Origin of the sequence: Mycobacterium sp. AMU20-3851, assembly GCF_043974665.1 — a bacterium.
In the GTDB taxonomy this organism is placed as follows: domain Bacteria; phylum Actinomycetota; class Actinomycetes; order Mycobacteriales; family Mycobacteriaceae; genus Mycobacterium.
The window spans coordinates 3247711-3303528 of sequence record NZ_CP146371.1 but is presented as its reverse complement, the minus strand read 5'-3'; the positions used below and the strand labels follow the sequence as shown (position 1 = coordinate 3303528).

The window sequence follows — 55818 nt, the reverse complement described above, 5'->3', positions numbered from 1 at the left end:
TCGCTGCTGCAGTTCGTGCTCGACCTGCTGTCCGACTACGGCCTCGACGACTTCTACCTGGAACTGTCCACCAAGGACCCGGAGAAGTACGTCGGCTCCGACGAGGTGTGGGATGAGGCCACCGAGACGCTGCGCGAGGTCGCCGAGGCCTCCGGGCTGGATCTGGTGCCGGATCCCGGCGGCGCCGCCTTCTACGGCCCGAAGATCTCGGTGCAGGTCAAGGACGCGCTCGGCCGCAACTGGCAGATGTCGACGATCCAGCTCGACTTCAACATGCCCGACCGGTTCGAACTGGAGTACACCGCCGCCGATGGCACCCGTCAGCGGCCGGTGTTGATCCACCGTGCGCTGTTCGGTTCCATCGAGCGGTTCTTCGGGGTGCTCACCGAGCACTACGCGGGTGCGTTCCCGGCCTGGTTGGCCCCGGTCCAGGTGGTCGGCGTGCCGGTCGCCGATGCGCACGTGCCCTACCTCGAAGACGTTGCCGCGCAACTGCGTTCACGCGGTGTGCGGGTCGAGGTGGACTCCAGTGACGACCGGATGGCCAAGAAGATCGTCAACCACACCAACCAGCGGGTGCCGTTCATGCTGCTGGCCGGCGACAAGGACCTGGAGGCCGCAGCGGTGTCGTTCCGTTTCGGGGACCGCAGCCAGGTCAACGCGGTGCCGCGGGATGCGGCCGTGGACGCCATCGTGGACTGGATCAACCGCCGGGTGAACAACACTCCCAACGCGGAACTGTTCGAGGCCGGTATCGAGGGGGCAGGAGCCTGACAACGTGACCGATCGGGACGCGAGGGACGACGCCATCGTCGACCAGGGCGTCGGCGAACCCGACCACCTGCAGCGGCTGTGGACTCCGCACCGGATGAGCTATATCGCCGAGTCGCCGATGAAGAAGGGGGCGGGTTCGGCACAGTCGAAGGAGCCGTTCACCGACATTCCCGGAATGTCGGACGAGGACGGACTGATGGTGGCGCGCGGCGAGTTGGTCTACGCCGTGCTGAACCTCTACCCGTACAACCCGGGTCATCTCATGGTGGTGCCCTACCGGCGGGTTTCCGAACTCGAAGACCTGACCGTCGAGGAGACCGCCGAGCTGATGGCGTTCACCCAGAAGGCGATTCGGGTGATCAAGGCGGTCTCGCGCCCGCACGGCTTCAACGTCGGACTCAACCTGGGTACCTCGGCGGGCGGCTCGCTGGCCGAGCATCTGCACATGCACGTCGTCCCGCGCTGGGGCGGGGACGCCAACTTCATCACCATCATCGGTGGGTCCAAGGTGATCCCGCAGTTGCTCGGGGAGACCCGCAAGCTGCTCGCCGCGGAATGGCAGCGCATCGACGAGACGACACCGTGAGCAACTTCTACCTGATGACCCGGGCCGCCTACACCAAGGTGTCCGGGCCGGTGGCCAGGGCCGCGCTGCGGGCCGGGCTGACCCCGGACAGCATCACCATCCTGGGCACCGCGGGCTCGGTGGTCGCCGCCCTCACGCTGTACCCGATCGGGCAGCTGTGGTGGGGATCGGTCGCCGTCTTCTTCTTCGTGCTCGCCGACATGCTCGACGGCGCGATGGCCCGCGAGCGCGGCGGTGGGACCCGCTTCGGCGCGGTGCTGGACGCGACCTGCGACCGGCTCGGCGACGGTGCGATCTTCTGCGGGCTGGCCTGGTGGGCAGCGTTCAGCGCGCACAACACCGCGCTGGTGGTCGCCATCCTGATCTGCCTGGTCACCTCGCAGGTCATCTCCTACATCAAGGCCCGGGCCGAAGCCAGCGGGCTGCGCGGGGACGGTGGCATCATCGAGCGTCCCGAGCGGCTGGTGATCGCGCTGGCCGGGGCCGGGCTGTCCGCCGCGTTCAATCTGCCGTTGCTGCTGGACATCGCGATGTGGGGCCTGGCGGTGGCCAGCGTGGTGACGCTGGCGCAGCGGTTGCACGCCGTGCGCACCTCGGCCGGCGCCATGGATCCGCTACCGGCACCGCCGGCGCAGACACCCCCGCCGGAAGGAAATCCCACGTGAGCACACCCACCTCGGGGCTGCCGAATGTCGGCGGCCTCCGCGTCCCGCTGGGCGGGCAGCTCTCGGATCTCGGATATGCGACCGGCTGGCGCCTGGTGCGGGCGATGCCGGAGTTCGCCGCCCGCAACATGTTCGACGCCGGGGCGCTGTACGCCGCGCGGGGCGGTGGACCGGCGCAGCTGCGCAAGAACCTGAGCCGGGTGATCGGTGTTCCCCCGGAGCAGGTGCCCGCCGGCCTGATCCGCGCCTCGCTGGCCTCCTACGGCCGGTACTGGCGCGAGGCGTTCCGGCTGCCGTCGATGGACCACGCCGCGGTGACGGCCTCGGTACAGGACGTGGTCGAGGGCGACCAGCACATCGAGGCGGCGCTGAAGCTCGGCCGCGGTGTGGTGCTGGCCCTGCCGCACAGCGGCAACTGGGACATCGCCGGGGTGTGGCTGACCAACACCTACGGGCAGTTCGCCACGGTCGCCGAACGGCTCAAACCGGAGTCGCTGTACAACCGGTTCGTCGCGTACCGGGAAAGCCTGGGATTCGAGGTGCTGCCGCTGACCGGCGGGCCCCGCCCACCGTCGGAGGTACTGGTCGAGCGGCTGCAGGACAACGGCCTGGTGTGTCTGATGGCCGACCGCGACCTGACCCGGTCCGGGGTGCCGGTGGACTTCTTCGGTGAGCAGACCCGGCTGCCGTCGGGCCCGGCCAAACTGGCTTTGCAGACGGGGGCGGTGCTGATCCCGGCGCACACCTGGTTCACCGAGGACGGGTGGGGCCTGCGGATGCACCCGCCGGTGGACACGTCCTCCGGTGACGTCGGCGCGATCACCCAGGAGCTGGCCGATCACTTCGCGGCGGGTATCGCCGAGTTCCCGGCGGATTGGCACATGCTGCAACCCCAGTGGATCGCCGACCTGTCCGTCGAGCGCCGCGCCCGGCTCGAAGGCAGCTAGGGAGCCCCGATGCGCATCGGGATGGTGTGCCCGTACTCGTTCGATGTGCACGGCGGTGTGCAGGCACACGTACTGCAGTTGGCCGAGGTCCTGCGGGCGGACGGTCACCACGTCAGCGTGCTGGCTCCCGCGTCGCCGCATGTGACGCTGCCCGACTACGTGGTGTCGGGCGGCAAGGCCGTGCCCATCCCGTACAACGGTTCGGTCGCCCGGCTGCGGTTCGGGCCCGCCACCCACCGCAAGGTCAAGAAGTGGCTCCTCGACGGTGATTTCGACGTGCTGCACCTGCATGAGCCGAATGCGCCCAGTGTCTCCATGCTGGCGTTGATGATCGCCGAGGGGCCGATCGTGGCGACCTTTCACACCTCGACCACGAAGTCGTTGACGCTCAGCGTTTTCCAGGGGATGCTGCGCCCGCTGCACGAGAAGATCGTGGGCCGCATCGCGGTATCGGACCTGGCCCGGCGCTGGCAGATGGAGGCGCTCGGCTCCGACGCCGTGGAAATCCCCAACGGGGTGTCGGTATCGGAATTCGCCTCGGCGCCGATGCTCGACGGGTATCCGCGACCGGGCCGCTCGGTGCTCTTCCTCGGACGGTTCGACGAACCACGCAAGGGGATGTCGGTGCTGCTCGCTGCGCTGCCGCGGCTGGTCGCGGAGTTCAGCGATGTCGAGGTCCTGGTGGTCGGCCGCGGGGACGAGGAGGAACTGTCCGAACAGGCCGGGCGATACGCGGCGAACCTGCGCTTCCTCGGCGCCGCCGACGACGCCACCAAGGCCTCGGCGCTGCGCAGCGTGGACGTCTACTGCGCGCCCAACACCGGCGGGGAGAGCTTCGGCATCGTCCTGGTCGAGGCCATGGCCGCCGGCACCGCGGTGGTGGCCAGCGATCTGGATGCCTTCCGGCGCGTGCTGGAACAGGGGCAGGCCGGCCGGCTGGTGCCGGTCGACGATGCGGATGCGTTGGCCGACAGCCTGATCGAACTGCTGCGTGACGACGATGCGCGCCAGCGTTATGTCGCCGCCGCGTCCGAGGCGGTGCGCCGCTACGACTGGTCGGTGGTGGCCGGCGAGATCATGCGGGTGTACGAGACGGTCAGCGGTGTGGGCACCAAGGTGCAGGTGAGTTCGTGAACGTCATCCTGATCGTCGCGCTGGTCCTGCTCGGCGTGGTGTTGCTGCTGACCGCGAGCTGGGCCTACCTGACCGCCAACCGGCTGGACCGACTGCACGTCCGTTACGACCTGTCCTGGCAGGCGCTCGATGCCGCGCTGGCCCGTCGTGCGGTGGTCGCCCGGGCGGTCGCCGTGGACGCCTATGGCAGCGGGCCGGCGGGTAAACGGCTGGCCGCGCTGGCCGCCGCGGCCGAACGTGCCGAACGGCCGGCGCGCGAGGGCGCCGAGAACGCGCTGTCCGCAGCGTTGGAGATGGTCGACCCGGCGTCCCTGCCGACCGCGCTGGTGGCCGAACTGGCCGATGCCGAGGCCCGGGTGCTGCTGGCCCGGCGATTCCACAACGACGCCGTGCGCGACACCCTGTCGCTGCGGGAACGCCCGATGGTGCGGCTGCTCCACCTGGGCGGCACCGCAGCACTGCCCGGCTACTTCGAGATCGCCGAGCGGGCCGGTACCCCGGGCGGCCCGGTCAACCGCCGGGTCTCCGCCCGCATCGCGCTGCTCGACGAAGAGGGCCGGATCCTGTTGTTCTGCGGTTCGGACCCGGCCGGGGACGGCACCGCGCCGCGCTGGTGGTTCACCGTCGGCGGCGCGGCACAGCCGGGGGAGTCGCTGGCGCAGACCGCGGTGCGGGAACTGGCCGAGGAGACCGGTCTGCAGGTTTCGGCCGCGGACCTGCTCGGCCCGGTCTGGCGGCGCGAGGCGATCATCGACTTCAACGGTTCGGTGATGCGCAGCGAAGAGTTCTTCTTCGTGCACCGCACGCGCCATTTCGAGCCCGCCACCGCCGGGCATTCCGCCCTCGAACGCAGCTACATTCACGGCCACCGATGGTGCGATGCGACAATGGTCCGCGAGCTGGTCGCGACAGGTGAGCCGGTCTACCCGGTACAACTCGCCGAGTTGCTGGTCGAGGCGAACCGCTTGGTCGACGGACACGGCCGGGAACCCGGCAGTCGAGACGATTCGCAGCCCCGCACCATCCGGTGAGGCTACGAAATCAATCGATTTGGCAGCAGCTTTAGACTGGATCAGTAGTGGACCGGAGGAGATAGTTATGGATACCGCAGCGCAAAACGGCAGCCAGATCGGCACCGCGCGGGTGAAGCGCGGTATGGCCGAGATGCTCAAGGGTGGCGTCATCATGGACGTTGTCACGCCGGAGCAGGCCCGCATCGCCGAGGCCGCCGGTGCGGTGGCGGTGATGGCGCTGGAGCGGGTGCCCGCCGACATCCGTGCCCAGGGTGGGGTGTCGCGGATGAGTGATCCGGACATGATCGAGGGCATCATCGACGCGGTCACCATCCCGGTGATGGCCAAGGTGCGCATCGGGCATTTCGTCGAGGCGCAGATCCTGCAGTCCCTCGGGGTGGATTACATCGACGAGTCCGAGGTGCTGACCCCGGCCGACTACGCCAACCACATCGACAAGTGGCGCTTCACCGTGCCGTTCGTGTGCGGGGCGACCAACCTCGGTGAGGCGTTGCGCCGGATCACCGAGGGTGCGGCGATGATCCGTTCCAAGGGTGAGGCCGGGACCGGGGATGTCTCGAATGCCACGACGCACATGCGCAAGATCGGCGGGGAGATCCGCCGGCTGACCTCGCTGAGCGAGGACGAGTTGTTCGTGGCGGCCAAGGAGTTGCAGGCCCCTTATGAGCTGGTGGCCGAGGTGGCCCGGGCCGGCAAGTTGCCGGTCACGCTGTTCACCGCCGGTGGTATCGCGACCCCCGCGGATGCGGCGATGATGATGCAGCTCGGTGCCGAGGGTGTGTTCGTCGGTTCGGGCATCTTCAAGTCCGGTGACCCGGCCGCCCGCGCCGCGGCGATCGTGAAGGCCACCACCTTCTACGACGATCCGGATGTGCTGGCCAAGGTGTCGCGCGGGCTGGGTGAGGCGATGGTCGGCATCAACGTCGAGGACATCGCGCAGCCCCATCGCCTGGCCGAGCGCGGCTGGTAAGCCGCCTGTGGCAATCGAGGAAATCCTCGACCTGGAGCAACTCGAGGTCAACATCTACCGGGGGAGGGTGTTCAGCCCCGAATCCGGTTTCCTGCAGCGCACATTCGGCGGGCATGTGGCCGGACAGTCGCTGGTGTCGGCGGTGCGCACGGTCGATCCGAAGTTCCAGGTGCACTCGTTGCACGGCTACTTTCTGCGACCCGGTGATGCGCGCACACCGTCGGTCTATCTGGTCGAACGCATCCGCGACGGCGGGTCGTTCGCCACCCGGCGGGTCAGCGCCGTCCAGCACGGGCAGACCATCTTCAGTATGTCGGCGTCATTCCAGACCGACCAGTCCGGTATCGAACACCAGGATGCGATGCCCGCGGCACCCGGCCCGGACGAGATACCGAGCTTCAAGACCAACGCCAAGGTCTTCGATGACGCCAGTTTCCGCCAGTTCGACGAGTGGGACGTGCGCATCGTGCCGCGCGACCAGGTGAACAAGTTGCCGGGCAAGGCGTCCCAACAGCAGGTCTGGTTCCGGCACCGCGACCCGCTGCCCGACGATCCGGTGCTGCACATCTGCGCGCTGGCGTACTTGAGCGATCTCACCCTGCTCGGCTCGGCACAGGTGAACCACCCCGAGGAACGCAAGCACCTGATGATCGCCTCGCTGGACCATGCGATGTGGTTCATGCGTCCGTTCCGGGCCGACGAATGGTTGCTCTACGACCAGTCCTCGCCCTCGGCCTGCGGTGGCCGTGCGCTGACCCAGGGCAAGTTGTTCAACCAGTACGGCGAGATGGTCGCCTCGGTGATGCAGGAGGGGCTGACGCGCTACCAGCGTGATTTCACCCCGACGCCCAGGTGAGCGCCCGGGTGGGGGTGCTCGCCCTGCAGGGCGACACCCGCGAGCATCTGGCCGCACTCACCGAAGCGGGCGCGCAGGCCTGCACGGTGCGGAGGCTGCGAGAGCTGGAATCCGTTGACGGACTTGTCATCCCGGGTGGCGAATCGACCGCGATGAGTCACCTGCTGCGGGAATTCGATCTACTGGAACCGTTGCGGGCGCGGCTGGCCGACGGCATGCCGGCCTACGGGTCCTGCGCCGGGATGATTCTGCTGGCCACCGAGATCCTGGATGCCGGCGTGCCCGGGCGCGAGGCGCTGCCGCTGGGTGGGATCGACATGACGGTGCGCCGCAACGCCTTCGGGCGCCAGGTCGACTCCTTCGAGGAGGACCTGGAGTTCGCCGGGATCGACGGCCCGGTGCACGCGGTGTTCATCCGGGCGCCCTGGGTGGAACGCGTCGGCCCCGACGTGGAGGTGCTGGCCACCGCGGCCGGGCACCCGGTCGCGGTGCGCCACGGACGGATGCTGGCCACCTCGTTCCACCCGGAGATGACCGGCGACCGCCGGGTGCACGCGATGTTCGTCGCTTCGCTGTCCTGAACTCACGCCGCGCGCGGCGAGCGCAAACCGAGGGTGCGCCGGCCCGCGGTGACCAGTTCGTCCCGCAGCCTGGTGAGGTCGGCGCCGGCCTCGGGATAGTCCACGCCGACGGCCGCGGAGATACCGGCCATCACGACGGCCGCCTTGACCTGGCCCCCCATGCCGGGTTCGACGCCGGCGAGTAACGCAAGTTGGCGCTGGACGACCGCACTCCAATCCGGGCGGCTGCGCAGAAAATCGCCGACGCCGGGATCGCCGGTGAGTACCGGGATCAGGGCACGGTGGGCGACGGCCAGTGCGACGAAGCCGGTCAGCATGGAATCGGCCTGAGCGCGGGGGCCCCGGGCTGCCTCGGCGGTGCCCACGAGCTGTTCGAGATCGCCCATCACCGGTTCCAGGATCGCTTCGAGAAGCTCGTCACGGGTCCGGAAGTGATGGTAGATAGCGGATTTCGTGAGGCCGAGTTCGTCGGAGATCATCTGTAGGGAGGTGCCGGCGACACTGTGCCGGCGGAATGATTCGACGGCGGTGGACATCAGCCGCTGCCGGGTGCTCGGGGCGGGCGCAGTCACAGCGCCACCGCAGATGTAGTGCTGCTAACAATACCCGGCTCCCTGACCATTCGTACAGTATAGCCCTGTACGATTGGTCTGTAACTGGCTGTACGTTTGGTCAGTTTTCAGCCACCGTGAGGAGAGCCCCTTGACTGCTTCGGACGTGCTTGACGGCGTCGACTTCTTCCAGGATCCGGCGCTGGTCGCCGATCCCTACGAGTTGTACCGGCGCATGCGGGCCGTCAGTCCTGTGCTGCGCGAACCCACCCAGGGCGTCTATCTGGTGACCGGATACGCGGAGGCCCAGGCGATCCTCGGCGATCACGACAGGTTCTCGTCCTGCGCCAGCGTGACCGGGCCCTTCCCGGGATTCCCGGTTCCACTGGAGGGGCGCGACGAAGCCGAGGTGCGGGCCTTGATCGACCAGCATCGTGACGAGCTGCCCTTCAGTGACCAGCTGCCGACCTTCGACCCGCCCACCCACACCGCGCATCGGGCGCTGCTGTCACGCCTGATCACGCCCAAACGCCTGAAGGAGAACGAAGAGTTCCTGTGGCGACTGGCCGATCAGGTGCTGGTTCCATACGTCGCCCGAGGGGGTGGCGAGTTCATCCGCGAGGTGGCCAATCCGGTCGCGCTGCTGGTCATCGCCGATCTGCTCGGCGTCCCGGAGGCCGACCGCGGCGAGCTCACCGTGCAACTGGTCGGGGACGGCTCACTCGGCAGCGCCGAAGGTGAGGAAATGGCGCACGCGCCACTGGAATACCTCTATCACCGGTTCGCCGAGTACATCTCCGACCGGCGTGCCCACCCGCGCGCCGACGTGCTGACCGATATGGCCGAGGCGACCTTTCCGGACGGATCGACCCCGGAGGTCATCGATGTGGTGCGGGTGGCGGCCAACCTGTTCTCGGCCGGACAGGAAACCACGGTCCGGCTGCTGTCCTCGGCGCTGATGGTGCTGGCCGAGCGTCCCGACCTGCAGGACCGGTTGCGCGCCCATCCCGAACAGATTCCCGGTTTCATCGAGGAGGCGTTGCGCTTCGAGAGCCCGATCCGCGGTGACTTCCGGCTCGCCCGTGCCGCGACGACCGTGGGGGGTGTCGACATCCCGGCCGGGGCCACGGTGATGGTGAATCTCGGTGCCGCCAACCGGGATCCGCGCCAATTCGAGGACCCGGACACCTTCGACCTGGACCGGCCCAACGCCCGCCGGCACATCGCCTTCGGCCGCGGCATCCACAGCTGTATCGGGGCGCCGCTGGCACGCGCGGAGGGCCGGGTCGTCATCGAGCGCCTGCTGGCCGGCGTCGCCGGTATCCGCATCGACGAGAGTCGCCACGGTGCCCCCGGCAAGCGCAGCTATGACTACGTACCGACCTTCATCCTGCGTGGCCTGACCGAACTGCACCTGCACATCGACCCCGCGGGGGCCGCCTCATGATCGTCACCGTCGACGCGCAGGCCATCCCCACCGCGGTCCCCGCCGAATTCACCGAAGCGGTCGCCCAGTCCGCAGCCAGCTGCCCGGAACGGGCCATCCATCTGAAAGAAGAATCATGACAACCGATTTCGCCCGCAAAGACCGCACCGCCTTCGATCTGTCCGGCAAGGTGGTGGTCATCGTCGGCGGCGGGCAGATGCCGGGCGACACCGTCGGCAACGGCCGGGCCACCGCGCTGCTGGCAGCCCGGCACGGTGCCGAGGTGGTGGCGGTCGACATCAACCTCGACTCCGCGCAGGAGACCGCCGACCTGATCATCGCCGAGGGTGGCAGGGCCTACGCGGTGCAGGCCGACGTCGCCGAAAAGGAAGACTGCCAACGGATCTTCGACACCGTCATGGCCCGCAGCGGCCGGGTGGACGGCATGGTCTACAGCGCGGCGGTCAATCCGCCGTTCGACTTCGAGACCAACTCCATGACCACGGAGAACTTCAACCGCGGCATCAACGTGAACATGCTCGGGGCATACCACTGCAACCTTTTTGCCGCCGAATGCATGCAGCGCAACGAGGGTGCCAGCACCGGCAGCATCGTCAACTTCTCCTCGATTGCCAGCCTGAAGAACGAGATCGGGCTGAACATCGGCATCATGCCGTATGCGCTGGGCAAGTGCGGGCTGAACTACATCACCGAACTGACCGCGGTGCAGTTCGCCGCGGCCGGGGTACGGGCCAACACGCTGATGCTCGGCCCGATCGACTCCACCCTGGGCAACCACGATTCCCAGGAATTGTTCGGGCACACCCCCGAAGAGGTCGACGAGGCCTACGGCGAGGTCGTCAAACTCAAGATGGGCCGGGCCAGCACCTGGGAGACGGCGTATGCCGCGCTGTACCTGCTGGCCGACGAATCCCGGTTCATGACCGGCCAGCAGATCCGCCTCGACGGGGGAGCGGCGCTGGTGCGCTGACTCAGCGGATCGGCAACCCGGTGATCGCGCGGCTCATCACCAGCCGCTGGATCTCGCTGGTGCCCTCGAAGATGGTGAAGATCTTCGCGTCGCGGTGCATCCGCTCGACCGGGTAGTCGCGGGTGTAGCCGTTGCCGCCCAGGATCTGGATGGCCTCGTCGGTGACGTACACCGCGGTCTCGCTGGCCACCAATTTGGCCATCGACCCCTCGGCGTTCTCGAAGGGCTTGCCGTTGCGCGCCATCCAGGCCGCCCGGTAGACCAGCAGCCGGGCGGCGTCGATGCGGGCGTTCATATCCGCGAGTTTGAACGCCACCGCCTGGAAGTCGCCGATCTTGCGGCCGAACTGCTCCCGCTCGCGGGCGTAGTCCAGCGCGTACTCGTAGGCGGCCCGGGCCACCCCGACCGCCATGGCGCCGACCGACGGGCGGGTGCGCTCGAAGGTGGCCATCGCGGCCTGCCCGGCGGTCCGCTTACCCTCGCGCGCCCTGGCGATGCGGGCGTCGAACTTGTCCTTGCCGCCGAGGATGAGCCGGCCCGGGATGCGCACCTCGTCGAGTACCACCTCGGCGGTGTGCGAGGCGCGGATGCCGTGCTTGCGGAACTTCTGGCCCTGGCTGAAGCCGGGGGTGCCGGGCGGGATGATGAACGAGGCCTGACCACGGCTGCCCAGCTCCGGGTACACCGACGCGACGACGATGTGGACCTCGGCGATGCCGCCGTTGGTGGCCCAGGTCTTGGTGCCGTTGAGCACCCATTCGTCGGTGGCTTCGTCGTAGCGGGCCCGGGTCAGGATGGATCCGACGTCGGATCCGGCGCCGGGCTCCGAGGAGCAGAAGGCGGCGACCTTGGGGTCGTCGACGGTGCCGAACATCTGCGGCAGCCATTCCCCGATCTGCTCGGGGGTGCCGCCGCCGGACAGCGAGGCCGCAGCCAGCCCGGTGCCCAGGATGGACAGCGCGATACCGGCGTCGCCCCAGAACAGCTCCTCGAACACGGTGACCATGCCCAGCCCGGACGGCTCGGCGGCCTGTTCGGCGAACATTTCCATCGAGTAGAGGCCGATCTTGGCGGCCTCGGCGATGATCGGCCATGGGGTCTCTTCGCGCTCGTCCCACTCGGCGGCGGCTGGGCGCACCACGTCGGCGGCGAACTCGTGCACCCACTTCTGCACGTCCAGCAGGTCGGAGGACAGCTCCAGGGAGAAGGTCATGGGGCTATCTTACTCAAGAGTAAGTTGTTCGGCCAGGCGGGTGGCCCTGGGCGTACCCGTAGACTGTGCAACCGACGATCGACGGAGAAAGAGGGCGGAATCTGAATGAGCGGCCATTCCAAGTGGGCCACCACCAAGCACAAGAAGGCCGTCGTCGATGCCAAGCGCGGCAAGATGTTCGCCAAGCTCATCAAGAACATCGAGGTTGCGGCGCGTACCGGTGGCGGCGATCCGGCCGGTAACCCCACGCTGTACGACGCCATCCAGAAGGCCAAGAAGTCCTCGGTGCCCAACGACAACATCGAGCGCGCCCGCAAGCGCGGCGGTGGCGAAGAGGCCGGCGGCGCCGACTGGCAGAACATCACCTACGAGGGCTACGGCCCCAATGGTGTTGCGGTGCTTATCGAATGCCTCACCGACAACCGCAACCGCGCGGCCGGTGAGGTGCGGGTGGCGATGACCCGCAACGGTGGCAACATGGCCGACCCCGGATCGGTGGCCTACCTGTTCTCCCGCAAGGGCGTGATCACGCTCGACAAGAACGGCCTCTCCGAGGATGACGTGCTGGCCGCGGTGCTGGAGGCGGGCGCCGAGGAGATCAACGACCTGGGTGAGGGCTTCGAGATCATCTGCGAACCCACCGACCTGGTCGCGGTGCGCACGGCCCTGCAGGACGCCGGCATCGACTACGACTCCGCCGAGTCGGGCTTCCAGCCGTCGGTCTCGGTGCCCGTCGATCTGGAAGGTGCCCGCAAGGTGCTCAAGCTGGTCGACGCGCTGGAGGACAGCGACGACGTGCAAGAGGTCTACACCAACATCGACATTCCGGACGACGTCGCCGCCCAGCTCGACGAGGACTAGAAGGCTGCGCCGATCGGTGTCTGCCCGGCGATGACCTCGAAGGTCCGCCCGGCGGTGGCGCGGGAGTCCAGGACCGCCAGCAACACCGCGGCGACGTCGGCGCGCGGGATGGTTCCGCGCCCGGTGGATTCGGCGATCTGTACCCGCCCGGTGCCGGGCTCGTCGGTCAGCCCGCCGGGCCGCACGACGGTCGTCTGCAGGCCGGCGCGGGACCGGACATTCGCGTCGGCCTCGGATTTGGCGCGCATATAGGCGCGGAACACCTCGTCGTACCCGTCATCGAGGCTGCGGTCGTCGGCCGCGAGTGCGGACACCATGACGTAGCGCTGCACGCCGGCGGCCTCGGCCGCGTCGGCGAGCAGGATCGCCGCATCGCGATCCACGGTCTGCTTGCGGGTCACCCCGCTGCCCGGTCCGGCGCCCGCGGCGAACACCACCGCATCGGCGCCCGCCAGGGCGTCGGCGACCTGCCGCACCGAACTCTGCTCCAGGTCGAGCACCACTGCCTGCGCGCCGGCCTCCGCCAGATCCCCGGCCTGCGAAGGGTTTCGGATCAGTCCGACCGGACTGTCGCCCCGGTCGGCCAGCAGCCGCTCCAGCAGCAGCGCGATCTTGCCGTGTCCACCCGCAATGACGACTCGCATCAACTCAGCCTACGGATCGATCGTGACGAGTGATCCGAGCGTGTCCCTGTCGGGTTGCGTCGGCCCGGGCGGCTAGGCTATCGAACACGTGTTCTTATCTGAAGGGGCTGGCGTGCGGATTATGGGAGTCGATCCCGGGTTGACGCGCTGCGGGTTGTCGGTGGTCGAGAGCGGGCGCGGGCGCCATGTCACCGCGCTCGATGTCGACGTCGTGCGGACGCCTGCGGACGCACCGCTGCAGCAGCGTCTGCTGACCATCAGCGACACCGTGGAGCACTGGATGGACACCCATGTCCCGGACGTGATCGCCATCGAGCGGGTGTTCGCCAATCAGAACGCCAACACCGCGATGGGGACGGCGCAGGCCGGCGGGGTGATCGCCCTGGCCGCGGCCCGCCGCAACATCGATGTGTTCTTCCATACCCCGTCGGAGGTCAAGGCCGCGGTCACCGGCAACGGCCGGGCCGACAAGGCGCAGATCACCACCATGGTCACCAAGATCCTTGGCCTGCAACAGAAGCCGACACCCGCGGACGCCGCCGATGCGCTCGCGCTGGCGATCTGTCACTGCTGGCGGGCCCCGATGATCGCCCGGATGGCCGAGGCGGAGGCCAAGGCGCAGGCGCAGAAGAAGCTCTACCAGGCCCGGCTGAAGGCGGCCCGCGCATGATCGCCTCGGTACGCGGCGAGATCATCGACATCGCCCTGGACCACGCCGTGGTGGAGGCCGCCGGTGTCGGCTACAAGGTGATGGCCACCCCGTCGACGCTGTCCACCCTGCGGCGCGGGGAAGAAGCCCGGCTGATCACCGCGATGATCGTGCGCGAGGACTCGATGACGCTGTACGGCTTCGCCGACGGCGAGTCCCGGGATCTGTTCAACACACTGCTGGGCGTCTCGGGGGTGGGCCCGAAGATCGCGCTGGCCACGCTGGCGGTGTACGACGCCGCCTCGCTGCGCCAGGCGTTGGCCGACGGGGACGTCACCGCCCTGACCCGGGTGCCCGGTATCGGAAAGCGCGGCGCCGAGCGGATGGTGCTGGAACTGCGCGACAAGATCGGCGCGGTGCCCGGGGCGAGCGGAGTGGCCGGCGCCGTCGGGCACGCGGTGCGGATGCCTGTGGTGGAAGCGCTTGTCGGCCTTGGGTTCGCGGCCAAGCAGGCCGAGGAGGCCACCGACAAGGTGCTGGCCGACGACCCCAACGCCACCACCTCCAGCGCGTTGCGGGCGGCGCTGTCCATGCTCGGTAAGAAGTAGCCATGGGTCGTTTCGAAGGCGATGAACCCGAGGATCGGGAGGTCTCGCCGGCGCTGACCGTCGGCGAAGGCGATATCGACGCCAGCCTGCGGCCGCGCTCCCTGCAGGAGTTCATCGGTCAGCACCGGGTGCGTGAGCAGCTGCAGCTGGTCCTGGAGGGCGCCAAGAACCGCGGCGGCACCCCGGATCACATCCTGCTGTCCGGCCCGCCCGGACTCGGCAAGACCTCGCTGGCGATGATCATCGCCGCGGAACTGAATTCCGCACTGCGGGTCACCTCCGGCCCGGCGCTGGAGCGGGCCGGCGATCTCGCGGCGATGCTGTCGAATCTGGTCGAGGGCGACGTGCTGTTCATCGACGAGATCCATCGCATCGCCCGGCCCGCCGAGGAGATGCTCTACCTGGCGATGGAGGACTTCCGGGTCGACGTGGTGGTAGGCAAGGGGCCCGGGGCGACGTCGATACCGCTGGACGTCGCCCCGTTCACCCTGGTAGGTGCCACCACCCGGTCCGGCGCGCTGACCGGCCCGCTGCGCGACCGCTTCGGTTTCACCGCCCACATGGACTTCTACGAACCACCCGACCTGGAACGGGTGCTGGCGCGGTCGGCCGGGATCTTGGGCATCGAACTCGAGGCCACCGCCGGCGCGGAGGTCGCCCGGCGCTCGCGCGGCACCCCGCGGATCGCCAACCGGCTGCTGCGCCGGGTCCGCGACTACGCCGAGGTGCGCGCCGACGGTGTCATCACCCGGGACATCGCCAAGGCCGCGCTCGAGGTCTACGACGTCGACGAACTCGGATTGGACCGGCTGGACCGCGCGGTGCTGTCCGCCCTGACCCGCAGCTTCGGCGGCGGTCCGGTGGGCGTCTCGACGCTCGCCGTCGCGGTGGGGGAGGAAGCCACCACGGTCGAAGAGGTGTGTGAACCCTTCCTGGTGCGCGCCGGCATGATCGCCCGCACGCCGCGGGGCCGGGTCGCCACCCCGTTGGCGTGGACACATCTGGGCCTGCAGCCACCGGTCAGCGGGTTCGGTCAAACCGGGCTGTTTGAATAATCGATACCCCGGCTGGGTAGTCCCTCGGTTATGACCGAGGAGGCCACCATGACCGAAACACGCGAGCGACGTACCGGCGGCAGACTGCACATGCCACGGAGCCGCGGCGCCCTGAGCGGGCTACTGCTGATACTGCTCGGCGTCTGGGGTGCGTTCATCCCGTTCGTCGGGCCCTACTTCGACTTCGCCTACACCCCGGATTCAGCGTGGACCTGGACCATCGGCCGCGGTTGGCTGGAGGTACTGCCGGGCGCGGTGACCGCCGTGGGCGGTCTGCTGCTGCTGGTATCGCGCAACCGTGCGACCGCCATGCTGGGTGGATGGCTGGCCGTGGCGGCCGGCGCCTGGTTCGTCGTGGGCCGCGCGCTCGCCGGGCCGCTGGCCCTGGGTAATGCGGGCAGCCCGGTCGCCGTGACCGAGGCCAAGCAGGTGCTGCTGGAGCTGGCGTACTTCTCGGGTCTCGGCGCGCTGATCGTCTTCCTGGGCGCCGCGGCGGTCGGGCGGTTGTCGGTGCGCAGCGTCCGCGACGTCCGGCAGTACGACACCGTGAGCGCCCGTCCGGTGGACACCGCGGCGCAGCCCGCCGTGGCAGCCGAGCCGGTGGCCGTGCGAGATCAGAAGACCGAGGTCATCGGCCCCACCGCGGAGGCCCGCGACCGGCGGCGCAGCTGGCGGGACATGTTCCGGGGCGGCCGCAACAGCAACCTCGCGCACCGCTAGACGGCTTTCTCGGGACGCTCGGCGGGCAGATCCGACGCGTGGCACACCCGGTTGCCCCCGGCGCGTTTGGCGGCGTACATCGCCTGATCGGCCGCCGAGAGCAGTTCGTCGAGCGTCCTCGTCGCCGGGTGCCCGGGCGCGGACGCGGTGCCCACACTCGCGGTGACGGAGTGCGGTAGCCCCGCGATCGCCGCGCGCACCCGGTCGGCGAGATGGCGCAGGTGGTTGTCGCTCATCCGGGCGGCGATGCAGAACTCCTCCCCGCCGATCCGGGCCACCACGACATCGGTGCCCGCCACCCGGCGCAGCACCGCGGCGACCGACGTCAGCACCCGGTCGCCGGCGGCGTGCCCCTGGGTGTCGTTGACCCGTTTGAACTCGTCGAGGTCGACCATCACCACACCAAGCGCGCCCCGGCGGCGGACCGGCCGGGAGGTCCGGTCTCCGACGGCCCGGTGGAATCCGCGCCGGTTGTGCAGCCCGGTCAGCGCATCCACGTCCGAATTGACCGCGTCGGCACCCAACAGCTGGATCAGCACCTGTCCGACCATCGGCACCGTCAGGATGCTGACCAAAACCAGCAGCGTCTCGCTCGCGGCCAGGATGGGATCGCCGCCGGTCGCGGCCCGCAGACCGCAGACGATGGTGGTGCTCACGGCGATGCCGAGCACCAGGATCAGGAACGGGCTGGTGTGGGTGAACGCCACCAGACCGGCGATCACCACGAAGACGACACAGGAGGTCAGGCCCTGTTGTGGCTGCAGGGCGATCAGACAAGCGGCGGAGACGCACAACGCCGAGAGCACGGCGAATGCCCGGGAAGTACGCCGGGACGGCCAGCGGGTCAGCCAGACGAACGTCATGGTCCAGCACAACGCGGTCGCCGGCAGAGCGACGGCGGCCGTGGCGACGAAGGGCGACATCGCCGGGCTCCAGAGCAGCAGGATCGGTACGCATCCCAGCACCGTCACCGAGATCGCCATGATGACCTGCAGCGGCCAACGCAGGTGCTGCGCCTCCAGGTACTCGGAGAGCCACTCGTAACGGTCGGGCTGCCGCCACCATCGGCGAATCGCATCCATCGATGGCTATTGTGCTTGACTCCGGCTACCCGGTGTAGACCATCACGTGCTTGATGCGGGTGTAATCCTCCAGCCCGTACATCGACAGGTCCTTGCCGTGCCCGGAGGATTTGTAGCCGCCGTGCGGCATCTCGGCCACCAGCGGGATGTGGGTGTTGATCCACACACAGCCGAAGTCCAACGCGTTGGACATCCGGATCGCCCGGGACACGTCCTTGGTCCAGACCGAGGAGGCCAGCCCGTACTCGACGCCGTTGGCCCAGCTCAGAGCCTCGTCCTCGGATTCGAAGGCCTGGACGGTGATGACCGGCCCGAAGATCTCGTTCTGCACCATCCGGTCGTCCTGGCGCAGGCCGCCGACCACGGTGGGCTCCACGTAGAAGCCCTTGTCGCCCTGCCGGGCTCCGCCGGTCGCGACCGTGGCGTGCGCGGGCACGTCCTCGAAGAAGCTCAGCACCCGTTCCATCTGGTTGACGTTGTTGACCGGCGGCACCCAGGCATCCTCGTCGCCGTCGGGCCGGCCGAACGTGGTGGTGGCGGCCTTGGCCTGCTCGGCCAGTGCGGCGGTCAGGTCCGCGACGATCGAGGCCGGGGCGAGCACCCGGGTGGCCGCGGTGCAGTCCTGCCCCGCGTTGAAGTAGCCGGCCGTCGCGATGCCCTCGGCCGCGGCGGCGATGTCGGCGTCGTCGAACACGATCACCGGGGCCTTGCCGCCCAGTTCCAGATGGGTGCGCTTGAGATTGCCGCCGGCACTCACCGCGACCGCCCGCCCGGCGGCCACCGATCCGGTGATGGACACCATCTCCGGGGTCGGGTGGGCCACCACCGCGGCGCCGGTGACCCGATCACCGGTGACGACGTTGAGCACGCCGGGCGGAAAGTGACGGCCGGCGATCTCGGCGAGCATGACGGTGCTCACCGGGGTGGTGTCGCTGGGCTTGAGCACGACGGTGTTACCCGCGGCGATGGCCGGGCAGAACTTCCAGATCGCCATCATCATGGGGTAGTTCCAGGGCGCGACCTGGCCGATGACGCCGACCGGTTCACGGCGGATCCAGGAGGTGTGGTTCTCCATGTACTCGCCCGCGGACTTGCCCTCCAGCACCCGGGCCGCACCGGCGAAGAACCGGATCTGGTCGAGCATCGGCGGGATCTCTTCGGCCGCGGTGACGTGGTTGGGCTTGCCGGTGTTGCGCCCCTCGGCCTCGATCAGTGCCTGCGCATTCTTTTCCACGTCGTCGGCGAAGTCGAGCAGCGCCTTCTGGCGGTGCGCGGGTGTGGTGCGCTTCCAGTCCTTGAAGGCCGCGGCCGCAGCGGTGTAGGCGCGGTCCACGTCGGCCTCGTTGGACACCGGTGCGGTGCCGTACTGCTCGCCGGTGGACGGGTCCACCAGCGGCATGGTCGCGCCACCGGACGAATCGGTCAGTTCGCCGCCGATGAAGTTCTGCACGGTGGTCATGTGTTGCGGGCTCCTTTTAGCTAGGCGGGAAGATCGGCAAGCGCGGCGGCCAGGATGTCGAGGGCCTCGGTGAGCAGGTCGTCGCCGATCGCCAACGGCGGCAGGAAACGCAGCACGTTTCCGTATGTGCCACAGGACAACACGATCACGCCCTGGGCGTGCGCGGCGGCGCACAGCGCCTTGGTCAGGTCGGCGTCGGGCTCGGTGGTGCCGGGTTTGACGAGTTCGACGGCGATCATCGCGCCGCGGCCGCGGACATCGCCGATCCGGTCGTCGTCGGCCTGCAGCTGGTTCAGTCGGGCCTTCATCAGCGTCTCGATCTGCCGGGCCCGCTCGACGAGACCGTCGGCCTCGATGGTCTCCATGGTGGCCAGCGCGGCGGCGCAGGACACCGGGTTGCCGCCGTAGGTTCCGCCCAGCCCGGACACGTGCGGCGCGTCCATGATGTCGGCCCGCCCGGTGACCGCCGACAGCGGCAGGCCGTCGGCGATGCCCTTGGCCGTCACGATCAGATCGGGCTCGATGCCTTCATGTTCACAGGCGAACATGGCGCCGGTCCGGGCGAAACCGGTCTGCACCTCGTCGGCGATGAACACCACGTTGTTCTCGCGGCACCAGTCCAGTAGCGCCTGCAGGAATCCCGGGGCGGGCACGATGAACCCGCCTTCTCCCTGGATCGGTTCGATGATCACCGCAGCCAGGTTGTCCGCGCCCACCTGCTTGTCGATCACGTTGATGGCGCGCCTGGCGGCCAGCTCGCCGTCGGTGGCCAGTTCCTTGCCGAACTCGGCGTCACGGAAGGGGTAGGACAGCGGTGCCCGGTAGATCTCCGGGGCGAACGGGCCGAAGCCGTGCTTGTAGGGCATCGATTTCGCGGTCAGCGCCATGGTGAGGTTGGTGCGCCCGTGGTAGGCGTGGTCGAAGGACACCACGGCCTGCTTGCGGGTGTAGGCGCGGGCGATCTTGACCGCGTTCTCGACGGCCTCGGAGCCGGAGTTGAACAGTGCCGACCGCTTCTCGCCGCTGCCCGGCGTCAACCGGTTGAGCTGCTCGGCCACCGCGACATAGCCCTCATACGGCGTGACCATGAAGCAGGTGTGGGTGAACTCGGCGGCCTGGGCGGCCACCGCCTCGACCACCTTGGGGGAGGCGTTGCCGATGGTGGTGACGGCGATCCCGGAACCCAGGTCGATCAGCCGGTTGCCGTCGACGTCCTCGACGATGCCGCCCCCGGCGCGGGCGGCGTACACCGGCATCGTGGTGCCGACGCCGCGGGCGACCGCGGCGGACTTGCGGTTGATCAGGTCCGATGACCTCGGTCCCGGGATGGCGGTTGCTAGATGGCGGGTCTGTTCGACGGCAGTCACGGCTGACTCCTGCTCGGGGTGTGGCACGCGCAGCTCCAACCCTAATCCGCCGGCGGCGAATGCGGGTGAAAACGGCAGCTGATGCGAACCGGGCCTTCGGATTACGTTGATTCCCTTGGATTGTGGCACGAATCCAGTGGAGAAGGCGTGTGATGGTGGAGGAGTTTCACCGCATCCCGGTCAGGTCCCGCCCGCCCGAGCGGAGCAGGGCTAATGGCACACTGGTGACCCGTACCCGCTGAACAACCGCGAAGGACAGCAGTTTCATGGATCTCGTCGTATTCCTGCCCCTGATCCTCATCATGGGCGCTTTCATGTTCTTCGCTTCGCGCCGGCAGAAGAAGGCCATGCAGGCCACCATCGATCTGCACGAGTCGCTGACCGTGGGGGACCGCGTACACACCACCTCGGGCCTGCAGGGCACCATCGCCGGCATCACCGATGACTATGTCGACCTGGAGATCGCGCCCGGCGTGGTCACCACCTGGATGAAGCTGGCGATCCGGGACCGCATCGAAGCCGCGGACGACGAGTTCGAGGACGACGACGCCGACGGCACCTATGAGGAAGAGTCCGGCGCCGTCGAATTGGACAAGAACTCGACCCCGAAGACTGACGGCAACTGATTCAGCTTCAGCGCGTACCCTCCCGGTAGCGCTCTCTAGTTCAGCTTCCCCGTCCCTGATTGTTTCAAGGAGACCCAAGAACCGTGGCTTCGTCTTCGGCGCCGGTCCACCCTGCCCGCTACCTGTCGCTCTTCCTGGCCCTCCTTGTCGGCGTCTACCTGCTGGTCTTCCTGACCGGGGACAAGAAGGCCGAACCCAAGCTGGGCATCGACCTGCAGGGCGGCACCCGTGTCACCCTCACCGCGCGTACCCCGGACGGCTCCCGGCCGACCCGGGAATCGCTGTTGCAGGCCCAGGAGATCATCAGCTCCCGCGTCGACGGCCTCGGCGTGTCGGGCTCGGAAGTGATCATCGACGGCGACAACCTGGTGATCACCGTCCCCGGGGACGACGGCTCCGAGGCCCGCAGCCTCGGGCAGACCGCCCGGCTCTACATCCGGCCGGTCATCCACGCGATGCCCGCGCAGGCCGTGGATCCTGCGCAGCAGTCCCCGGAGGGAATGCCGCCGGTGGGCGATCCCGGACTGCCGGCCCTGGCGCCCGCCGAGCCCGAGGCACCCATCCGGACACCGGGTGACCCGGCAGCGACCGGCGCGCCGGCCGCTCCTCCTGCTCCCGCGGCGCCGCCGGCGCAGCCCCGGCCCTACCCGCTGGAGCCGGCCCCGTCGCCGTCCCCGGCTCCTTCGCCGGCCCCCGAACCGTCACCGGCGCCCGCGCCCGGCGGACAGGACGAAAAGGCCGATCTCGCCCAGCGCATCGCCGACGAGAAGCAGCTGCGCCAGAGCGCCGACCAGAGCATCCAGCTGCTGGCCCTGCAGTTCCAGGCCACCCGCTGTAACGAAGAGGACGTGCTGGCCGGTAACGACGATCCCAACCTGCCGTTGGTGACGTGCTCGGTTGACCACCAGACGGTGTACCTGCTGGACAAGTCGATCATGAGCGGCGAGGAGATCAAGACCGCCGGGTCCGGGCTGGACCAGCAGCGCGGCGACTACGTCGTCGACGTCGAGTTCAAGCCCACCGGCTCCAAGATCTGGGCCGACTTCACTGCGGCCAACGTCGGCACCCAGACCGCGTTCACCCTGGATTCCCAGGTGGTCAGCGCCCCCGAGATCCAGGAGGCGATCCCGGGCGGGCGCACCCAGATCACCGGGCAGTTCACCGATTCCACGGCCCGCGAACTGGCCAACGTGCTCAAGTACGGTTCGCTGCCGCTGTCCTTCGAATCCTCGGAGGCCGAGACGGTGTCGGCGACCCTGGGGCTGACTTCGCTCAAGGCCGGCCTGATCGCCGGCGCCGTCGGTCTGGCGCTGGTGTTGCTCTACTCCCTGCTCTACTACCGGGTGCTCGGCCTGCTGACGGCCCTGTCGCTGGTCCTGGCCGGCGCCATGGTGTACGCGCTGCTGGTGTTGCTGGGCAGATACATCAATTACACACTCGACCTGGCGGGTATCGCCGGTCTGATCATCGGTATCGGTACCACCGCCGACTCGTTCGTGGTGTTCTTCGAGCGCATCAAGGACGAGATCCGCGAGGGCCGCTCGTTCCGTTCGGCGGTGCCCCGCGGTTGGGCCCGCGCCCGGAAGACGATTCTGTCCGGCAACGCGGTGACCTTCCTGGCCGCCGCCGTGCTCTACTTCCTGGCGGTCGGACAGGTGAAGGGCTTCGCCTTCACCCTGGGTCTGACCACCATCCTGGACGTGCTGGTGGTGTTCCTGGTGACCTGGCCGCTGGTGTACCTGGCCTCCAAGTCCGCGACGCTGGCCAAGCCGGCGTTCAACGGTCTCGGAGCAGTGCAGCAGATCGCCCGCGAACGGCGCACGGTGTCCACAACGGGACGGGGATAGTCAGATGTCGGCCAAACACTCGACCGAAAGCACCACCGTGGTCGCGCCGGCACCGGCAGCGCAGCACGGTTTCTTCGTCCGCCTCTACACCGGTACCGGTGCCTTCGAGGTCATCGGTAAGCGCAAGCTCTGGTACGCCGTCAGCGGGGCCATCGTGGCCATCTCGCTGCTGGCCATGTTGCTGCGGGGTTTCACCTTCGGAATCGACTTCGAGGGCGGCACCAAGGTGTCGATGCCGGTGGACGGCGCCAAGGGGCAGGCCACCACCGAACAGGTCGAGACCGTGTTCAGCGATGCGCTGGGCACCGCCCCGGAAACCGTGGTCATCGTCGGTAACGGCCCGTCGGCCACCGTGCAGATCCGCACCGAGACGCTGAGCAACGAGCAGACCGAGAAGCTGCGCGTCGCACTGTTCGACGCGTTCGAGCCCAAGGGATCCGACGGCCAGCCGAGCAAACTGGCCATCAGCGACTCGGCGGTGTCCTCGACGTGGGGCGGCCAGATCACCCAGAAGGCGCTGATCGCGCTCGTGGTGTTCCTGGTGCTCGTCACCATCTACATCACGGTGCGCTACGAGCGGTACATGGCGATCGCGGCGCTGGCCGCGATGTTCTTCGACCTGATCGTCACCGCCGGTGTCTACGCACTGGTCGGCTTCGAGGTCACCCCGGCCACCGTGATCGGTCTGCTCACCATTCTCGGCTTCTCGATCTACGACACCGTCATCGTGTTCGACAAGGTGGAGGAGAACACCGCGGGCTTCGAGCACACCACCCGCCGTACCTTCGCCGAACAGGCCAACCTCGCGGTCAACCAGACCTTCATGCGCTCCATCAACACCAGCCTCATCTCGGCACTGCCGATCATCGCGCTGATGGTGATCGCGGTGTGGCTGCTGGGCGTGGGCACGCTGCAGGACCTGGCGCTGGTGCAGCTGGTCGGCGTTCTGGTCGGTACCTACTCGTCGATCTACTTCGCCACGCCACTGCTGGTGAGCCTGCGGGAACGCACCGAACTGGTGAGCAAGCACACCAAGCGGGTGCTGCGCCGCCGCGCCGCGGCCGCGGCCAAGAACGGGACGGACACCGACCTGGACGCCGACACCGAGGCCACCGACGGCGATGTCGCCGGCGCCGTGGCCGAGGAGCCCGTGCGCACGGCGGCACCCGCGGGGCCCGCGCCGGACAAGCCGGCCCCCGGAGCGCGTCCGAACCGTCCCAATCGACCGTCGGGCAAACGGCGGCCGTAGTGCCGAGCGTGCGAGACACCCGCCGGGGCGGCACCGTCGCGGCCGGCGTATCGCTGGCGGCGGCACTGGTCCTGGCGGGTTGTTCGGCAGGTTCGGACAACGTCATCGACTACGCGGTCGACGGCACCCTGAGCACCTACAACACCAACTCGGTGGCCGGCGCCGCCTCCGGTGGGCCGCAGGCCTTCGCCCGGGTGCTCACCGGGTTCACCTACCGCGGGCCGGACGGCCAGATCGTCAGCGACCGCGACTACGGCACGGTGTCGGTCGTCGGACGCGCGCCGCTGGTGCTCGACTACGAGATCAACGCGAACGCCGTCTACTCCGACGGCAAGCCGATCACCTGCGATGACATGGTGCTGACGTGGGCCGCGCAATCCGGCCGGTTCCCGGCCTTCGACGCGGCCAGCACCGCGGGGTACCGCGACATCGCGGCCGTGGACTGCGTTCCGGGGCAGAAGAAGGCGCGGGTGTCCTTCGCGCAGGACCGCGGTGTGGTGGATTACGGCCAGTTGTTCGGGGCGACCTCGCTGATGCCGTCCCACGTGCTCGCCGACGAGCTGGATCTCGGCGAGGGAGGTGTCACCGCCGCGATCCAGACCAGCGATGTGGGCAACCTGGACCGCATTGCGCGGGCCTGGAATTCGAGCTGGGACCTGCGTCCCGACACCGACACCAAGCGGTTGCCGTCCTCCGGTCCGTACAAGGTGGATTCGGTCACCGAGGACGGCGCGGTGGTGCTCGTCGCCAACGACAAGTGGTGGGGCGCCAAGCCGCTGGCGCCGCGGGTGACGGTGTGGGCCCGCGGGGCCGATATCCAGGACCGGATCAGCAACGGTTCCTTCGACGTCGTCGACATCGCGACCGGGTCCTCCGGCACGCTCAACCTGCCGGCCGGTTACTCGCGGACCGATACCCCGTCGGCGGGGATCGAGCAGTTGATCTATTCCGCGCAGGGGCCGATGGCCGCACCGCCGGCCCGCCGTGCCCTGTCGCTGTGCACCCCGCGGGACACCATCGCGCGCAACGCTCAGCTTCCGGTGGCCAACGCCCGGCTCAGCCCGACCGCCGAAGACGCCCTGTCGGCCGCCGAAAGTGCCGGGGAGGCCGGGCAGTTCACCGCCGCCGACATCGAAGGTGCCCGTGCGGCGCTGGAGAATCGGCCGCTGACCGTGCGGATCGGCTATCAGAGCCCGAACCCCAGGCTCGCCGCCACCGTCGGCGCCATCGCCCAGGCGTGCGCGGCCGCCGGGATCACCGTCACCGAGGCGGCCGGCGAGGACGTCGGCCCGCTGAGCCTGCGCGACAATGCGCTCGACGTGCTGATCGCCAGCACCGGCGGCGCCCCGGGCAGCGGCTCGACGGGATCGGCGGCACTGGACGCCTACGATCTGCACACCGGTAACGGCAACAACCTGTCCGGTTACAGCAATGAGCGCATCGATGGCATCATCGACGCCCTGGCGGTGACCGCGGACCCCAAGGAGCTGGCCCGGCTGCTGGCCGAGAGCGGGCCGATCCTGTGGGCCGACGTCCCGACGTTGCCGCTGTACCGTCAGCAGCGCACCTTGTTGACCTCCAAGCGGGTGACCGCGGTGAGCAGTAACCCGACCCGATGGGGAGCAGGATGGAACATGGACCGCTGGACGTTGTCGTGAATCCGGGTGTGTCGTGAGTGCCCTCCATACCGAGGCCGCCGGACTGATCCACGCGTTGACCCGGCACGTGGACGACTTCCCGATCCCCGGAGTCGGCTTCAAGGATCTGACCCCGGTGCTCGCCGACCCGCGCGGGTTGGCCGTGGTCACTGACGCACTGGCCGAGACGGCCGACGGTGTCGACCTGGTGGCCGGTCTGGACGCCCGGGGCTTCCTGCTGGGTGCGGCGGTCGCGTTGAAGCTGGGCACCGGTGTGCTGGCGGTGCGTAAGGGCGGCAAGCTGCCACCCCCGGTACACGCCGTGCAGTACCAGCTGGAATACGGTTCGGCGACGCTGGAGATCCCGGCCGATGGAATCGACCTGGCCGACCGCAGCGTTCTGGTGATCGACGACGTGCTGGCGACCGGCGGCACCCTGTCCGCGGCGGCACAGTTGCTCGGAAAGGCCGGTGCCCGGGTGGTGGGCGCGGCGGTGGTCCTGGAGCTGCCCGAGCTCAACGGACGCGCCGCGGTGCAACCACTGCAGGTCACCAGCCTGATCACCGGCTGAGGGGGATATCCTCGAAGTCCAACAGGCTAGGAGGTGGGCATGGCTGACGAACCCGGCAGCGGTCAGGTCGTCGCGTCCCCGAGCACGGGCGAGAACGCAGCGCCGGACACCTCGAAGATCAGCGCGTCGCGCCGGGTCCGGGCCCGGCTCGCCCGCCGGATGACCTCCCAGCGCAGCCTGGTCAACCCGGTGCTGGAGCCGCTGGTAGCGGTGCACCGGCAGTTCCACCCGAAGGCCGACCTGGCCATCCTGCAGCGCGCCTACGATGTCGCCGAACAGCGGCACGCCGACCAGCTGCGCCGCTCCGGGGACCCGTACATCACCCATCCGTTGGCGGTGGCCAACATCCTGGCCGAGCTGGGCATGGACACCACCACGCTGGTGGCCGCGCTGCTGCACGACACCGTGGAGGACACCGGGTACTCGCTGGAGGCGTTGACCGAGGACTTCGGCAGTGAGGTCGGCCATCTGGTCGACGGCGTCACCAAGCTGGACAAGGTCGCCCTGGGCACCGCGGCCGAGGGCGAGACCATCCGCAAGATGATCATCGCGATGGCCCGCGACCCGCGGGTGCTGGTGATCAAGGTCGCCGACCGGTTGCACAACATGCGCACCATGCGGTTCCTGCCGCCCGAGAAGCAGGCCCGCAAGGCCCGTGAAACGCTGGAAGTCATTGCGCCGCTTGCACACCGACTCGGAATGGCGACGGTCAAGTGGGAGCTGGAGGATCTGTCGTTCGCGATCCTGCACCCCAAGCGCTACGAGGAGATCGTGCGGCTGGTGGCCGACCGCGCCCCGTCGCGGGACACCTACCTGGCCCGGGTGCGGGCCGAGATCGGCTCCTCGCTGGCCGCGATGAAGATCAACGCCTCGGTGGAGGGCCGGCCCAAGCACTACTGGTCGATCTACCAGAAGATGATCGTCAAGGGTCGCGACTTCGACGATATCCACGACCTGGTCGGTGTCCGGATCCTGTGCCACGACATGCGGGACTGTTACGCCGCGGTGGGCGTGGTGCATTCGTTGTGGCAGCCGATGGCGGGCCGGTTCAAGGACTACATCGCCCAGCCCCGCTACGGGGTGTACCAGTCGTTGCACACCACGGTGATCGGGCCGGAAGGCAAGCCGCTGGAGGTGCAGATCCGCACCAACGAGATGCACGACACCGCCGAGTTCGGCATCGCCGCGCACTGGCGGTACAAGGAAGCCAAGGGCCGCAACGGGGTTCCGGCGGGGCACACCTCGGCCGAGATCGACGAGATGGCCTGGATGCGTCAGCTCCTCGACTGGCAGCGGGAAGCCGCCGACCCCGGTGAGTTCCTGGAGTCGCTGCGTTACGACCTTGCGGTGCAGGAGATCTTCGTCTTCACACCCAAGGGTGACGTCGTCACGCTGCCCACCGGGTCCACGCCGGTGGACTTCGCGTACGCGGTGCACACCGAGGTCGGGCACCGCTGCATCGGGGCCCGGGTCAACCACCGCCTGGTGGCGCTGGAGCGAAAGCTCGAAAACGGGGACCAGGTGGAGGTTTTCACCTCCAAGGCCGCCAACGCCGGACCGTCGCGTGACTGGCAGACCTTCGTGGTGTCGCCGCGCGCCAAGGCCAAGATCCGGCAGTGGTTCGCCAAGGAGCGCCGCGAAGAGGCGCTGGAGGCCGGCAAGGAAGCCATCGTCAAGGAGGTGCGCCGCGGCGGACTTCCGTTGCAGCGGTTGATGAATGCCGAGTCCATCACCGCACTGGCGCGGGAACTGCACTACGCGGACGTCTCGGCGCTCTACACCGCGGTCGGCGAGGGGCACACCTCGGCCCGGCACGTCGTGCAGCGGCTGCTGGCCCAACTCGGCGGGGACGAAGAGGCCGAAGACGAGATCGCCGAGCGGTCCACGCCGGCCACCATGCCGGTGCGCCAACGCACCAACGACGATGTCGGCGTATCGGTCCCCGGTGCGGTCGGTGTGCTGACCAAGCTGGCCAAGTGCTGCACCCCGGTGCCCGGCGACGCGATCATGGGGTTCGTCACGCGTGGCGGCGGTGTCAGCGTGCACCGGACCGATTGCACGAATGCGGAGTCCCTGCAGGAACAGTCGGAACGCATCATCGAGGTGCACTGGGCGCCGTCACCGTCTTCGGTGTTCCTGGTGGCGATCCAGGTGGAGGCACTCGACCGGCACCGGTTGCTCTCCGATGTCACCCGGGTACTGGCCGACGAGAAGGTGAACATCCTGTCCGCCTCGGTGACCACCTCCAACGATCGGGTTGCGATCAGCCGGTTCACCTTCGAGATGGGCGACCCCAAGCATCTCGGTCATGTGCTGAACGTGGTGCGCAATGTGGAGGGCGTGTACGACGTCTACCGGGTGACGTCCGCGGCGTAGCCGTCCGGCGGGGGTGGGATAATCCGGTAATGCGTAAAGCGTTCCTGGTCGCCCTCGCGGCGCTCGCTGTGTCCGTCGCCGGATGCGGATCGACGATCAAGCCCGAAGGCGCTGCCGAGGCGGTGAACGATCTGGTGTCCAAGCAGACCGGGTTCACCCCGACCGACACCACCTGCCCGGGCGGGATCAAGGCCGAGATCGGTGCCGAATTCGAGTGCAAGTTCACCGGTCCGGACGGAAACTACGTCGCCGACGTGCGGGTGGTCAAGGTCGACGGCGAGGATCTGGACTTCTACATCCAGTCCAAACTGGAGGGCTGACGTCCCGCGCTACCGCACCCGCACCGATCTGACGGTGACCGACTCGGCCGGCTCTCCGTCGTCGCCGCCGTCCTGCACGCCGGCGGCGGCGATCCGGTCCAGCACGTCCAGTCCGGCGGCATCGATGGTGCCGAAAACCGGGTAGATGGGCGGTAATTGGGAGTCCTCGTAGATCAGGAAGAACTGGCTGCCGTTGGTGCCCGGCCCGGCGTTGGCCATCGCCAGGGTGCCGCGCGGGTAGAGCACCGGGCTCTGCACCGCCGGATCGGTCAGCCGGTACTGGTTGGTCGGGTACTCGTTCGGGAACTGGTAACCCGGGCCGCCCTTACCGGTGCCCGACGGATCGCCGCACTGCAGCACGCCGAGATCGGCACCCGTGGTCAACCGGTGACACGTGGTGGCATTGAAGAAGCCCTGCGCGGCCAGACTGGCGAAATTGTTCACCGTGCACGGGGCCTGCACATTGTTCAGCTCAAGTCCGAGGACGCCGCGGTCGGTGACGATCTCGGCGTCGACGGTCGCCGGTGTGGTCGGCACCTTGCCCATCCTGGGCGGCTTGACCGGCTTGGCGGCTTTCTCGGGGGTGCTCAGGTACTGGCAGTTGGAACCCAGGGTGGCCGGCGGCTTGAACGCCGGCAGTTCGGCGACCATCCCGGGTTGCGCGGTGTAACCGGGCCGGGACGGGGGCAGCTGCCGAACCTCTTCGACGATCGCGCGGGTCAGCACGAACGTGAAGATCAGCACCAGGGTGCCCAGCACGGTGAGCAGGTACCCGATCACCAGGCCGGCGATCGCCAGCCCGCGGCCGTCCTCACCGGAGCGCTTGATCTGGTACAGCGAGATGTGCCCGAACACCACGCCCAGCGGCGCGATCAGGAAGGCACAGACCAGCGACGCGATGGCCAGCGGGTTGGTGGGTTTGGCCGGGGGCGGGTAGTAGCTGTACGGGTATCCCGGCGGGTAGGACCCGTAGGGCGGGATGCTCATCGACTCAGTCCAGCTGGATCTGCTTCACCAGCACCTTGGTGGCCGGAGGCCCGTCCTGGCCACCGCCCTGTACGCCGGCGCCGGCGATCTTGTCCAGGGTCGCCAGGCCGGTCTCGTCGATCGTGCCGAACACGGTGTAGTTCGGCGGCAGCTGCGAATCCTGGTACACCAGGAAGAACTGGCTGCCGTTGGTGCCGGGCCCGGCGTTGGCCATGGCCAGGGTGCCGCGCGGGTACACCACCGGCTGCTGCAGCGCCGGGTTGTCCGGCTGGTACTGGTTGGTCGGGTACTCGTCGGCGAACTGATAGCCCGGGCCGCCGGTGCCCTTGCCGGTCGGGTCGCCGCACTGCAGGACCGACAGGCTCTCGCTGGTGGTCAGCCGGTGGCACTCGGTGTCGTTGAAGTAGCCCTGACCGGCCAGGCTGGCGAAGCTGTTGGTGGTGCACGGTGCCTTGGCGTTGTCCAGCATCAGGCCGATGTTGCCCTGATCGGTCTCCATGCTGACGCTGATTTCGGCCTCGTCCATCGGGATCTTGCCGGTGCGCGGCGGGTTGACCTTCTTGCTGGCCTGCCCGGCGGCCGGGTACTGGCAGTCCGAGCCGAGCCCGGCCGGGGCCACGAACTCGGGCAGCTTGCCGTCGGTGGCGGGCTGCTCGGCGCCGGGATCGGCACTGGTCGTGGTGGACGCCAGCTCGGTGTCGGTGGAGTCCTTCTTGGTGATGACGACGGTGGTCACCACGGCCGCGACGACCACGAGTACGCCGACGACCGAGGCGATGATGGTGATCAGACGCTGCCGCTTGGCGCGCTCGGCACGGCGTTCCAATTGCCGGTCGAGCTTGCGTTTGGCTGCTGCGCGTCGCTGTTCGTTGGTCGGCACCGCCGCTGTCCTCCTCAGATCTGCGCGGCCCCGGCCGCGCGTTCGCGTCGGCACCGAGTGTGCCAGGCCGAACTGAGTACAAGCCGTGCGACCCGCGGGTCCGGAACCGGGCGTGGGAAACTTGACCGGTGTTGATCACCGGATTCCCGGCGGGGGTGCTGGCGTGCAACTGCTACGTGCTGGCACCACGTGCAGGGGCCGACGCCGTCATCGTCGACCCCGGGCAGTCGGCGTTCAACCGGTTGCGCAAGATCCTCGACGAGCACCGGCTCACCCCGGCGGGGGTGCTGCTCACACACGGCCACCTCGACCACATGTGGTCGGCGCAGAAGGTGGCCGACACCTACGGCTGCCCGGTGTACATCCATCCGCAGGACCGGCCGATGCTCACCGACCCGGTCAAGGGCATCGGGCCGTCGGTTTGTGGGGAGGCCTGGGGCGCCTTGCCCTGGCTCCGCTGTTCCGGGAGCCGCGTCAGGTCGTCGAGCTGGACCGCGACGGTCAGCTGTTGGACTTCGCCGGGGTGCCGGTGACCGTCGATCACACGCCGGGGCACACGCTGGGATCGGTCTGCTTCCGCGCCCCGGGGCTGACGTTCACCGGTGACACCCTGTTCAAGGGTTCGGTGGGCCGTACCGACCTGTTCGGTGGCAGCGGCCGGGATCTGATGAACTCGATCGTGACAAAACTGTTGGTGCTCGACGATGACACCGTGGTCCTGCCGGGGCACGGTGCGAAAACCACCATCGGCGTCGAACGCCGCACCAACCCATTCCTCGAAGGTTTGACTCTGTGACTGACTTCAAGGCGCCCAAGGGCGTGCCGGATTACTTCCCGCCGGATTCCGCCGCGTTCGTCGCGGTGCGCGACGGACTGCTGGGTGCGGCGCGCCGCGCCGGCTACGGCGATATCGAACTGCCGATCTTCGAGGACACCGCGTTGTTCGCGCGCGGCGTGGGTGAGTCCACCGACGTGGTCAGCAAGGAGATGTACACCTTCGCCGACCGCGGTGAGCGTTCGGTGACGTTGCGTCCGGAGGGCACCGCCGGCGTGATGCGGGCGGTCATCGAGCACGGGCTCGATCGCGGGCAGCTGCCGGTGAAGCTCTGCTACGCGGGTCCGTTCTTCCGCTATGAGCGCCCGCAGGCCGGCCGCTACCGTCAGCTTCAGCAGGTCGGTGTGGAGGCCATCGGGGTGGATGACCCGGCGCTGGACGCCGAGGTCATCGCCGTCGCCGACGCGGGCTTCCGGTCGCTGGGTCTGGACGGCTTCCGCCTCGAGATCACCTCACTCGGCGATGACACCTGCCGCCCGCAGTACCGGGAGTTGTTGCAGGCCTTCCTGTTCAAGCTCGACCTCGACGAAGAAACGCGGCGCCGCGCGGAGATCAACCCGCTGCGGGTGCTGGACGACAAGCGGCCCGCGGTGCGCGAGATGACCGCCGACGCGCCGCTGATGCTCGACCACCTCTCCGAGGTGGCCAAGGCGCACTTCGACACGGTGCTGGCGCACCTCGATGCGCTCAAGGTGCCCTATGTGATCAACCCGCGGATGGTGCGCGGGCTGGACTACTACACCAAGACGACCTTCGAATTCGTGCACGATGGCCTGGGCGCACAGTCCGGTATCGGCGGTGGCGGACGCTACGACGGATTGATGGGTCAGCTCGGCGGCCAGGACCTGTCCGGCATCGGATTCGGGCTCGGCGTGGACCGCACCCTGCTGGCGCTGCGGGCCGAGGGCAAGACGGTCGGTGCGGCCGGCCGGGTCGACGTGTACGGCGTACCGCTGGGGGAGTCGGCCAAGCTGGAGCTGGCCAAGCTGGCAACCGCCCTGCGCGCCAACGGTGTCCGGGTGGACCTGGCCTACGGTGACCGCAGCCTGAAGGCCGCGATGCGCGGCGCGGACCGCTCCAGGGCGTCGGTGGCGCTGGTCGCCGGTGACCGCGATGTGGAGGCGGGCACCATCGGGGTGAAGAACCTCGGCACCGGTGAACAGGTCGACGTCGCGATCGACGCTGTCGTCGCCGAGGTGCTGTCCCGGCTCGGCTGAACGTCAGGAATCGCTCTCGCCGAATACGGCGGTGGACAGCACCGCGTCCATCCCGTGGATGCGCCCGCCGAACGGGTTGCCGCGCTTGAGCACGTAGGTGCCGTCGGGGGTGATGGCGACCAGTTTCGGGGAGCTGGACCCGACCTGCATCCGCCGTTCGAAGCGCACCTGCTCGAGCCGGCCGACGACTTCCCCGCCCCGGTCCCGGTAGGTGCCGTCCTTGCGGTCGAACACGGCGACCGGGACGAAGTCGCTCAGCGGCGCGGACCGGATCCGGCGCAGTGAGCGCAGCGTGTAGAGCAGCGCGGCCGCCGCGCCGAGACCGACGGCGAAGATCACCGATCCCAGCAGCAGTGGCGGGTTGTCGTCGGCGCTGCGGACCGACATCGCGATCGACACGATGCCGAATCCGCCGAACACGACGGTGAAGATCAGCAGTACGAAGGCGGTGATCTGGGTGAGCCCACTGCCACGGTCGATCACCATGATGTGCGGTCCGTCCTCGGCGACCACCAGACCGCCCTGCTCGGCGATGATCCGTGGCTCGTCCGATGACGTCATGACAACACTCTAGGGTCTCAAGACATGCGAGTTCTGGTGCAACGGGTGAAATCTGCGCGGGTGGTGGTCGACGGCGAGACGGTGGGGGAGATCGGCACCGACGGTGACCGCGCCGGGCAGGGCCTGTTGGCGCTGGTCGGTATCACCCATTCCGACGACACCGGGCTCGCCGCGAAGATGGCCGAAAAGCTCTGGCGGTTGCGGATTCTGGATGATGAGTTGGCCGCCGCCGATACCGGTGCGCCGATTCTGGTGGTCAGTCAGTTCACCCTGTACGCCAACACCGTCAAGGGCCGGCGACCGTCCTGGAACGCCGCCGCGCCCCGTCCGGTCGCCGAGCCGTTGGTCGACGCGTTCGCCGAAGCGCTGCGCGCGCTCGGGGCCCCGGTGGCCACCGGGGTGTTCGGGGCGGACATGGCCGTCGAACTCGTCAACGACGGGCCGGTGACGCTGATGCTGGAACTCTAGATGGCCACGACGGCGGTGCCGTCAAATGGCCATCGCGGCGCGCACCTCGGCCTCGGACGCCGACCCGCCGGTGCCGCTGGAGGTCACCCGGCCGGCCTCCAGGATGTAGTAGCGCTGCGAGGATTCCAGGGCGAAACCGATGTGCTGTTCGACCAGCAGCACACCGAGGTCGCCGCGGGCGGTCAGCGCGGTGATCGCCGCCTCGATCTCGGCCACCACCGACGGCTGGATGCCCTCGGTGGGTTCGTCGAGGATGAGGCACTTCGGGGTGGTGATCAGGGCCCGGGCGATGGCCAACTGCTGGCGCTGACCACCGGAGAGCAGACCGGCCCGGCGGGTCAGCAGCTCCTTCAGCGCCGGGAACAGGTCGAGTTGCTCATCGATCAACGACTTCCCGTTCTTGCGTCCGTCGGCGACCACCTGCAGGTTCTCCGCGGTGGTGAGCTGGCCGAAGGATTGCTGGCCCTGCGGCACATAGGCCAGCCCGCGGGCCACCCGGGCGCTGGGCCGCAGTTTGGTGATGTCCTCACCGTCGAAAAGCACCTTGCCCGCAGTGCATTTCAGCAATCCGACGGCGGCCCGCAACAACGTGGTCTTCCCCGCGCCGTTGTGGCCCATCACGGCGGCCACCCCGTCGGTGGGCACCTCGAGGTTGACCCCGTGGATGACCTCGGAGCGGCCGTAACCGGTCCGGACGTCGACGAGTTCGAGCATCAGGACTCCTCTTCTAGGTTTCCGGCCGCCGCGGTGCCGAGGTAGACCTCCTGCACCCGGGGGTTGGCCTGCACCTCGGCCACCGAACCCTCAGCAATCACCTGACCGCGGGCCAGCACGGTCACCGACGTCGCGAACGCCCGCATGAAATCCATATCGTGCTCGACGACCACCACGGTGCGTTCACCGCCGATGCGGCGCAACAGGTTCCCGGTCTCCTCGCGTTCCTCGTGGCTCATCCCGGCAACCGGTTCGTCGAGCAGCAGCACGTCGGCGTTCTGCACCAGCAGCATCCCGATCTCCAGCCACTGCTTCTGGCCGTGCGCCAGCACCCCGGCGGGCTTGTCGGCCAACGCGGTCAGACCCGTTGTCTCCAGGGCCTCCTCGATCGAAGGCAGGATGCCCGAGCGGCGCCGCAGCAGGGTCCACGGGGAGCGCCCGGCACCCGCCGCGATGTCCAGGTTCTGCAGCACCGTGAGTTGCTCGAACACCGTGGCGGTCTGGAAGGTGCGGCCCACCCCGCGGCGGGCGATCTGATGCACCTTCTTGCCCAGCAGTTCCTGGCCGGACTTGCTCACCGACCCCGTCGCGGGCACCAGACCGGTGATCGCGTCGATGACGGTGGTCTTGCCGGCGCCGTTGGGTCCGATGAGGAACCGCAGATCACCCTGGAACAGGGTCAGATCCACATCGCTGACGGCCTTGAACCCGTCGAAGTCGACGGTCAGTCCCCGTACTTCGAGGTACTGGGTGCTCATGCCGACGTTGCCGCCGGCGGCCGGCTCGGGGTGTGCTTCGGTCTGCAGTTCGGTCATGTGCTGGCTCCGGCCTTCTCGGGTTCCGGGTCGGGTTCGGGCTGGGTGGGTCCGTTGTCGTCCTCGGGTGCGCGCTTCTTGCGGCGCCGCAGGAACACGCCCAGCCCGGCCAGGCCGGCCGGGAAGAATCCGACCACCACGATGAACAGCAGGCCCTGGGCGTAGGTCCACTCCGACGGGAACCGTTCCGACAGTAGGGTTTGCGCCCAGGCCACGCCGATCGCACCGAGCACCGGACCGAGCAGCGTGGTACGTCCGCCGATGGCGACCCCGATCAGGAACGCGATGGACGGCAGAATCCCCACCTGCGAGGGTGCGATGAAGCCGACGATCGGGGCGAACAGCGCACCGGCAATGCTGGCGAACAGTGCGGCCACCACGTAGGCGACCACCTTGATGTTGGCCGGGTCGTACCCCAGGAAGCGCACCCGCTCCTCACCGTCACGCACCGCGACGAGCAGTTCCCCGTAGCGGCTCTGCATCAGCTGGCGCGCGAGGGCCACCGATGCCAGCAGCACCGCCGCAGCGATGAAGTACAGCATCTGCTTGTTCACCGGGTCCTTGAGGGAGAACCCGAAGAAGGTGCGGAAGTTGGTCAGCCCGTTGCTGCCGCCGACGCTGGTCTGGCCGATCAGCAGGATGGCCAGCGCGGCGGCCAGGGCCTGCGACAGGATCGCGAAGTAGGCACCCTTGACCCGGCGCTTGAACACGCCGAACCCGAGCAGGGCCGCGATGCCGGTGGGGATCACCACGATGGCCGCGCACGTGACCACCGGTGAGGCGAACGGCTGCCAATACCCGGGCAGTTCCCGGACGCCGGCGATCTGCATGAAATCCGGCACGTCCTGATTGGTCAGCGCCGCGTCGGAGATCTTCAGGTGCATGCCCATGATGTAGCCACCGAGCCCGAAGAACACCCCCTGGCCCAGCACCAGCATTCCGCCACGGCCCCAAGCCAATCCGATGCCGACCGCGACGATGGCGAAGCACAGGAACTTGGCGAACAGGCCGAGCCGGAAGTCGGACAGGATGGCGGGCGCGAGGACGAACAGGACGACGGCGCCGACGCCGAAGCCGGCCCACGTCTGCCAGCGGCCGATGAGTTGTTTCACACCAGACTCCTTGTCCGAACCGTGAACAGACCCTGCGGGCGTACCTGCAGGAAGAACACGATGATCACGAACAGAATCACCTTGGCCAGCGATGCCGTGGTGTTGTACTCGATGAACGAGTTCAAGAACCCGAGCCCGAGTGCGGCGATGACGGTGCCCTTGATCTGGCCGAGGCCGCCGACGACCACCACCAGGAACGCGTCGATCAGATAGCTCTGACCGGTGGTGGGGCTGGTCGAGCCGATCAGCGTGAGCGCCACCCCGGCGACGCCGGCCAGGCCGGAGCCGATGAAGAACGTGGTGATGTCGGTGCGCCGCGACGAGATTCCGCTTGTCTCGGCCAGATCCCGGTTCTGCACCACCGCGCGGATGCGCCGGCCCATCGGGCTGGCCTTGAGCGCCGTGGCCAGGGCCACCACCGCCACCGCGGCCAGCACCAGGATGAAGATGCGGGTCTTGGGAACCACCGCGCCCAGGATCTCGACGCCACCGGAAAGCCATTCCGGGGCAACCACGTTGACCGCGGGCGCGCCGAAGATGTCGCGGGCGACTTGTTGCAGGATCAGCCCGACACCGAAGGTGACCAGCAGGGTGTCCAGCGGGCGGTCATACATCCGCTGGATCAGGGTGACCTCCAACAGCACACCCATCGCTCCGCCGACGAGGAAACCGATGACCAGTGAGATCAGTAGCGAGACACCGGCATTGGAGACCACCTGCTGCACCACGTATGCGGTGTAGCAGCCGGCCATGATGAATTCGCCGTGCGCCATGTTGATGACGCCCATCTGACCGAAGGTCAGGGACAGGCCGAGTGCGGCCAGCAACAGGATCGAGCCGAGGCTCAATCCTGTTGCCAGCTGCCCGATCAGGACATCCATGCTGTGCTTATTCCCCGTCGCTACGCTCGCCCCTGACTAACCCGAGAGCCCTGCGGCCCACGGGTAGGACTTCAGGTACGGGTCCGGCTCGATCGGGCCGGGGGACTCCCACACCGTGTAGATCAGGCCGTCGGGCTTGATCTCACCGATCCGTGCGGTCTTGGTGATGTGGTTGTTCTCGCCGTCGATGGTGACCTTGCCCTCGGGTGCGTCGAAGCTGACCCCGTCGGCGTTGTCCTGGATGGCCTTCACGTCGAACGAGCCGGCCTTCTCGACGGTGTTCTTCCACAGATAGACCGAGACATAGGCGGCTTCCATCGGGTCCGAGGTGGGCTTGTTCGCACCGTAGGCCTTCTTGTAGGCGGCCACGAACGCGTTGTTCACCGGGGTGTCGATGGTCTGGTAGTAGTTCCACGCGGTCAGCTGGTCGGTGATGTTCTGCACGCCGATGCCGCCGACCTCTTCCTCGGCGATGGACACCGAGACCACCGGCATCGTCTGCGGGGTCAGACCCACGTTCTTGTACTCGCGGAAGAACGCCACGTTGGAGTCGCCGTTGAGAGTGTTGAACACCGCGTCGGCACCGGCGGTGCGGACCTTGTTGACGATGGTGGAGAAGTCGGTCGAACCCAGCGGGGTGTAGTCCTCGCCTTTGATCTCGATCCCGTTTGCCTCGGCGTAAGCCTTGATGATGCGGTTGGCGGTTTGCGGGAAGACGTAGTCGCTACCCACCAGGTACAGCGATTTGGTGCCCTTCTCCTTCAGATAGTCCAGGGCGGGCACGATCTGCTGATTGGTGGTGGCGCCGGTGTAGAAGATGTTCGGGCTGGATTCCAGGCCCTCGTATTGCACCGGGTAGTAGAGCAGTGAGTTGTTGCTCTCGAAGACCGGCAGCATGGCCTTGCGGCTCGACGACGTCCAGCCGCCGAAAACAGCTGCGACACAGTCGCTGCTGATCAGTTTCTCGGCCTTCTCGGCGAACACGGTGGGCTCGGACGCGCCGTCCTCACCGACGATCTGGATCTGCTTGTCCAGCACGCCGCCCGCGGCGTTGATCTCCTCGACGGCGAGCTTGATGGCGTCACGCACGGTGACTTCGGAGATGGCCATGGTGCCCGACAGGGAGTTCAGCGAGCCGACCTTCACGGTCGAACCGGAGGTGTCGACGCAGGATTCGCCACCGGCCGCCTCGGTTTCGCTGGCCTTGCTGCCGCAGGCGGAGACCAGCATCGAAGCGGTGACCACGACACTCCCCGCTATCAGTACTGATCGGCTGAACATCGGTCGGGGGAGTCTCATCTGGTGCCTTTCCTTCGATTTCGGTGCATCGTCAGAACTTTCGGAACCCGAGTGGGTATCGAATCGGCACGTTAGGACGCCTAGGTTTCTATGAAATTTCTCAATGTGACGAACAAATTAACCTGTTGCTAGCAGCGCGTTCGCCGGTGCTTCATCGACGAATCGCGGTCTGTCAGGGCGGGGAAAGGGCGTTACTGCTGTCGCAGCGATAGCCATCCGGTAGCGTCCGGCGATGTGATCGTCAAGCCGAACGCATTGGTCCAGGCGGGCGCAGTCATCGCCACGGCGGTCGCGTCGGTGGCGGTGGCCCCTGCGCCGGCCTCCGCACAGACCGGACAGCAGGTCAGATACGTGGTGTCGGCCACGGGCGAACTGACCGCGAACATCTACTACGTCAGTGCCGACCCGCCGGACCGGGCGGCGGCGAACTCACCCGAATTCATGCCGTTGTTCCGGGGGGTCGTCGGGCCGGGCAGCCCATGGGTCCGGGAGACGACTCTGCGTGACCCTCAGCAATGGGCGTTCGTGAGTGCGACCGGAGGGTCGCGGGTTGACCCCGGTTTGAAGTGCGAGATCGTCGTCGACGGTCAAACCGTCGTGTCCCAGCAGGGCGGTAGCGGCGTCGAGTGCGCACTGCGTTCGTGGTGAGCAGGGCCGGGCGCCATTGCTGCCCAGCCGGAATCAGCTGTTCGACAGGACGAAGGAAACGGCCAGCTGAACAACGGCGAGCGCCAGCGGGAAGAAGATCGCGGTGAACGATGTACGCAACCAGAACGTGGTGAGACGCAGCGGGCTGATATCCGCCGATCTGCATCGCTCCACCTCTGCCAGGATCGCCAGCGTCCGGACGTTTGTGCCGGGGTTGTCGATAGCGGGCGGCGACAGCGGTAGCAGCAAGGCGTCGATCCGGTTCTTCTTCGCTGTTCTCGAAACTTCGGCCCAGACCCAACGCGGGACTATCAGGAACAGAAACGTCATCAGGCTGTAAGCGGCAAGGACGAGCACCACCAATCCGACATTGCGGAGGCCCAGCATCATCAGCATGAGCGTGATGGTGAAACCGAGGATCAGAACGGCGAACACCACGGTGCGGTAGACATCCGCGACGGGTCGCCAGCCGTAATAGCCATCGCGATTCGACCAGTCGGCAGACGGTTGGGTGAGGTGCCGCATGCCGATGATGATGTAAATGACGTAGAAGCCCGTGATGTGGAATGACAGAACCACGCAGAAGGCGATGAACGCGAACACCAAATAGAGTGTGTGACCGAATGGGTGCTCCGCCGACGCCCACCACGCGGTGTACGCGGATTCGACCCAATCGGCGGCTGCGGCCTGGGCGTCTTCACTTGAGCTCTCGTATACCGGTGCCAGGCTGGCGAAGAAGAATTTGGCCTCGATCTGCTGTAGCACGGTCGCCATCGTGAGAGCGGCCAGAACGATGGCGATGACAACCGCAACTTTGATCTTCGAGCAGATCTTGTTGACCCGTTCGACGAAAGTGCCGAACGCCGTCGGCGGGGTGCTGCGTCTGGCCACCTTGTCGATTCCGAGGATGCGTGTCAGGGGGTTGAGTCGGTAGGTGGCTTTGTAGTCCACGGAACTTCCGCCGTCGGCTTGTGGTGCTGCGGAGGTGATCTCGACCCGTGATCTGATGGCACCGCTACCGGCGAGTGAGGACAACGTGCTGCACATCCGCTTGGCCTGAATGTGCAGGATCAGCAGTCCGGCTGCGACGTTGAATATCAGAACCCAACTGATCACATCCCGTGCCAATGGGAAATAGGGGTGCGGATTGGTTGTCGAACCGAGGTTCGTCACCGTCATGAAGTCATCGCTCAACCGGAAATCGTGCAAACCGCCGAGGGTGCCCTGGAAGAAATTCACCGCAACCAGCACGAGAACCATGAGAATGGGGAAGTAGATCAATTTCCAGGCTGAACTGCTCCGCCATCGTTCGAGAACGGGATTGAACACGAAGGCGTCCCAGTCCGGGGCGACTATTCGATCGGACAGAATTGCCTCCCGGGCACGCTGCGGCTTCTTTTGTTGATGAGCGTGTCCAGTATCCGCATTTGGCGGGAGCCGCCATTAACAAAGCGCCGTGACATGTGTCACAGAAACTGAAATGGTGCGGTCGGTCGCCGACATGTGGCCGGTGTAACGATCCGGTAGCGTCCGGCGATGTGATGGGCATGCGAAAAGCAACGAGCAAGGTCGGGGCACGAGTCGGAGCCGCTGTGGGTGCATCGGCATTGTTGGCCGGCGCATTGACGTTCGGTGCGGCCACGGCGAACGCCGAGCCGGAGTCGACCGGTCAGCTGGTCCGTTACACCCTGACCTCGGGCGCCCCCTACCAGTTCCAGGTGTTCTATCTGACGGCCCAGCCGCCCAGCATGGAGGCCTACAACGACGACGCGTACGCCTACGCCAAGCGCGAGACGATCACCGTCGGGCCCGGCGCGCCGTGGGTCTTCGAGACGACCCTGGCCGATCCGCAGTGGGGAATCCTGCAGGTGAGCAGCACCACCAAGGGCGGCGTCGGTGCGCCGAACGCGCATTGCGAGATCTTCGCGGGCGACCAGATCGTCGCCGCGCAGGACAACCCCTACAGCCCCGTGTGCCAGGGCACTCAGTGGTAGCTGCGGCCTGACGGCACGCCGCTTGACAAACACGGTCGAACAATTGTTCGATGGGAGTCATGCGGTGGGACGGACAGAGTGTGCGTGCGGACGACGGCGCGCTGCCGGGTTTGGCGCGCCTCGGCTTCGTCCGCAGCGTGCGCACGCCCGAGTTCGACGGGATCACGTTCCACGAGATCCTGTGCAAGTCTGCTTTGAACAAGGTGCCCAACGCGGCCATGCTGCCGTTCCGATACACCGTGAACGGCTACCGCGGGTGCTCGCATGCCTGCCGGTACTGCTTCGCACGGCCCACCCACGAGTACCTCGATTTCGATCCCGGTGCCGATTTCGACACCCAGGTCGTGGTGAAGACCAATGTGGCCGAGGTGCTCACCCGTGAATTGGGCCGTCGGACGTGGACCCGGGAGACGGTGGCGCTCGGCACCAACACCGACCCATATCAGCGCGCCGAGGGGCGCTACCGGCTGATGCCGGGCATCTTGACCGCGCTCGCCGAATCCGGGACGCCGTACTCGATCCTGACCAAGGGCACGCTGCTGCGCCGCGATCTGCCGCTGATCGCCGAGGCTGCCCACCACGGTCCCGGGGCGAGCGTGTCGATTTCCCTCGCGGTGATCGACCCTGGCCTGCAACGCGAGCTGGAGCCCGGCACGCCCTCGCCACAAACACGGTTGGCGCTCATCTCGGCGATCCGCGAGGCCGGCCTGGACTGTCACGTGATGGTCGCGCCGGTGCTGCCGGGGTTGACCGACTCGGTCGAGCATCTCGATGCGCTGCTGCGCCAGATCGCCGTGGCCGGCGCCACCAGCGCGACGGTGTTCGGACTGCACCTGCGCGGGTCGACGCGGGGCTGGTTCATGCAGTGGCTGCAGCGTGCGCACCCCGAACTCGTCTTCCAGTACCGCAGTTTGTACCGGCGTGGAGCGTATCTGCCGCCGGAGTACCGCGCCGAGCTGCGCGCCCGGGTGGCGCCGATGCTGGCGCGGTACCGATTGACCGGGCAGCCGCCCAGAGTCCAATTGTCGGCCCCGCCGACTGCCCGCGCCGGTGCCGTTTCCTCCGAAGTCGCGGCACCGGCGCACCCCACCTTGTTCTGAGCGGACCGAGCAGCCGAGTTTCCGCGGCGGAGCGCCGTAGCCTTGACCGCGTGACTCGACGAACCGCGCGGCGGCCCGACCGGCGCACCGTGGCGACGACGGCGACGATTCTGGAGGCCGCGCAACGACTTTTCACCGAGCGCGGCTTCCACGCGGTCACGATGGACGCCATCGCGGCGGAGGCCGACGTCGCCGTCGGCTCGATCTACCACCACTTCGGCAACAAGGACACCCTGTACCTCGCCCTTGTCGAACGCGCGCTGGAACTCAACGAGCAGGTCATGTCGCAGGCGTACGGAAACGGGCGTACCCCGGTGCAGGAGCTGATCGCCGCGAGCGACGCATACTGCCGGTTCAGCCTCGAGTACCCCGGCCACTTCCAGATGATTGCCCTGCGTGCGGTCGCCATGCCGCCGGGCGAGCTGGCCGGCGAGGTGGAACACCGGATCGCCGACAAGGTGGAGACCCTCGTCGGCGATGTTGCCGATGCTCTGCGCCGGGCACACGAGGCCGGTGAGATCGTCTGCCCCGATCCCGGCCGCACCTCGGTGTTCCTATGGTCGGCCTGGAACGGGGTCTTGTCCTCACGGTGGCGGCCCGACCGGCTGGCCCTCGACGGCGCCGAGCTGGCGCGGGTGCTGGGGATCGGCCGCGACATCGTGATGCGCGGTCTGCGCGCCGAATAATTTTCTTGTAGTAGCGTTCAATTTTGTAGTAACGTTCAAAAAATGGTGCTGGCGGCTGCGGTGCAGATGGATGCCGTGCTCGGCGATGTCGAGGCGAATCTTGCGGCGTGCGAACGACTCGCCGATGAGGCGGGTGCCGCCGGCGCGAAAATCATTGCCCTGCCCGAGTTCTTCACCACCGGTATCGGTTTCCTCGAAGCGTTGGTGGACGCGGCGCTGCCGGCCGACGGCCCCGCCGCCGCGTTGCTCACCGACCTGGCGCGCCGGCACGGCGCACTGGTAGGCGGATCGTTCCTGTGCCGAGACGAGGACGGGCACATCCGCAACGCGTACCTACTGGCCGATCCGAGCGGCATCGTCGGCCGGCACGACAAGGACCTGCCGACCATGTGGGAGAACGCGTTCTACGTCGGCGGCAGTGATGACGGCGTGCTGGCCGCGGGCGAGCACCGGGTCGGGGCCGCGGTGTGCTGGGAGCTGATGCGCACGCAGACCGTCCGCCGCCTCGCCGGGCGCGTTGATCTGGCCATGACCGGATCCGGCTGGTGGTCGATACCGCAATGGCATCCACGCCGGCTGTTCGCGCGGCTCGAGGCGCGCAACGCGGCAACCGCCCGGCGGGCCGCCGCGGACTTCGCCCGCTACCTCGGCGCACCGGTCGTGCACGCTGCCCACTGCGGTGCGCTGGACTGTCCGATGCCGTTGGCGCCCTTGGAATATCACGGCCATTTCGAAGGTGGGGCGTTGATCGTCGATGCCGGCGGCACCGTGGTCGCCGAACGCACACGCACCGCCGGAGAGGGCATCGTGGTGGGGGAGATCGAACTCGGTCGACGCACGCCGCCAGAAGCAGCGGGCACCGGCTTCTGGCTGCACCGGCGCGGCGCGCTACCCGCGGCGGTCTGGCACTACCAGCGTTGGCATGGCCGCCGCTGGTACCGGCGGAATGCGGTCCGGCCATGAGCGTGCTCGTCCGGGTCGGCCTTGTCGAACTCGCCTTCGGCGCGCTGCTCGGCTGGGCGATGGTGGGCAACCTTGCCGCACCCCAGCTGATGACACGGATCGGGATCATCAGCCCGCGCCGCATCCTGCAGGCCCACCTCGACTACGTGATGATGGGTCTGATCCTCATAGCCGTCGGGCTGGCGCTGCCGGCGTTGGCCAGCTGGATCGCGGTGCTCGTGATCGGTGGCACGCTGCTGAACCCGACGTTGTTCCTACCGCTCGCCTTCAACGAACGGTTGGCCAAAACCCGTGGTTTTCAAGGTGTCAGCGCCGTGTCGTTCCTGGCCACCAGCGTCGGGCTGGTCGCCGCGGCGTGCAGCTCGCTGTAGCTCTCAGCTCTTGTTGCGCTTGACCTGATTGAACGGCACACCGCGGTCGGCGGCCGCTTCGCGGGGGAACCCGAGCACCCGCTCGCTGATCACGTTGCGGGCCATCTCCGAGCTGCCGCCCCCCAGCGACCCGGTCTGCCGGGACAGGTAGCGCACGCCGATCTCGAGCAGGCCGTCACCGTCATCGATCACCCCGGCGGTACCGGCGATGGCGAGCGCGGTGTCGACCTCCAGTTCGGTGGTCTCGGCGTGGAACAGCCGGATCAGGGTGCCGGCGTTGGGCGGCAGCGACCCGTCGGCGATGGAGCGCGACACGTGCTCGATCAACTGTTCCTTGACGATCCGGCGGGCGAACGCCCGGCCGGCGAGGTCCTGCACCCGCGGATCGGTGTCCTGGCCGGTGGCCACCGCAAGACCGACGTGGTCGGGCGGCATCTCGCTGGCATTTTCGGCACCGGTGCCGCTGGCGAACTCGGATCCGCCACCGACCGCCCGCCGCTCATGGTGCAACTGACGCGAGGCCACCGTCCAGCCGTCGTTGACCGCGCCGACCACGGCGTCGTCGCCGAGCTCCAGACCGTCGAAGAATTCCTCGCAGAATTCCTCGTTGCCGTTGACCTCCTTGATCCGGCGCATGGTGATGCCCGGGGCGGCCAGCGGCACCAGGAACATGGTCAGGCCCTCGTGCTTGGGCACGGTCCAGTCGGTGCGGGCCAGCATCAGACCGTAGTCGGCGGCGAAGGCGCTGGTGCTCCAGGTCTTGGCGCCGTTGATGATCCACTTGTCGCCGACCTTTTCGGCGCGGGTGATCACACCGGCCAGATCGGACCCGCCGCTCGGCTCGGACAGCAACTGGCACAGGATCTCGTCGCCGCGGATCGCCGCCGAGATCCGTTCGCGCTTCTGCTCCTCGCTGCCCATGTCCAGGATGGTCGCCCCGCAGATGGTGAACGACGGGGTGTTCAGGATCAGCGGCATCTCATAGCTGCGGCATTCGGCATTGAACGCCTTCTGGTAGGCCAGATCCAGCCCCAGGCCACCGTATTCGCGGGGGAAGCAGATCCCGGCGAAGCCGCCTTCGTACAGCTTCTTCTGCAATTCCTTGGCGCGATCCCAGGACTCCTGCTCGGCGCGCACCATGAACGGCGGATTGTCCGGATCGATCGGCGGCATGTTCGCCGCCAGCCAGGTCCGGGCGCGGGCGGCGAAGTCGGTGACCGACTCCTCGGTACCGGTGGCGATGGCGGTGTCGGTCATGCGGGAACCTTCCGGCTCAGTTCGAAGATGATGCGGTGGTGGTCCTCGGGGGACCCGAACATCGCACGGTTCAGTGCGGCGCGGCGCAGATACAGGTGTAGATCGTGTTCCCAGGTCACCCCGATCCCGCCGTGCAGTTGCACGCAGTCCTGCAACATCACCGGAGCGCGTTCTCCCACATAGGCTTTCGCCACACTGACCAGCTTGCGGGCGTCGGGGGAGCGGCGCCCGACAGCCTCGGCCGCGCCGAGCGTCGTCGCCCGGGCCGCTTCGAACCACATCTTCATATCGGCGAAGCGGTGTTTGAGGGCCTGATAGGACGCCAGGGGACGGCCGAAACTGTGCCGGTCGAGCAACCACTGGTTGGTCATGGCCAGCACCGCGTCCAGAATGCCGACGGTCTCGGCGCACTGCAGCACCAGCGCCACCTGACGCTGGCGTTCGATCACCTCCGGGGTCTGCTCGGCCGAGCCCAGCACGGCCTCGGCGCCGACCTGGACACCGTCGAAACGGACACGGGCATAACAACGCACCATGTCCAGCGACCGCTGCGCCTCGACACTGACCCCGGCCGTCTCGGTCGGCACCACGAACTGGCGCACCGCGCCGTCGAGCACCGCGGTCACCAGCAGGATGTCGGCCGAGTCGCCAGCCTCCACCCGGTCCTTGACGCCGTCGAGCCGGTAGCCGCCGTCGGTCGCGGTGGCGGTGAGTTGCGGGTCAAGGGGGGAGAACGGCCGGCCCGGCTCGTAGACCGCCCAACTGGCCACCGCCTCCCCGGAGACCAGTGATTCGATCGTCGACTCGTGATGCTCCGGTGCCTCGACCAGCCCGGCCAGCACCACGCTGACCGGATGCAGCGGCCCGGGCGCAACGGAGCGACCCGCCTGCTCGGCGAGCAGGGTCAGGTCCGCGACGCCGTCACCGGAGACGCTGCCGCCGCCGAGATCCTCGGGCACCAGCAGGCTCGCCCAGCCCAGCTCGGCGGCGCGCTGCCACCATCCGGAATCGAATGGGAGTCCGGTGTCGTGCATTTCGCGCACCCGGGCCAACGGTGCTTCCTTCTCCAGAAAGGCCTGGGCGGTCGAGGCGAACAGCATCTGTTCCGGGTTGGCGGCGGCGGTCATAGTGAGCTCCTGATCACGCGAAGGTCATCGCGGGTACGTCGGGCTTGTGCACGATCTGGTTGGGCACTTTGAACAGGTCGACCAGGTTGCCGCCCATTACCTTTCGCACTCCCTCGGGGTCGAGTCCGTGCTGCTCGAGGTCGTCGACCAGATTGATCGGATCGGCCAGGCCCTCCGGATGCGGCCAGTCCGAACCGAAGATGACCCGGTCGACGCCGCACAGGTCGGCCATCTCCTTGAAGTTGTCCTCCCAGAACGGCGCGACGTAGACGCCGCGCCGGAAGGCCTGGATCGGGTCTTCGGGGAACTCGCCGGGCATCTTCGAGTAGACGTCGGCGAACTGGTGGAACAGGTACGGCACCCAGGAGGCACCGTTCTCCACCGACAGGATGCGCAGGTCCGGATTGCGGGTGAGCGCGCCGTGGCAGACCAGCGCGGCCATGGTGTCCTCGATGGGGCGCTTGCCCATCGCCACCATCCGGAAGGCGGTCGGTTTGAACGGCAGGTATTCGTCGGCCGGCTCCCAGTCGTTGAGGTACTGGGCGTAGCCGCTGTCGGAGGCGTGCATGCAGACAGGGATGCCCGCGTTCACGCAGGCCCGCCAGAACGGGTCGAATTCTTCGAGTCCCATCGACCGGGTGCCGCGGTACCCGGGCACCGGGGCGGGCCGCACCAGGACCGTCTTCGCCCCGCGCTCCAGGCACCATTCGAGCTCCTGCAGCGCACGGTCGACGTTGGGCAGGGTGATGACCGGCGTGGAGAAGATCCGGCCTTCGTGGTTGAACTGCCAGGTCTCATACATCCACTGGTTCAGCGCGTGGATGATGTCGTGGATAAGGTCCGGGTCGTCCTTGAGGCGTTCCTCGACCAGGCTGGCCAGCGTGGGGAACATGATCGTGTAGTCCAGGCCCAGGCTGTCCATCACCTCCAGGCGCGCTTCCGGGTTGCGGAAGGCCGGGATGGCCTTCATGGGCTTGCCCATCACCTCGCGGTAGCTCTTGCCGCCGCTGCCGTGCCGGAAGTACTCCTCCTGCGCGCCGGGGCGGGCGACCACTTCGAAGGTCGGGTTGGGAATGTAGTCGCTGATGTGGTTGCGGACCATGATCTTGGTCCGGCCGCGTACATCGATGTAGTCGATGACGCCTTTTCGGTTGTCCGGGAGGAACTGCGTCAACGCCTCTTTGGGCTCATAGAAGTGATTGTCGGCGTCGAACACCGGATACGACAACGTCCGTGATGGCATTTCCGTCTCCTGAAAGGCTGATTTCCGTGGAGTGGTAATGACGTTACCACGGCTGGCGGATGGGGTGACCGGGGTCACGCAACAGGCTGCGCACACAGAATTCGTAGATGTGGGTGCCCTCGATGGGCGCGCCGTTCAGCTCGGCCCCGAGCACCCGCAGGCGCAGGGCGCCCAGCACGGTCTGCATGATCAGTGCCGCGGCGGTGTCGGTCTCGGTGCGCGATGCCGCCCGGAAGACGCCCTCGTCGATGCCCGCGGTGATGATGTCGACGATCAGCTCGTGCAGCGGCGACAGCACCCGGGCGTATTCGCGGGGCAGCGTCTCGGCGAGGTGGTCGTTGTAGAACGTCAGGCCGCGATTGATGCTGTCCTGCTTGGTGGAGGCGGCCGGCGCGCTGATCCGGTCCACCAGGGTGCGCAGTGCGGACACGGCGTCCAGGCCCTGCACCTCGGTGCGCCACCGTGCCGAGGACTCGGTCATGATCTTGTCGACCAGTGCCAGCAGCAACTCGTCCTTGGTGGAGTAATGCTGGTAGAACGACCGCAACGAGGTCTTGGACCGTTCCACCACGGCGAGCACGGTGAAGTCGGTGCGGCCGGTCTCGCCGAGGATCTCCAGGGCGGACTTCATGAACCGGGCGGGCCGCGACTCGGCCTCGCCGCCGCGCGCCGTGGCCTTGGTCATCTGTCGACTCCTCAAGATCGGAACCATTGTGCAACCGATGAGAATGACGTTACCGTTTCCGGAGAGCCGCTAGGAAGGGACGAGATGACGACTTCGGATCAGGCGCAGGAGCAGGTGCTGTGGACGCTGGAGGGGCTACTCGAGCTCTTCGAGCCGCAACCCGACGGTGACAACCGGTTCGTCGCGCAGACCGGGCTGGCCGGAGCCGACGACCGTCAGGTGGTGGAGGGGACCCAGGTTCTCGCCCAGGCCATCGTGGCGGTCGCCAAGCGCTTCCCGGACAAGTCGGTGCGCTCGGCCTATGCGGTCTTCGCCCGGGTCGTGCTGGTGGGCCCACCGGTGGAACTCCACATCGACGTGGTTTCCGAGGGACGGTCGACCGCCACCGCGGTGGTGACCGCGTCGCAGAACGGCAAGCGCTGCATCACCGTCACGGTGCTGGCCGACGTGCCCTCCGGCGACGTCATCCGCCACCACCTGCCCCGGCCAGAGGTGGCGGCACCGGGCGACGCGCAGCCGCCGATCATGGAGATGACCGGGCGCCAGGTGCGGCTGGTGGACGTGGTCGACGTCAACAGCCCCGACGAGGTCGGCCCGCCGGAGATCCACGCTTGGCTACACTATGACCCGATCCCGGCTCGGGATGATCTGGCCAAGGCTCTGATCGCGTATTTCACTGGACACCTGGGGATTTCGACGACCATGCGTGCACATGACGGTATCGGCACCGCCCAAGCCCACCTGACGGTGTCGACCGCCCCGATGACCCTGTCGGTCAGCTTCCACGAACCCGTGCAGTGGAACGGCTGGCTGCTGTACGGGCACGAGAGCACCCAGGTCGGTGCCGGCATGTCCTATGTGCGCGGCACGGTGCACACCGAGGAAGGTGAACTGCTGGCGTCGTTCAGTCAGGACGGTCTGATCCGCCCGCTGCGCACCACCGACACCGACATCAAGCACCAGTCGCGGCTCTGACGTCCCAGGCGTGATGCACGATGTCGTGCAGGTGGTACACCGCGATGGAGGCGATGGTGAATTCGCTTCCGTTGCTGCGTAGCCCACGCCGGGACCAGGCATCCGCGGGCACGCCCCGATAGGTGGCGGCCACCGCGGTCGCGGCATCGAACAACTCACCGGCCACCACCGCCGGGTCCTGGGACCGGTAGTCGTCGGCGACGGCGGTGGCATCCTGGTCCCAGTTCGGGAACCGCGGGTCGGTCTCGGTGAGCATCAATTGCACGCGGTGATCGAAGATGCGGTGCACGTCGCGGATATGACACCCGTATTCCAGCGGCGACCACACCCCGGGTGCGGGCCGGGCGTCCACGCCGGGCCGGGCCAGCCGGGCCATCCAGTCGGCCGCGTCGGCGCTCAGCAGGTCGGCCACGGCGGTGGGTTCGATGGCGGCCGGGTCGAAACCGCACTCCGGGCAGGGCCGGGTCAACACCCAGGTCCAGTCCTTGGTGTCGGGTTCGACGGATTCGATCCCGTCGGTCACATCGCGCCGGGGGCGAAGGTGTCGCACTTGTTCGGATCGCCGGTCTGGTAGCCGATGGTGAACCACTTCTGCCGTTGCTCGGATGACCCGTGTGTCCATGCCTCCGGGTTCACCCGGCCGGTGGCCTGCTTCTGGATGCGGTCGTCGCCGACGGATGCCGCGGCCGACAAGGCATCCTCGATATCCTTGTCGCTCAACGGCTCCAGGAACGGCTGCCCGGTGCTTTCCTGTTTGGTGATGGCCGCGTAGTGGGCCCATACCCCGGCGTAGCAGTCGGCCTGCAGTTCGGTGCGCACGCCGCCCCCCTTGGGGCCCTGCGGATCCTGCTGCGCGCGACCGAGTACACCGAGCAGGTTCTGCACATGGTGGCCGAATTCGTGGGCGACAACGTACTCCTGCGCCAATGGTCCACCGCTGGAACCGAATTGGTCACGCAGCAGGTCGAAGAAGTCGGTGTCGAAGTAGGCGGTGCGGTCGGCCGGGCAGTAGAACGGGCCCACCGCACTGTCGGCGGGCCCGCAACCGGTGTCCACCTGGCCGGTGAACAAACGGACCTGCGGGCGCTGGTAACCCTGTAGCTGTTGGGCCCATACCGCGTCCACCGAGTTTCCGGTGGCGACCACGCGGCACTGCACGATCTCGTTGGCGTCGGCGCCGGTCTTGCACTGGCTGAGGTCGAACCCGGGATCCGAATACCCCTCGGTGGCATAGTCGCCGCCCTGGGTCTGTGGCATCACGCTGCCCGGATCCACGCCGAGGAACAGCGCCACCACGATCAGCAGCAGGCCGCCGAGTCCGCCGCCGACGGCGATCCGGCGTCCGCCGCCTCCACCGCGGCCGCCGCTGCTGGACGTGGTGCTCGTGTCGATCTGCATACCCTCGTTGAAGGTCATCGTCCCCACCAACTCCGTCCGTCGGCACTGTCGCCCGGTTCACGCCGGGTTCAGCTTTCCACACTACGATTTGGGCGTGCCTCCAGTCGCGGAACTGTCGACGATCGTGGAGACGTCGCACGGCCGGCTCCGCGGCACCGGTGAGGGGGGCGTGGGAGTCTGGCGCGGCGTCGCCTACGCCGAACAACCCGTCGGCGATCTGCGATTCCTGGCGCCCCGGCCGCCGCAGCCCTGGGCCGGTGTCCGCGATGCGATCGACCACGGCCCGTTGCCGCCGCAGGGCCGCTCCTTCGTGGGCGGCGGCCGGGATGACCCCAAGATGCGCGACGAGGCCTGCCTGACCGTCACCGTCTGGTCCCCGGACGTGACGGGCTCGTTGCCGGTGATGGTGTGGATCCCCGGCGGCGCCTTCGTCTACGGCGCGGGCCAGTTGCAGCTCTACAACGGTTCGCGGCTGGCCGCCAACGGCAACGTCGTCGTCGTCAACGTCACCTACCGGCTGGGGGTGTTCGGCGGATTCGAGCTCGGTGACCTCGGCCCCGGTTTCGACGACAACCTGTGCCTGCGGGACCAACTCGCCGCATTGCGATGGATCCGGGAGAACATCGCGGCGTTCGGCGGTGATCCGCAGCAGGTCACGGTGTTCGGGGAGTCGGCGGGCGCGACCTCGGTGCTGGCACTGCTGGCCAGCCCCGCCGCCGGGGGCCTGTTCCAGCGCGCCATCGCGCAGAGTCCGGCGCTGCCGCTGATCGCCGATCGGGAAACCCGGGCGCGTCAGTCCCGGGCCTTCCTGGCCGAACTCGGCGTGCAGGCCGACGAGGTGAAGGCGCTGCCGCAGCGCCGGCTGCGCCGCGCCGCCGGCCAGATCCAGTTGGAGAGCGCGGCCCAGACCCCGGTGCTGGCCTACGGGTTGACCCACGGTGTCGATCTGCTGCCCGAGCACCCGATCGATGCGGCCCGGTCGGGACGGGTCGTCCCGATCCCGTTGATCATCGGCACCAACAGTCACGAGGCGTCGATGTTCGCCTGGGGTAAGCCGCCGATGCTGCCGACCACCGCGGCCGGTGTGGACGGGTTCTTCGCCCGCGTCGCACCGGATGCCCGGGACCGGGTGCTGTCCGCCTATCCCGGGTTTCCGCGCCGGCGCGCACTGATCGACTTCGGCTCCGACGCCATGTTCGGCGCCCCGACCTGGGCGTTCATCGACGCCTACAGCGCGGACGCGCCCACCCACGTGTACCGCTTCGACCACACCACCTGGACCTTGAAGGCGCTGGGCCTGGGCGCGACGCACGGCAGCGAGATCGTGCACATCCAGCACAGCTACAGCTCCTATCTCGGGCGCAAGCTGCACCCGCTGGGCCGGCGCGTCCAACCGTCGGTGGGCAGGCGGATGCAGCGGACCTGGTTGGATTTCGCCACCGCTGGTCTCAGCGACTGGCCCCGCTATGACGCGCAGTACCGCCGCACCCTGGTGATCCGCTCGACCCGCGACGTCACCGTCGAGGACCCGGACGGCATCCGGCGCTCGGCCTGGGACGGCGTGTACTGAAGTCAGTTCGGCGCGGCGGCGAAAACCGTTCGTAGCGCGTCCGTGTCACCGCTGACGTCGATCATCGCGGCGGCGGTGTCGAGGGTCAGCATCCCGGCCGCGAGCCCCAGGATCACCGGGGCCTCGGCGCGTATGACCGCCTCGGGCCGGTGGTCGCCGGGTTCGGTCACGGTGACGCCGGACGGCGTCGCGTGCAGGTGGACGCTGCCCTCGTGTACCTCGACCGCGATCGTCGCGGTGCGATCCGGGGGAGTGCGGTGGGCGAACAGGGCGGGCAGGGCCAGCAGCAACCACTCGGCGCGGAAGTGATCGCCCTGGGGCCCGCGGACCATCAACGGCCCCGACCACCGGATGAGGCCCTCGATGGGGTCCCGCAGCTCGGCGCCCCAGGCGGTGAGTGCGTATTCGGGTAGGCCGGCCTCGCCGAGGCGACGTTCGATCACACCGGCGGCCTCCAGATCGCGGAGCCGGTCGGCGAGCAGGTTGGTCGCCACTCCGGGCAGGCCGTCGCGCAGCGTGCCGTAGCGGGCGGGGGCGATGAGCAGTTGGCGGACGATGAGCAGATTCCACCGGTCGCCGACCACGTCCAGCGAACGGGCGAGCCCGCAGTAGTGACCGTATTCCTTCGCCATCCCACTCCCACTTGATAAAATCAACTGTGCTTGATTATATCAAGCAGCCACCGTTGCGAAGGGGGAGTCATGTCGGTACGGCAGCGGCCGGAGTGGGTCGACGACCGGTTGTTCCCATTCGAAAGTCGGTTCGTCGATGTCGCCGGGCACACCGTGCATTACATCGACGAGGGCACCGGGCCGGTCCTGTTGTTCCTGCACGGAAACCCGACCTGGTCCTTCGTCTACCGCGACGTCATCAAGCAGTTGCGCACCGAGTTCCGTTGCATCGCAGTAGATTATCCGGGGTTCGGGTTGTCGTGGGCGACGTCGGGCTATCGGTATCTGCCCGCGGAGCACGCGCAGGTGATCGTCGGCGTCGTCGACGCCCTGGCCCTGAGTGGAGCGACCCTGGTGGTGCACGACTGGGGCGGCCCGATCGGGCTGGCCGCCCTGGCCCAGCGCCGCGCCGCGTTCGACCGGGTGGTGGTGGCCAACACCTGGGCGTGGCCGACCGAGGCAGTGGCAGCCCAGGTCATGTCGCGGGTGGTGGGCTCGCCGGCGGGCCGGTTCCTGATCCGGCGGTTCAACCTGTTCGTGCAGGCGATGATCCCGGCCGGGCACCGGTTTCGGAAACCCTGTCCGACGGAGATGGCGCACTACCAGCGGGCGCTCGCCGACCCTGCGCGCAGGGAAGCTTCGGGTGTCTTCCCGCGCGAGATCACCGCCGGCCGTGAGTTCCTGGCCGGCGTAGCGGCGACGCTGCCGGTCACCGGGGCGCTGCCGGCCCTGCTGATCTGGGGTACCGGGGACATCGCCTTCGGAGACGCCGAACTGCGGCGGTGGCGGGAGGTCTTCGCCGATCATCACGTCGCGGCCATCGAGGGGGCCGGGCACTTCGTGCAGTCCGATGCGCCGGCGGAGTTCGCCGCCGCGATCCGGGACTGGTTTCAGCGGTAGCGCCGGTCGGTGTACCGGCGCAGGTTGTGCAGGAACCGCTGGAACATCCACCCCATCACCGGCTTACCCGCGCGCATACCGATTCGCGCCGCCGCACCGTTGGGCTTCATCGCCATCACCCAGGTCAGGTGGCAGCCTTGCTCGGTGGGCTCGATCCAGTAATCCTCGGCGAATGCGGCGATACTGCTGGTCGAGGCTTCGTTGAACCGAAAGGCCATGTGGCTGTGCGGTTCCCAGGCCAGGAACTCCTCGTCGCCGACGATGCCACCGCGCATGTGCACGGTGCGGGTGGTGCCGACGTCGTAGGGCTGGGGGCTGGTCCAGGTCACCTTGGTGATGACGCTGGCCCACTGCGGCCACGACCCGGCGTCGGAGAGCACCTCGAACAGCTGCTCGGGAGTGATCGCCAACTCGACGGTGCTGACGAAGCGGAACGGGGCATCGGAGATGAAGTCCAGGTCCACGCGCTCGCAGGGGTACATGGTCGGCACCTGCCGACCCTATATGCCGCCGCACCCCGCGGGTGGACCCACTCTCTAGACTGAGCAATCGTCCCGACAGTTCTTCACGAGGAGTTTTTGTGCTGCGCACCCATGCCGCCGGTTCGTTGCGGTCCACCGACGCCGGTCAGACGGTGACCCTGGCGGGTTGGGTGGCGCGACGGCGCGACCACGGCGGCGTCATCTTCATCGACCTGCGGGACTCCTCGGGCACCTCCCAGGTGGTGTTCCGGGACCCGGCGGTCCTGGAGCAGGCCCACCGGTTGCGCGCCGAGTTCTGTGTGGCGATCACCGGCGTCGTCGAGGTGCGCCCGGAGGGCAACGCCAACGCCGAGATCGCCACCGGCGAGATCGAGGTCAACGCCACCGAGCTGACCGTGCTGGGCGAGAGCGCACCGTTGCCGTTCCAGTTGGACGAGACCGCCGGCGAGGAAGCCCGCCTGAAGTACCGCTACCTGGATCTGCGCCGCGAAGGCCCCGGCAACGCAATCCGGTTGCGCTCCAAGGTGAATGCGGCTGCCCGCGGGGTGCTCGCCGAGCACGACTTCGTCGAGATCGAGACCCCCACGCTGACCCGGTCCACTCCCGAGGGTGCGCGCGACTTCCTGGTGCCCGCCCGGCTGCAGCCCGGCAGCTTCTACGCCCTGCCGCAGAGCCCGCAGCTGTTCAAGCAGCTGCTGATGGTCGCCGGCATGGAGCGCTACTACCAGATCGCCCGGTGTTACCGGGACGAGGATTTCCGCGCCGACCGCCAGCCCGAGTTCACCCAGCTCGACATGGAGATGAGCTTCGTCGATGCCGACGACGTCATCGCCATCTCGGAAGAGGTGCTCCGGGCCGTATGGTCGACGATCGGCTACGACCTGCCCCTTCCGCTGCCGCGGATCAGCTACGCCGAGGCGATGCGCCGGTTCGGTTCGGACAAGCCCGATCTGCGGTTCGGTGTGGAGCTGGTGGAGTGCACCGAGTACTTCTCCGACACCACCTTCCGGGTCTTCCAGGCGCCCTATGTCGGCGCCGTGGTGATGGCGGGTGGTGCCTCTCAGCCGCGCCGCACCCTGGACGGCTGGCAGGAGTTCGCCAAGCAGCGCGGGCACAAGGGCCTGGCCTATGTGCTGGTCGGTGAGGACGGTGAGCTGGGCGGCCCGGTCGCCAAGAACCT

Annotated in this window: 59 protein-coding genes and 1 pseudogene (2 of these 60 cut by a window edge); 37 read left to right on the top strand and 23 right to left on the bottom strand. The window is 68.0% G+C overall.

The features are described 5' to 3' along the window. The 9 genes from thrS to pdxT all read left to right on the top strand — a co-directional run. A protein-coding gene (gene thrS / locus V4U86_RS15740; protein ID WP_395306904.1) for a threonine--tRNA ligase crosses the window boundary here: on the top strand, window positions 1-774 show its 3' end. The gene continues 1290 nt to the left of window position 1, outside the view; only the last 774 of its 2064 coding nucleotides appear in the window; its start codon lies beyond the left edge, outside the window; it ends in the stop codon at window positions 772-774. A 4-nt stretch (window positions 775-778) separates the two neighbouring features. Next, window positions 779-1360, top strand: coding sequence for an HIT family protein (locus V4U86_RS15735; protein WP_395306903.1), 582 nt, complete (start codon window positions 779-781; stop codon window positions 1358-1360). Continuing rightward, the gene (gene pgsA / locus V4U86_RS15730; protein WP_395306902.1) at window positions 1357-2025 is read left to right on the top strand and encodes a phosphatidylinositol phosphate synthase; all 669 of its coding nucleotides are present in this window, start codon (window positions 1357-1359) and stop codon (window positions 2023-2025) included. Before V4U86_RS15735 ends, pgsA begins: the two co-directional genes overlap by 4 nt. Next, the gene (locus V4U86_RS15725; RefSeq protein ID WP_395306901.1) at window positions 2022-2972 is read left to right on the top strand and encodes a phosphatidylinositol mannoside acyltransferase; all 951 of its coding nucleotides are present in this window, start codon (window positions 2022-2024) and stop codon (window positions 2970-2972) included. Before pgsA ends, V4U86_RS15725 begins: the two co-directional genes overlap by 4 nt. Before the next feature lie 9 nt (window positions 2973-2981). Further along, window positions 2982-4106, top strand: a complete 1125-nt coding sequence (locus tag V4U86_RS15720; protein ID WP_395306900.1) for a glycosyltransferase family 4 protein — start codon at window positions 2982-2984, stop codon at window positions 4104-4106. Continuing rightward, window positions 4103-5137 (top strand): NUDIX hydrolase, encoded by a 1035-nt coding sequence (locus tag V4U86_RS15715; protein ID WP_395306899.1) that lies wholly within the window; start codon window positions 4103-4105, stop codon window positions 5135-5137. The genes V4U86_RS15720 and V4U86_RS15715 overlap by 4 nt, the downstream gene beginning before the upstream one ends. Before the next feature lie 67 nt (window positions 5138-5204). Then, entirely contained in the window at window positions 5205-6110 is a 906-nt protein-coding gene (gene pdxS, locus V4U86_RS15710; RefSeq protein ID WP_395306898.1) for a pyridoxal 5'-phosphate synthase lyase subunit PdxS, read from the top strand. Window positions 6111-6117: 7 nt separating this feature from the next. After that, complete coding sequence (gene tesB / locus V4U86_RS15705; RefSeq protein WP_395306897.1) at window positions 6118-6966, top strand: acyl-CoA thioesterase II; 849 nt, start codon at window positions 6118-6120, stop codon at window positions 6964-6966. After that, window positions 6963-7547, top strand: a complete 585-nt coding sequence (pdxT, locus tag V4U86_RS15700; RefSeq protein ID WP_395306896.1) for a pyridoxal 5'-phosphate synthase glutaminase subunit PdxT — start codon at window positions 6963-6965, stop codon at window positions 7545-7547. The genes tesB and pdxT overlap by 4 nt, the downstream gene beginning before the upstream one ends. A 2-nt stretch (window positions 7548-7549) precedes the next feature. Here the strand turns inward: pdxT and V4U86_RS15695 are convergent, their stop codons facing one another. Next, window positions 7550-8083 carry a TetR/AcrR family transcriptional regulator gene (locus tag V4U86_RS15695; protein WP_395312067.1) on the bottom strand — a complete coding sequence of 178 codons (534 nt, stop codon included), beginning with the start codon at window positions 8081-8083 and terminating at the stop codon, window positions 7550-7552. A gap of 166 nt (window positions 8084-8249) precedes the next feature. On the opposite strand from V4U86_RS15695, the gene V4U86_RS15690 reads away from it, so the two are divergent. From V4U86_RS15690 to V4U86_RS15680, 3 genes are read left to right on the top strand one after another with little or no spacing between them, the layout of a single operon-like run. Next, window positions 8250-9545, top strand: coding sequence for a cytochrome P450 (locus V4U86_RS15690; protein ID WP_395306895.1), 1296 nt, complete (start codon window positions 8250-8252; stop codon window positions 9543-9545). Beyond that, complete coding sequence (locus V4U86_RS15685; protein ID WP_395306894.1) at window positions 9542-9664, top strand: hypothetical protein; 123 nt, start codon at window positions 9542-9544, stop codon at window positions 9662-9664. The genes V4U86_RS15690 and V4U86_RS15685 overlap by 4 nt, the downstream gene beginning before the upstream one ends. Beyond that, window positions 9661-10515, top strand: coding sequence for an SDR family NAD(P)-dependent oxidoreductase (locus tag V4U86_RS15680; protein ID WP_395306893.1), 855 nt, complete (start codon window positions 9661-9663; stop codon window positions 10513-10515). Before V4U86_RS15685 ends, V4U86_RS15680 begins: the two co-directional genes overlap by 4 nt. Before the next feature lies 1 nt (window position 10516). Here V4U86_RS15680 and V4U86_RS15675 read toward each other — a convergent pair whose 3' ends face one another. Further along, complete coding sequence (locus tag V4U86_RS15675) at window positions 10517-11728, bottom strand: acyl-CoA dehydrogenase family protein (protein ID WP_395306892.1); 1212 nt, start codon at window positions 11726-11728, stop codon at window positions 10517-10519. Between the two features lie 105 nt (window positions 11729-11833). Here V4U86_RS15675 and V4U86_RS15670 point away from each other — a divergent pair, with 105 nt between their 5' ends. Continuing rightward, window positions 11834-12589, top strand: a complete 756-nt coding sequence (locus V4U86_RS15670) for a YebC/PmpR family DNA-binding transcriptional regulator (protein ID WP_395306891.1) — start codon at window positions 11834-11836, stop codon at window positions 12587-12589. Here V4U86_RS15670 and V4U86_RS15665 read toward each other — a convergent pair. Next, on the bottom strand, window positions 12586-13233 hold the full coding sequence (locus V4U86_RS15665; protein WP_395306890.1) for an SDR family oxidoreductase: 648 nt from the start codon (window positions 13231-13233) through the stop codon (window positions 12586-12588). The genes V4U86_RS15670 and V4U86_RS15665 overlap by 4 nt on opposite strands. 112 nt (window positions 13234-13345) lie before the next feature. Between V4U86_RS15665 and ruvC the strand changes: the two genes are divergently transcribed. From ruvC to V4U86_RS15645, 4 genes are read left to right on the top strand one after another with little or no spacing between them, the layout of a single operon-like run. Next, window positions 13346-13903: a crossover junction endodeoxyribonuclease RuvC gene (ruvC, locus tag V4U86_RS15660; protein WP_395306889.1), complete on the top strand. Its 558-nt coding sequence runs from the start codon at window positions 13346-13348 to the stop codon at window positions 13901-13903. Then, window positions 13900-14490: a Holliday junction branch migration protein RuvA gene (gene ruvA / locus V4U86_RS15655; RefSeq protein ID WP_395306888.1), complete on the top strand. Its 591-nt coding sequence runs from the start codon at window positions 13900-13902 to the stop codon at window positions 14488-14490. The genes ruvC and ruvA overlap by 4 nt, the downstream gene beginning before the upstream one ends. 2 nt (window positions 14491-14492) lie before the next feature. Then, on the top strand, window positions 14493-15545 hold the full coding sequence (ruvB, locus tag V4U86_RS15650; protein WP_395306887.1) for a Holliday junction branch migration DNA helicase RuvB: 1053 nt from the start codon (window positions 14493-14495) through the stop codon (window positions 15543-15545). 48 nt (window positions 15546-15593) lie between these two features. Continuing rightward, entirely contained in the window at window positions 15594-16265 is a 672-nt protein-coding gene (locus V4U86_RS15645; RefSeq protein ID WP_395306886.1) for a hypothetical protein, read from the top strand. On the opposite strand, the gene V4U86_RS15640 is transcribed toward V4U86_RS15645, so the two are convergent. The 3 genes from V4U86_RS15640 to gabT are packed head-to-tail and all read right to left on the bottom strand — an operon-like array spanning window position 16262 to window position 20173. Next, the gene (locus V4U86_RS15640; protein WP_395306885.1) at window positions 16262-17347 is read right to left on the bottom strand and encodes a GGDEF domain-containing protein; all 1086 of its coding nucleotides are present in this window, start codon (window positions 17345-17347) and stop codon (window positions 16262-16264) included. The genes V4U86_RS15645 and V4U86_RS15640 overlap by 4 nt on opposite strands. Window positions 17348-17372: 25 nt before the next feature. Further along, on the bottom strand, window positions 17373-18806 hold the full coding sequence (locus tag V4U86_RS15635; RefSeq protein WP_395306884.1) for an aminobutyraldehyde dehydrogenase: 1434 nt from the start codon (window positions 18804-18806) through the stop codon (window positions 17373-17375). A 20-nt stretch (window positions 18807-18826) separates the two neighbouring features. Continuing rightward, entirely contained in the window at window positions 18827-20173 is a 1347-nt protein-coding gene (gabT, locus tag V4U86_RS15630; protein WP_395306883.1) for a 4-aminobutyrate--2-oxoglutarate transaminase, read from the bottom strand. 266 nt (window positions 20174-20439) lie between these two features. On the opposite strand from gabT, the gene yajC reads away from it, so the two are divergent. The 7 genes from yajC (at window position 20440) to V4U86_RS15595 (ending at window position 28799) form a co-directional block, all read left to right on the top strand. Next, a complete protein-coding gene (gene yajC / locus V4U86_RS15625; RefSeq protein WP_395306882.1) occupies window positions 20440-20799 on the top strand; it encodes a preprotein translocase subunit YajC in 360 nt (119 codons plus the stop codon). An 83-nt stretch (window positions 20800-20882) separates the two neighbouring features. Beyond that, the gene (gene secD / locus V4U86_RS15620) at window positions 20883-22646 is read left to right on the top strand and encodes a protein translocase subunit SecD (RefSeq protein WP_395306881.1); all 1764 of its coding nucleotides are present in this window, start codon (window positions 20883-20885) and stop codon (window positions 22644-22646) included. A gap of 4 nt (window positions 22647-22650) precedes the next feature. Then, a complete protein-coding gene (gene secF / locus V4U86_RS15615) occupies window positions 22651-23895 on the top strand; it encodes a protein translocase subunit SecF (protein ID WP_395306880.1) in 1245 nt (414 codons plus the stop codon). Between the two features lie 8 nt (window positions 23896-23903). After that, a complete protein-coding gene (locus tag V4U86_RS15610) occupies window positions 23904-25553 on the top strand; it encodes an ABC transporter substrate-binding protein (RefSeq protein ID WP_395306879.1) in 1650 nt (549 codons plus the stop codon). A gap of 13 nt (window positions 25554-25566) precedes the next feature. Further along, window positions 25567-26103, top strand: coding sequence for an adenine phosphoribosyltransferase (locus V4U86_RS15605; RefSeq protein ID WP_395306878.1), 537 nt, complete (start codon window positions 25567-25569; stop codon window positions 26101-26103). 39 nt (window positions 26104-26142) lie between these two features. Continuing rightward, on the top strand, window positions 26143-28479 hold the full coding sequence (locus V4U86_RS15600) for a RelA/SpoT family protein (protein ID WP_395306877.1): 2337 nt from the start codon (window positions 26143-26145) through the stop codon (window positions 28477-28479). Between the two features lie 29 nt (window positions 28480-28508). Then, on the top strand, window positions 28509-28799 hold the full coding sequence (locus tag V4U86_RS15595) for a DUF4333 domain-containing protein (protein ID WP_395306876.1): 291 nt from the start codon (window positions 28509-28511) through the stop codon (window positions 28797-28799). Window positions 28800-28808: 9 nt separating this feature from the next. On the opposite strand, the gene V4U86_RS15590 is transcribed toward V4U86_RS15595, so the two are convergent. Both V4U86_RS15590 and V4U86_RS15585 read right to left on the bottom strand, forming a co-directional pair. Then, window positions 28809-29786 carry a peptidylprolyl isomerase gene (locus V4U86_RS15590; protein WP_395306875.1) on the bottom strand — a complete coding sequence of 326 codons (978 nt, stop codon included), beginning with the start codon at window positions 29784-29786 and terminating at the stop codon, window positions 28809-28811. Window positions 29787-29790: 4 nt separating this feature from the next. Beyond that, window positions 29791-30666, bottom strand: coding sequence for a peptidylprolyl isomerase (locus V4U86_RS15585; RefSeq protein ID WP_395306874.1), 876 nt, complete (start codon window positions 30664-30666; stop codon window positions 29791-29793). A gap of 128 nt (window positions 30667-30794) precedes the next feature. Between V4U86_RS15585 and V4U86_RS15580 the strand changes: the two are divergent. Continuing rightward, window positions 30795-31462: pseudogene (locus V4U86_RS15580) on the top strand (MBL fold metallo-hydrolase). Next, window positions 31459-32718 (top strand): histidine--tRNA ligase, encoded by a 1260-nt coding sequence (gene hisS / locus V4U86_RS15575; protein ID WP_395306873.1) that lies wholly within the window; start codon window positions 31459-31461, stop codon window positions 32716-32718. The pseudogene V4U86_RS15580 and the gene hisS overlap by 4 nt, the downstream one beginning before the upstream one ends. A 3-nt stretch (window positions 32719-32721) precedes the next feature. Here the strand turns inward: hisS and V4U86_RS15570 are convergent, their stop codons facing one another. Beyond that, window positions 32722-33279, bottom strand: coding sequence for a hypothetical protein (locus V4U86_RS15570; protein ID WP_395306872.1), 558 nt, complete (start codon window positions 33277-33279; stop codon window positions 32722-32724). 24 nt (window positions 33280-33303) lie between these two features. Here V4U86_RS15570 and dtd point away from each other — a divergent pair, with 24 nt between their 5' ends. Then, on the top strand, window positions 33304-33747 hold the full coding sequence (gene dtd / locus V4U86_RS15565; RefSeq protein ID WP_395306871.1) for a D-aminoacyl-tRNA deacylase: 444 nt from the start codon (window positions 33304-33306) through the stop codon (window positions 33745-33747). Window positions 33748-33768: 21 nt separating this feature from the next. Here the strand turns inward: dtd and urtE are convergent, their stop codons facing one another. From urtE to urtA, 5 genes are read right to left on the bottom strand one after another with little or no spacing between them, the layout of a single operon-like run. Further along, the gene (urtE, locus tag V4U86_RS15560; protein ID WP_395306870.1) at window positions 33769-34461 is read right to left on the bottom strand and encodes an urea ABC transporter ATP-binding subunit UrtE; all 693 of its coding nucleotides are present in this window, start codon (window positions 34459-34461) and stop codon (window positions 33769-33771) included. Continuing rightward, window positions 34461-35276 carry an urea ABC transporter ATP-binding protein UrtD gene (gene urtD, locus V4U86_RS15555; protein ID WP_395306869.1) on the bottom strand — a complete coding sequence of 272 codons (816 nt, stop codon included), beginning with the start codon at window positions 35274-35276 and terminating at the stop codon, window positions 34461-34463. Before urtD ends, urtE begins: the two co-directional genes overlap by 1 nt. Next, complete coding sequence (gene urtC, locus V4U86_RS15550; RefSeq protein ID WP_395306868.1) at window positions 35273-36388, bottom strand: urea ABC transporter permease subunit UrtC; 1116 nt, start codon at window positions 36386-36388, stop codon at window positions 35273-35275. The genes urtD and urtC overlap by 4 nt, the downstream gene beginning before the upstream one ends. Next, complete coding sequence (urtB, locus tag V4U86_RS15545) at window positions 36385-37269, bottom strand: urea ABC transporter permease subunit UrtB (RefSeq protein ID WP_395306867.1); 885 nt, start codon at window positions 37267-37269, stop codon at window positions 36385-36387. The genes urtC and urtB overlap by 4 nt, the downstream gene beginning before the upstream one ends. Before the next feature lie 36 nt (window positions 37270-37305). Next, a complete protein-coding gene (gene urtA, locus V4U86_RS15540; RefSeq protein ID WP_395306866.1) occupies window positions 37306-38568 on the bottom strand; it encodes an urea ABC transporter substrate-binding protein in 1263 nt (420 codons plus the stop codon). A 234-nt stretch (window positions 38569-38802) separates the two neighbouring features. On the opposite strand from urtA, the gene V4U86_RS15535 reads away from it, so the two are divergent. Further along, window positions 38803-39216: a hypothetical protein gene (locus tag V4U86_RS15535; RefSeq protein ID WP_395306865.1), complete on the top strand. Its 414-nt coding sequence runs from the start codon at window positions 38803-38805 to the stop codon at window positions 39214-39216. A gap of 33 nt (window positions 39217-39249) precedes the next feature. Here V4U86_RS15535 and V4U86_RS15530 read toward each other — a convergent pair whose 3' ends face one another. Further along, a complete protein-coding gene (locus V4U86_RS15530) occupies window positions 39250-40545 on the bottom strand; it encodes a hypothetical protein (protein WP_395306864.1) in 1296 nt (431 codons plus the stop codon). Between the two features lie 218 nt (window positions 40546-40763). Between V4U86_RS15530 and V4U86_RS15525 the strand changes: the two genes are divergently transcribed. The 5 genes from V4U86_RS15525 to V4U86_RS15505 are packed head-to-tail and all read left to right on the top strand — an operon-like array spanning window position 40764 to window position 44330. Next, window positions 40764-41210 carry a hypothetical protein gene (locus V4U86_RS15525; protein ID WP_395306863.1) on the top strand — a complete coding sequence of 149 codons (447 nt, stop codon included), beginning with the start codon at window positions 40764-40766 and terminating at the stop codon, window positions 41208-41210. A gap of 59 nt (window positions 41211-41269) precedes the next feature. Further along, a complete protein-coding gene (locus tag V4U86_RS15520; protein WP_395312066.1) occupies window positions 41270-42310 on the top strand; it encodes an Rv2578c family radical SAM protein in 1041 nt (346 codons plus the stop codon). A 50-nt stretch (window positions 42311-42360) separates the two neighbouring features. Then, the gene (locus V4U86_RS15515) at window positions 42361-42996 is read left to right on the top strand and encodes a TetR/AcrR family transcriptional regulator (protein ID WP_395306862.1); all 636 of its coding nucleotides are present in this window, start codon (window positions 42361-42363) and stop codon (window positions 42994-42996) included. Between the two features lie 42 nt (window positions 42997-43038). Next, on the top strand, window positions 43039-43959 hold the full coding sequence (locus V4U86_RS15510; RefSeq protein WP_395306861.1) for a carbon-nitrogen hydrolase family protein: 921 nt from the start codon (window positions 43039-43041) through the stop codon (window positions 43957-43959). Further along, window positions 43956-44330 carry a hypothetical protein gene (locus V4U86_RS15505; protein ID WP_395306860.1) on the top strand — a complete coding sequence of 125 codons (375 nt, stop codon included), beginning with the start codon at window positions 43956-43958 and terminating at the stop codon, window positions 44328-44330. The genes V4U86_RS15510 and V4U86_RS15505 overlap by 4 nt, the downstream gene beginning before the upstream one ends. Window positions 44331-44333: 3 nt before the next feature. On the opposite strand, the gene V4U86_RS15500 is transcribed toward V4U86_RS15505, so the two are convergent. From V4U86_RS15500 to V4U86_RS15485, 4 genes are read right to left on the bottom strand one after another with little or no spacing between them, the layout of a single operon-like run. Then, the gene (locus V4U86_RS15500) at window positions 44334-45587 is read right to left on the bottom strand and encodes an acyl-CoA dehydrogenase family protein (RefSeq protein WP_395306859.1); all 1254 of its coding nucleotides are present in this window, start codon (window positions 45585-45587) and stop codon (window positions 44334-44336) included. Then, window positions 45584-46714 (bottom strand): acyl-CoA dehydrogenase family protein, encoded by a 1131-nt coding sequence (locus tag V4U86_RS15495; protein ID WP_395306858.1) that lies wholly within the window; start codon window positions 46712-46714, stop codon window positions 45584-45586. Before V4U86_RS15495 ends, V4U86_RS15500 begins: the two co-directional genes overlap by 4 nt. Before the next feature lie 13 nt (window positions 46715-46727). After that, on the bottom strand, window positions 46728-47957 hold the full coding sequence (locus tag V4U86_RS15490; RefSeq protein WP_395306857.1) for an amidohydrolase family protein: 1230 nt from the start codon (window positions 47955-47957) through the stop codon (window positions 46728-46730). A 43-nt stretch (window positions 47958-48000) separates the two neighbouring features. Beyond that, window positions 48001-48642 (bottom strand): TetR/AcrR family transcriptional regulator, encoded by a 642-nt coding sequence (locus tag V4U86_RS15485; protein ID WP_395306856.1) that lies wholly within the window; start codon window positions 48640-48642, stop codon window positions 48001-48003. An 84-nt stretch (window positions 48643-48726) separates the two neighbouring features. Between V4U86_RS15485 and V4U86_RS15480 the strand changes: the two genes are divergently transcribed. Continuing rightward, on the top strand, window positions 48727-49617 hold the full coding sequence (locus V4U86_RS15480; protein ID WP_395306855.1) for an acyl-CoA thioesterase: 891 nt from the start codon (window positions 48727-48729) through the stop codon (window positions 49615-49617). On the opposite strand, the gene V4U86_RS15475 is transcribed toward V4U86_RS15480, so the two are convergent. Together V4U86_RS15475 and ypfJ are read right to left on the bottom strand one after the other, a co-directional pair. Then, the gene (locus V4U86_RS15475; protein WP_395306854.1) at window positions 49595-50140 is read right to left on the bottom strand and encodes a DinB family protein; all 546 of its coding nucleotides are present in this window, start codon (window positions 50138-50140) and stop codon (window positions 49595-49597) included. The two genes, V4U86_RS15480 and V4U86_RS15475, sit on opposite strands and share 23 nt — an antisense overlap. After that, window positions 50137-51033, bottom strand: coding sequence for a KPN_02809 family neutral zinc metallopeptidase (gene ypfJ / locus V4U86_RS15470; protein ID WP_395306853.1), 897 nt, complete (start codon window positions 51031-51033; stop codon window positions 50137-50139). The genes V4U86_RS15475 and ypfJ overlap by 4 nt, the downstream gene beginning before the upstream one ends. Here ypfJ and V4U86_RS15465 point away from each other — a divergent pair. Continuing rightward, a complete protein-coding gene (locus tag V4U86_RS15465; protein WP_425590836.1) occupies window positions 51014-52585 on the top strand; it encodes a carboxylesterase/lipase family protein in 1572 nt (523 codons plus the stop codon). The two genes, ypfJ and V4U86_RS15465, sit on opposite strands and share 20 nt — an antisense overlap. A 2-nt stretch (window positions 52586-52587) precedes the next feature. Here the strand turns inward: V4U86_RS15465 and V4U86_RS15460 are convergent, their stop codons facing one another. After that, on the bottom strand, window positions 52588-53217 hold the full coding sequence (locus tag V4U86_RS15460) for a winged helix-turn-helix transcriptional regulator (protein ID WP_395306851.1): 630 nt from the start codon (window positions 53215-53217) through the stop codon (window positions 52588-52590). A 69-nt stretch (window positions 53218-53286) separates the two neighbouring features. Between V4U86_RS15460 and V4U86_RS15455 the strand changes: the two genes are divergently transcribed. Further along, window positions 53287-54156, top strand: coding sequence for an alpha/beta fold hydrolase (locus V4U86_RS15455; RefSeq protein ID WP_395306850.1), 870 nt, complete (start codon window positions 53287-53289; stop codon window positions 54154-54156). Here the strand turns inward: V4U86_RS15455 and V4U86_RS15450 are convergent. Further along, on the bottom strand, window positions 54147-54638 hold the full coding sequence (locus V4U86_RS15450) for an SRPBCC family protein (RefSeq protein ID WP_395312065.1): 492 nt from the start codon (window positions 54636-54638) through the stop codon (window positions 54147-54149). The genes V4U86_RS15455 and V4U86_RS15450 overlap by 10 nt on opposite strands. A 98-nt stretch (window positions 54639-54736) precedes the next feature. On the opposite strand from V4U86_RS15450, the gene aspS reads away from it, so the two are divergent. Next, window positions 54737-55818: the 5' portion of an aspartate--tRNA ligase gene (gene aspS / locus V4U86_RS15445; RefSeq protein ID WP_395306849.1), read on the top strand. Its footprint extends 694 nt past the window's final position; 1082 of the gene's 1776 nt are visible here — the first part of the coding sequence; the start codon lies at window positions 54737-54739; its stop codon lies beyond the right edge, outside the window.

Excerpts from the sequence above, each read along its gene's own strand:
- V4U86_RS15720 (WP_395306900.1), top strand. The coding sequence starts at position 2,982 with ATGCGCATCGGGATGGTGTGCCCGTACTCGTTCGATGTGCACGGCGGT.
- pdxS (WP_395306898.1), top strand. The coding sequence starts at position 5,205 with ATGGATACCGCAGCGCAAAACGGCAGCCAGATCGGCACCGCGCGGGTG.
- V4U86_RS15695 (WP_395312067.1), bottom strand. The coding sequence starts at position 8,083 with ATGTCCACCGCCGTCGAATCATTCCGCCGGCACAGTGTCGCCGGCACC.
- V4U86_RS15685 (WP_395306894.1), top strand. The coding sequence starts at position 9,542 with ATGATCGTCACCGTCGACGCGCAGGCCATCCCCACCGCGGTCCCCGCC.
- V4U86_RS15680 (WP_395306893.1), top strand. The coding sequence starts at position 9,661 with ATGACAACCGATTTCGCCCGCAAAGACCGCACCGCCTTCGATCTGTCC.
- V4U86_RS15675 (WP_395306892.1), bottom strand. The coding sequence starts at position 11,728 with ATGACCTTCTCCCTGGAGCTGTCCTCCGACCTGCTGGACGTGCAGAAG.
- V4U86_RS15670 (WP_395306891.1), top strand. The coding sequence starts at position 11,834 with ATGAGCGGCCATTCCAAGTGGGCCACCACCAAGCACAAGAAGGCCGTC.
- V4U86_RS15665 (WP_395306890.1), bottom strand. The coding sequence starts at position 13,233 with ATGCGAGTCGTCATTGCGGGTGGACACGGCAAGATCGCGCTGCTGCTG.
- ruvA (WP_395306888.1), top strand. The coding sequence starts at position 13,900 with ATGATCGCCTCGGTACGCGGCGAGATCATCGACATCGCCCTGGACCAC.
- ruvB (WP_395306887.1), top strand. The coding sequence starts at position 14,493 with ATGGGTCGTTTCGAAGGCGATGAACCCGAGGATCGGGAGGTCTCGCCG.
- V4U86_RS15645 (WP_395306886.1), top strand. The coding sequence starts at position 15,594 with ATGACCGAAACACGCGAGCGACGTACCGGCGGCAGACTGCACATGCCA.
- V4U86_RS15640 (WP_395306885.1), bottom strand. The coding sequence starts at position 17,347 with ATGGATGCGATTCGCCGATGGTGGCGGCAGCCCGACCGTTACGAGTGG.
- V4U86_RS15635 (WP_395306884.1), bottom strand. The coding sequence starts at position 18,806 with ATGACCACCGTGCAGAACTTCATCGGCGGCGAACTGACCGATTCGTCC.
- yajC (WP_395306882.1), top strand. The coding sequence starts at position 20,440 with ATGGATCTCGTCGTATTCCTGCCCCTGATCCTCATCATGGGCGCTTTC.
- secF (WP_395306880.1), top strand. The coding sequence starts at position 22,651 with ATGTCGGCCAAACACTCGACCGAAAGCACCACCGTGGTCGCGCCGGCA.
- V4U86_RS15600 (WP_395306877.1), top strand. The coding sequence starts at position 26,143 with ATGGCTGACGAACCCGGCAGCGGTCAGGTCGTCGCGTCCCCGAGCACG.
- V4U86_RS15595 (WP_395306876.1), top strand. The coding sequence starts at position 28,509 with ATGCGTAAAGCGTTCCTGGTCGCCCTCGCGGCGCTCGCTGTGTCCGTC.
- V4U86_RS15590 (WP_395306875.1), bottom strand. The coding sequence starts at position 29,786 with ATGAGCATCCCGCCCTACGGGTCCTACCCGCCGGGATACCCGTACAGC.
- V4U86_RS15570 (WP_395306872.1), bottom strand. The coding sequence starts at position 33,279 with ATGACGTCATCGGACGAGCCACGGATCATCGCCGAGCAGGGCGGTCTG.
- dtd (WP_395306871.1), top strand. The coding sequence starts at position 33,304 with ATGCGAGTTCTGGTGCAACGGGTGAAATCTGCGCGGGTGGTGGTCGAC.
- urtE (WP_395306870.1), bottom strand. The coding sequence starts at position 34,461 with ATGCTCGAACTCGTCGACGTCCGGACCGGTTACGGCCGCTCCGAGGTC.
- urtD (WP_395306869.1), bottom strand. The coding sequence starts at position 35,276 with ATGACCGAACTGCAGACCGAAGCACACCCCGAGCCGGCCGCCGGCGGC.
- urtB (WP_395306867.1), bottom strand. The coding sequence starts at position 37,269 with ATGGATGTCCTGATCGGGCAGCTGGCAACAGGATTGAGCCTCGGCTCG.
- urtA (WP_395306866.1), bottom strand. The coding sequence starts at position 38,568 with ATGAGACTCCCCCGACCGATGTTCAGCCGATCAGTACTGATAGCGGGG.
- V4U86_RS15525 (WP_395306863.1), top strand. The coding sequence starts at position 40,764 with ATGCGAAAAGCAACGAGCAAGGTCGGGGCACGAGTCGGAGCCGCTGTG.
- V4U86_RS15520 (WP_395312066.1), top strand. The coding sequence starts at position 41,270 with ATGCGGTGGGACGGACAGAGTGTGCGTGCGGACGACGGCGCGCTGCCG.
- V4U86_RS15510 (WP_395306861.1), top strand. The coding sequence starts at position 43,039 with ATGGTGCTGGCGGCTGCGGTGCAGATGGATGCCGTGCTCGGCGATGTC.
- V4U86_RS15505 (WP_395306860.1), top strand. The coding sequence starts at position 43,956 with ATGAGCGTGCTCGTCCGGGTCGGCCTTGTCGAACTCGCCTTCGGCGCG.
- V4U86_RS15500 (WP_395306859.1), bottom strand. The coding sequence starts at position 45,587 with ATGACCGACACCGCCATCGCCACCGGTACCGAGGAGTCGGTCACCGAC.
- V4U86_RS15495 (WP_395306858.1), bottom strand. The coding sequence starts at position 46,714 with ATGACCGCCGCCGCCAACCCGGAACAGATGCTGTTCGCCTCGACCGCC.
- V4U86_RS15490 (WP_395306857.1), bottom strand. The coding sequence starts at position 47,957 with ATGCCATCACGGACGTTGTCGTATCCGGTGTTCGACGCCGACAATCAC.
- V4U86_RS15485 (WP_395306856.1), bottom strand. The coding sequence starts at position 48,642 with ATGACCAAGGCCACGGCGCGCGGCGGCGAGGCCGAGTCGCGGCCCGCC.
- V4U86_RS15480 (WP_395306855.1), top strand. The coding sequence starts at position 48,727 with ATGACGACTTCGGATCAGGCGCAGGAGCAGGTGCTGTGGACGCTGGAG.
- ypfJ (WP_395306853.1), bottom strand. The coding sequence starts at position 51,033 with ATGACCTTCAACGAGGGTATGCAGATCGACACGAGCACCACGTCCAGC.
- V4U86_RS15460 (WP_395306851.1), bottom strand. The coding sequence starts at position 53,217 with ATGGCGAAGGAATACGGTCACTACTGCGGGCTCGCCCGTTCGCTGGAC.
- V4U86_RS15455 (WP_395306850.1), top strand. The coding sequence starts at position 53,287 with ATGTCGGTACGGCAGCGGCCGGAGTGGGTCGACGACCGGTTGTTCCCA.
- V4U86_RS15450 (WP_395312065.1), bottom strand. The coding sequence starts at position 54,638 with ATGTACCCCTGCGAGCGCGTGGACCTGGACTTCATCTCCGATGCCCCG.